59 protein-coding genes and 2 tRNA genes (2 of these 61 cut by a window edge) are annotated in these 54,959 nt (G+C 66.3%); 24 read left to right on the top strand and 37 right to left on the bottom strand.

Annotation, left to right across the window (positions count from 1 at the left end; genetic code table 11):
• The 10 genes from G481_RS0111880 to G481_RS0111925 all read left to right on the top strand — a co-directional run.
• A protein-coding gene (locus tag G481_RS0111880) for a 2-hydroxyacid dehydrogenase (RefSeq protein WP_035025916.1) crosses the window boundary here: on the top strand, positions 1-820 show its 3' portion. Its footprint begins 143 nt before the window's first position; 820 of the gene's 963 nt are visible here — the last part of the coding sequence; the start codon falls outside the window, past its left edge; the stop codon is at positions 818-820.
• A gap of 45 nt (positions 821-865) precedes the next feature.
• Positions 866-2,479 carry an amidohydrolase gene (locus tag G481_RS0111885; protein ID WP_028030234.1) on the top strand — a complete coding sequence of 538 codons (1,614 nt, stop codon included), beginning with the start codon at positions 866-868 and terminating at the stop codon, positions 2,477-2,479.
• Positions 2,480-2,585: 106 nt separating this feature from the next.
• Positions 2,586-4,199: an amidohydrolase gene (locus G481_RS0111890; protein WP_028030235.1), complete on the top strand. Its 1,614-nt coding sequence runs from the start codon at positions 2,586-2,588 to the stop codon at positions 4,197-4,199.
• Between the two features lie 3 nt (positions 4,200-4,202).
• Positions 4,203-5,141 carry an ABC transporter permease gene (locus tag G481_RS0111895; RefSeq protein ID WP_028030236.1) on the top strand — a complete coding sequence of 313 codons (939 nt, stop codon included), beginning with the start codon at positions 4,203-4,205 and terminating at the stop codon, positions 5,139-5,141.
• Complete coding sequence (locus G481_RS0111900) at positions 5,138-6,028, top strand: ABC transporter permease (RefSeq protein WP_028030237.1); 891 nt, start codon at positions 5,138-5,140, stop codon at positions 6,026-6,028. The genes G481_RS0111895 and G481_RS0111900 overlap by 4 nt, the downstream gene beginning before the upstream one ends.
• Before the next feature lie 75 nt (positions 6,029-6,103).
• A complete protein-coding gene (locus tag G481_RS0111905; protein WP_028030238.1) occupies positions 6,104-7,690 on the top strand; it encodes an ABC transporter substrate-binding protein in 1,587 nt (528 codons plus the stop codon).
• Positions 7,691-7,762: 72 nt separating this feature from the next.
• The gene (locus G481_RS0111910; RefSeq protein WP_028030239.1) at positions 7,763-8,755 is read left to right on the top strand and encodes an ABC transporter ATP-binding protein; all 993 of its coding nucleotides are present in this window, start codon (positions 7,763-7,765) and stop codon (positions 8,753-8,755) included.
• Positions 8,752-9,813: an ABC transporter ATP-binding protein gene (locus tag G481_RS23645; protein ID WP_035025918.1), complete on the top strand. Its 1,062-nt coding sequence runs from the start codon at positions 8,752-8,754 to the stop codon at positions 9,811-9,813. Before G481_RS0111910 ends, G481_RS23645 begins: the two co-directional genes overlap by 4 nt.
• A gap of 9 nt (positions 9,814-9,822) precedes the next feature.
• On the top strand, positions 9,823-11,256 hold the full coding sequence (locus tag G481_RS0111920) for an amidohydrolase family protein (RefSeq protein ID WP_028030240.1): 1,434 nt from the start codon (positions 9,823-9,825) through the stop codon (positions 11,254-11,256).
• Between the two features lie 24 nt (positions 11,257-11,280).
• On the top strand, positions 11,281-12,627 hold the full coding sequence (locus G481_RS0111925; protein ID WP_028030241.1) for an aspartate aminotransferase family protein: 1,347 nt from the start codon (positions 11,281-11,283) through the stop codon (positions 12,625-12,627).
• Between the two features lie 235 nt (positions 12,628-12,862).
• Here the strand turns inward: G481_RS0111925 and proB are convergent, their stop codons facing one another.
• The 5 genes from proB to G481_RS0111950 form a co-directional block, all read right to left on the bottom strand.
• Positions 12,863-13,978 carry a glutamate 5-kinase gene (proB, locus tag G481_RS0111930; protein WP_028030242.1) on the bottom strand — a complete coding sequence of 372 codons (1,116 nt, stop codon included), beginning with the start codon at positions 13,976-13,978 and terminating at the stop codon, positions 12,863-12,865.
• Positions 13,966-14,994 (bottom strand): GTPase ObgE, encoded by a 1,029-nt coding sequence (gene obgE / locus G481_RS0111935; protein WP_028030243.1) that lies wholly within the window; start codon positions 14,992-14,994, stop codon positions 13,966-13,968. The genes proB and obgE overlap by 13 nt, the downstream gene beginning before the upstream one ends.
• Before the next feature lie 69 nt (positions 14,995-15,063).
• Positions 15,064-15,420: a DUF2155 domain-containing protein gene (locus G481_RS0111940; protein WP_028030244.1), complete on the bottom strand. Its 357-nt coding sequence runs from the start codon at positions 15,418-15,420 to the stop codon at positions 15,064-15,066.
• A complete protein-coding gene (gene mlaD / locus G481_RS0111945; RefSeq protein ID WP_028030245.1) occupies positions 15,417-15,899 on the bottom strand; it encodes an outer membrane lipid asymmetry maintenance protein MlaD in 483 nt (160 codons plus the stop codon). Before mlaD ends, G481_RS0111940 begins: the two co-directional genes overlap by 4 nt.
• Positions 15,896-16,270: an NADH:ubiquinone oxidoreductase subunit NDUFA12 gene (locus G481_RS0111950; protein WP_028030246.1), complete on the bottom strand. Its 375-nt coding sequence runs from the start codon at positions 16,268-16,270 to the stop codon at positions 15,896-15,898. The genes mlaD and G481_RS0111950 overlap by 4 nt, the downstream gene beginning before the upstream one ends.
• Positions 16,271-16,461: 191 nt before the next feature.
• Between G481_RS0111950 and G481_RS25145 the strand changes: the two genes are divergently transcribed.
• A complete protein-coding gene (locus G481_RS25145) occupies positions 16,462-17,454 on the top strand; it encodes a Hint domain-containing protein (RefSeq protein WP_154664593.1) in 993 nt (330 codons plus the stop codon).
• Here G481_RS25145 and G481_RS0111960 read toward each other — a convergent pair.
• Positions 17,451-17,840, bottom strand: a complete 390-nt coding sequence (locus tag G481_RS0111960; protein ID WP_028030247.1) for a RidA family protein — start codon at positions 17,838-17,840, stop codon at positions 17,451-17,453. The two genes, G481_RS25145 and G481_RS0111960, sit on opposite strands and share 4 nt — an antisense overlap.
• Before the next feature lie 131 nt (positions 17,841-17,971).
• On the opposite strand from G481_RS0111960, the gene G481_RS0111965 reads away from it, so the two are divergent.
• Complete coding sequence (locus G481_RS0111965) at positions 17,972-18,769, top strand: SDR family NAD(P)-dependent oxidoreductase (protein ID WP_028030248.1); 798 nt, start codon at positions 17,972-17,974, stop codon at positions 18,767-18,769.
• Between the two features lie 38 nt (positions 18,770-18,807).
• Here the strand turns inward: G481_RS0111965 and G481_RS0111970 are convergent, their stop codons facing one another.
• From G481_RS0111970 to G481_RS0111995, 6 genes are all read right to left on the bottom strand, one after another.
• Positions 18,808-19,779 carry a Bug family tripartite tricarboxylate transporter substrate binding protein gene (locus tag G481_RS0111970; protein ID WP_051294492.1) on the bottom strand — a complete coding sequence of 324 codons (972 nt, stop codon included), beginning with the start codon at positions 19,777-19,779 and terminating at the stop codon, positions 18,808-18,810.
• A gap of 177 nt (positions 19,780-19,956) precedes the next feature.
• Entirely contained in the window at positions 19,957-21,225 is a 1,269-nt protein-coding gene (gene clpX, locus G481_RS0111975; protein ID WP_028030250.1) for an ATP-dependent Clp protease ATP-binding subunit ClpX, read from the bottom strand.
• 96 nt (positions 21,226-21,321) lie between these two features.
• Positions 21,322-21,954, bottom strand: a complete 633-nt coding sequence (locus tag G481_RS0111980; RefSeq protein ID WP_028030251.1) for an ATP-dependent Clp protease proteolytic subunit — start codon at positions 21,952-21,954, stop codon at positions 21,322-21,324.
• A 203-nt stretch (positions 21,955-22,157) separates the two neighbouring features.
• Positions 22,158-22,961, bottom strand: coding sequence for a metal ABC transporter permease (locus tag G481_RS0111985; RefSeq protein WP_028030252.1), 804 nt, complete (start codon positions 22,959-22,961; stop codon positions 22,158-22,160).
• Positions 22,954-23,727, bottom strand: a complete 774-nt coding sequence (locus G481_RS0111990; RefSeq protein ID WP_028030253.1) for a metal ABC transporter ATP-binding protein — start codon at positions 23,725-23,727, stop codon at positions 22,954-22,956. The genes G481_RS0111985 and G481_RS0111990 overlap by 8 nt, the downstream gene beginning before the upstream one ends.
• On the bottom strand, positions 23,724-24,206 hold the full coding sequence (locus tag G481_RS0111995; protein WP_028030254.1) for a Fur family transcriptional regulator: 483 nt from the start codon (positions 24,204-24,206) through the stop codon (positions 23,724-23,726). Before G481_RS0111995 ends, G481_RS0111990 begins: the two co-directional genes overlap by 4 nt.
• Positions 24,207-24,284: 78 nt before the next feature.
• On the opposite strand from G481_RS0111995, the gene G481_RS0112000 reads away from it, so the two are divergent.
• Positions 24,285-25,247: a zinc ABC transporter substrate-binding protein gene (locus tag G481_RS0112000; protein ID WP_028030255.1), complete on the top strand. Its 963-nt coding sequence runs from the start codon at positions 24,285-24,287 to the stop codon at positions 25,245-25,247.
• Positions 25,248-25,365: 118 nt separating this feature from the next.
• Here the strand turns inward: G481_RS0112000 and G481_RS0112005 are convergent, their stop codons facing one another.
• The 19 genes from G481_RS0112005 to G481_RS0112095 all read right to left on the bottom strand — a co-directional run bounded on the left by G481_RS0112005 (position 25,366) and on the right by G481_RS0112095 (position 40,534).
• A complete protein-coding gene (locus G481_RS0112005; protein WP_028030256.1) occupies positions 25,366-25,857 on the bottom strand; it encodes a GNAT family N-acetyltransferase in 492 nt (163 codons plus the stop codon).
• Positions 25,858-25,859: 2 nt separating this feature from the next.
• A complete protein-coding gene (locus G481_RS0112010) occupies positions 25,860-26,372 on the bottom strand; it encodes an anthrone oxygenase family protein (protein WP_028030257.1) in 513 nt (170 codons plus the stop codon).
• Between the two features lie 96 nt (positions 26,373-26,468).
• Entirely contained in the window at positions 26,469-26,783 is a 315-nt protein-coding gene (sugE, locus tag G481_RS0112015; RefSeq protein WP_028030258.1) for a quaternary ammonium compound efflux SMR transporter SugE, read from the bottom strand.
• A gap of 1 nt (position 26,784) precedes the next feature.
• Entirely contained in the window at positions 26,785-27,744 is a 960-nt protein-coding gene (locus tag G481_RS0112020; RefSeq protein WP_028030259.1) for an acetyl-CoA carboxylase carboxyltransferase subunit alpha, read from the bottom strand.
• 189 nt (positions 27,745-27,933) lie between these two features.
• On the bottom strand, positions 27,934-28,965 hold the full coding sequence (locus tag G481_RS0112025; protein WP_028030260.1) for an LLM class flavin-dependent oxidoreductase: 1,032 nt from the start codon (positions 28,963-28,965) through the stop codon (positions 27,934-27,936).
• Positions 28,966-29,060: 95 nt separating this feature from the next.
• Positions 29,061-29,393 (bottom strand): DUF1491 family protein, encoded by a 333-nt coding sequence (locus G481_RS0112030; RefSeq protein ID WP_028030261.1) that lies wholly within the window; start codon positions 29,391-29,393, stop codon positions 29,061-29,063.
• A 168-nt stretch (positions 29,394-29,561) separates the two neighbouring features.
• Positions 29,562-30,479, bottom strand: coding sequence for a GTPase Era (gene era / locus G481_RS0112035; RefSeq protein ID WP_028030262.1), 918 nt, complete (start codon positions 30,477-30,479; stop codon positions 29,562-29,564).
• Positions 30,476-31,162 carry a ribonuclease III gene (gene rnc, locus G481_RS0112040; protein WP_028030263.1) on the bottom strand — a complete coding sequence of 229 codons (687 nt, stop codon included), beginning with the start codon at positions 31,160-31,162 and terminating at the stop codon, positions 30,476-30,478. Before rnc ends, era begins: the two co-directional genes overlap by 4 nt.
• Entirely contained in the window at positions 31,159-31,947 is a 789-nt protein-coding gene (gene lepB / locus G481_RS0112045; protein WP_028030264.1) for a signal peptidase I, read from the bottom strand. Before lepB ends, rnc begins: the two co-directional genes overlap by 4 nt.
• 51 nt (positions 31,948-31,998) lie before the next feature.
• On the bottom strand, positions 31,999-32,412 hold the full coding sequence (gene acpS / locus G481_RS0112050) for a holo-ACP synthase (RefSeq protein WP_028030265.1): 414 nt from the start codon (positions 32,410-32,412) through the stop codon (positions 31,999-32,001).
• Between the two features lie 58 nt (positions 32,413-32,470).
• Positions 32,471-33,226, bottom strand: a complete 756-nt coding sequence (locus G481_RS0112055; RefSeq protein WP_028030266.1) for a pyridoxine 5'-phosphate synthase — start codon at positions 33,224-33,226, stop codon at positions 32,471-32,473.
• A gap of 218 nt (positions 33,227-33,444) precedes the next feature.
• Positions 33,445-33,519: transfer RNA gene (locus tag G481_RS0112060), tRNA-Gly, on the bottom strand.
• 135 nt (positions 33,520-33,654) lie between these two features.
• Positions 33,655-33,729, bottom strand: a tRNA-Gly gene (locus G481_RS0112065).
• 166 nt (positions 33,730-33,895) lie between these two features.
• Complete coding sequence (locus G481_RS0112070; RefSeq protein WP_028030267.1) at positions 33,896-35,119, bottom strand: MFS transporter; 1,224 nt, start codon at positions 35,117-35,119, stop codon at positions 33,896-33,898.
• A gap of 43 nt (positions 35,120-35,162) precedes the next feature.
• Positions 35,163-36,416 carry a Hint domain-containing protein gene (locus G481_RS25150; RefSeq protein WP_051294493.1) on the bottom strand — a complete coding sequence of 418 codons (1,254 nt, stop codon included), beginning with the start codon at positions 36,414-36,416 and terminating at the stop codon, positions 35,163-35,165.
• 90 nt (positions 36,417-36,506) lie between these two features.
• Positions 36,507-37,973, bottom strand: a complete 1,467-nt coding sequence (gene dacB, locus G481_RS0112080) for a D-alanyl-D-alanine carboxypeptidase/D-alanyl-D-alanine endopeptidase (protein WP_028030268.1) — start codon at positions 37,971-37,973, stop codon at positions 36,507-36,509.
• A 428-nt stretch (positions 37,974-38,401) separates the two neighbouring features.
• Positions 38,402-39,352 (bottom strand): 4-hydroxy-3-methylbut-2-enyl diphosphate reductase, encoded by a 951-nt coding sequence (ispH, locus tag G481_RS0112085; protein WP_028030269.1) that lies wholly within the window; start codon positions 39,350-39,352, stop codon positions 38,402-38,404.
• Between the two features lie 59 nt (positions 39,353-39,411).
• Positions 39,412-39,909, bottom strand: a complete 498-nt coding sequence (locus G481_RS0112090; protein ID WP_154664594.1) for a hypothetical protein — start codon at positions 39,907-39,909, stop codon at positions 39,412-39,414.
• Between the two features lie 31 nt (positions 39,910-39,940).
• Positions 39,941-40,534 carry a LabA-like NYN domain-containing protein gene (locus G481_RS0112095; protein ID WP_028030271.1) on the bottom strand — a complete coding sequence of 198 codons (594 nt, stop codon included), beginning with the start codon at positions 40,532-40,534 and terminating at the stop codon, positions 39,941-39,943.
• A 320-nt stretch (positions 40,535-40,854) separates the two neighbouring features.
• On the opposite strand from G481_RS0112095, the gene rpoZ reads away from it, so the two are divergent.
• From rpoZ to G481_RS0112110, 3 genes are read left to right on the top strand one after another with little or no spacing between them, the layout of a single operon-like run.
• Positions 40,855-41,208 carry a DNA-directed RNA polymerase subunit omega gene (gene rpoZ, locus G481_RS0112100; protein ID WP_028030272.1) on the top strand — a complete coding sequence of 118 codons (354 nt, stop codon included), beginning with the start codon at positions 40,855-40,857 and terminating at the stop codon, positions 41,206-41,208.
• 19 nt (positions 41,209-41,227) lie between these two features.
• Positions 41,228-43,342: a RelA/SpoT family protein gene (locus tag G481_RS0112105; RefSeq protein ID WP_028030273.1), complete on the top strand. Its 2,115-nt coding sequence runs from the start codon at positions 41,228-41,230 to the stop codon at positions 43,340-43,342.
• 30 nt (positions 43,343-43,372) lie between these two features.
• Entirely contained in the window at positions 43,373-44,074 is a 702-nt protein-coding gene (locus G481_RS0112110) for a DUF2062 domain-containing protein (protein WP_028030274.1), read from the top strand.
• A 3-nt stretch (positions 44,075-44,077) separates the two neighbouring features.
• Here the strand turns inward: G481_RS0112110 and G481_RS0112115 are convergent, their stop codons facing one another.
• The 4 genes from G481_RS0112115 to G481_RS23660 all read right to left on the bottom strand — a co-directional run bounded on the left by G481_RS0112115 (position 44,078) and on the right by G481_RS23660 (position 46,397).
• Positions 44,078-44,611 (bottom strand): periplasmic heavy metal sensor, encoded by a 534-nt coding sequence (locus G481_RS0112115; RefSeq protein WP_028030275.1) that lies wholly within the window; start codon positions 44,609-44,611, stop codon positions 44,078-44,080.
• Between the two features lie 3 nt (positions 44,612-44,614).
• The gene (locus G481_RS0112120) at positions 44,615-45,016 is read right to left on the bottom strand and encodes a hypothetical protein (protein WP_035025922.1); all 402 of its coding nucleotides are present in this window, start codon (positions 45,014-45,016) and stop codon (positions 44,615-44,617) included.
• Complete coding sequence (locus tag G481_RS0112125) at positions 45,006-45,593, bottom strand: RNA polymerase sigma factor (protein WP_035025924.1); 588 nt, start codon at positions 45,591-45,593, stop codon at positions 45,006-45,008. The genes G481_RS0112120 and G481_RS0112125 overlap by 11 nt, the downstream gene beginning before the upstream one ends.
• Positions 45,594-45,728: 135 nt before the next feature.
• A complete protein-coding gene (locus tag G481_RS23660; protein ID WP_051294495.1) occupies positions 45,729-46,397 on the bottom strand; it encodes an EF-hand domain-containing protein in 669 nt (222 codons plus the stop codon).
• A 214-nt stretch (positions 46,398-46,611) separates the two neighbouring features.
• On the opposite strand from G481_RS23660, the gene G481_RS0112135 reads away from it, so the two are divergent.
• A complete protein-coding gene (locus G481_RS0112135; protein ID WP_035025926.1) occupies positions 46,612-47,031 on the top strand; it encodes a DUF983 domain-containing protein in 420 nt (139 codons plus the stop codon).
• A 21-nt stretch (positions 47,032-47,052) separates the two neighbouring features.
• Complete coding sequence (locus G481_RS0112140; RefSeq protein ID WP_028030279.1) at positions 47,053-47,745, top strand: NUDIX hydrolase; 693 nt, start codon at positions 47,053-47,055, stop codon at positions 47,743-47,745.
• 7 nt (positions 47,746-47,752) lie between these two features.
• Here G481_RS0112140 and G481_RS0112145 read toward each other — a convergent pair whose 3' ends face one another.
• Together G481_RS0112145 and G481_RS0112150 are read right to left on the bottom strand one after the other, a co-directional pair.
• On the bottom strand, positions 47,753-48,445 hold the full coding sequence (locus G481_RS0112145; RefSeq protein ID WP_028030280.1) for an HAD family hydrolase: 693 nt from the start codon (positions 48,443-48,445) through the stop codon (positions 47,753-47,755).
• A gap of 66 nt (positions 48,446-48,511) precedes the next feature.
• On the bottom strand, positions 48,512-48,790 hold the full coding sequence (locus G481_RS0112150) for a DUF3572 domain-containing protein (protein WP_028030281.1): 279 nt from the start codon (positions 48,788-48,790) through the stop codon (positions 48,512-48,514).
• 165 nt (positions 48,791-48,955) lie between these two features.
• Here G481_RS0112150 and G481_RS0112155 point away from each other — a divergent pair, with 165 nt between their 5' ends.
• From G481_RS0112155 to G481_RS25155, 6 genes are all read left to right on the top strand, one after another.
• The gene (locus G481_RS0112155) at positions 48,956-50,323 is read left to right on the top strand and encodes a diguanylate cyclase domain-containing protein (RefSeq protein ID WP_028030282.1); all 1,368 of its coding nucleotides are present in this window, start codon (positions 48,956-48,958) and stop codon (positions 50,321-50,323) included.
• Between the two features lie 68 nt (positions 50,324-50,391).
• Positions 50,392-50,967 (top strand): heme NO-binding domain-containing protein, encoded by a 576-nt coding sequence (locus tag G481_RS0112160; protein ID WP_028030283.1) that lies wholly within the window; start codon positions 50,392-50,394, stop codon positions 50,965-50,967.
• Entirely contained in the window at positions 50,968-51,942 is a 975-nt protein-coding gene (locus G481_RS0112165) for a diguanylate cyclase domain-containing protein (RefSeq protein ID WP_154664595.1), read from the top strand. It abuts the gene before it with no gap.
• A 145-nt stretch (positions 51,943-52,087) separates the two neighbouring features.
• The gene (locus G481_RS0112170) at positions 52,088-53,137 is read left to right on the top strand and encodes a 2,5-dihydroxypyridine 5,6-dioxygenase NicX family protein (RefSeq protein WP_028030285.1); all 1,050 of its coding nucleotides are present in this window, start codon (positions 52,088-52,090) and stop codon (positions 53,135-53,137) included.
• A 15-nt stretch (positions 53,138-53,152) separates the two neighbouring features.
• Entirely contained in the window at positions 53,153-54,484 is a 1,332-nt protein-coding gene (locus G481_RS23665; protein WP_035025929.1) for an acyl-CoA dehydrogenase family protein, read from the top strand.
• Positions 54,484-54,959, top strand: the 5' portion of a protein-coding gene (locus tag G481_RS25155) for an alpha/beta fold hydrolase (RefSeq protein WP_051294496.1). It continues 802 nt past the right edge of the window; 476 of the gene's 1,278 nt are visible here — the first part of the coding sequence; its start codon is at positions 54,484-54,486; its stop codon lies beyond the right edge, outside the window. The genes G481_RS23665 and G481_RS25155 overlap by 1 nt, the downstream gene beginning before the upstream one ends.

Raw genomic sequence — 54,959 nt, forward strand, 5'->3', positions numbered from 1 at the left:
CGTGGCGCTGAGCTGGGCGCCCGAGGATCGCGCCTTTGACGCCTATCCCAATCTGCGCATGGTCTCGTCGATTGCGGCCGGGGTGGACCGGATCCTGACCTGCCCGTCGCTGCCGCCGCAGGTTGTCGTCACCCGCATCCGCGATCAGGGGCAGGCCGACATGATGGCCGGGTTCGCGGCCTGGCATGTCGTGTGGCACCATCGCCGGATGGGCGATTATGTGGCCAATCAGGCCAGCCGCACCTGGGACCGCAGCTTTCGCGCCCCGCCCCCTGGCCGGGTGCGGGTGGGGATCCTGGGCTATGGCCTGATGGGTCAGGCCTGCGCGCGGGCCATTGCCGCGATGGGCTTTCCGGTGCTGGCCGCGCGCAGCTCGGCCGGTGCGGTGCAGGCGCCGACCGGCGTTCAGGTGATCGGCGGCGAAGGCGCCATTCAGGCGGTGGCGGCGCAGTCGGACATCCTGATCAACACCCTGCCGCTGACGGACAGCACCCGCGATCTGCTGGATGCGGCGCTGTTCGCACAGATGCCCAAGGGTGCGGTTCTGGTCCAGATCGGCCGCGGCGAGCATCTGGTCGAGGCCGATCTGCTGGCCGCGCTGGACAGCGGCCAGCTGTCCGCCGCCAGCATCGACGTGTTCCGGGTGGAGCCCCCGCCGGACGATCACCCGTTCTGGGGTCATCCGAACATCCTCGTGACCCCGCATCGCGCCTCGGACAGCAGCCGGCCCGAGATCCTGCGCCAGATCGCTGAAAACTATCAGGCCGTGCGCGAAGGCCGGCGCCCACCCGGACTTGTCGACCGCGCAAGCGGCTACTGACCCACCGACGCGGGGGGGCAAGCCCCGCATCCAAGGAGACTGCCCATGACCGCCCCGACCCGCATTCTGACCAATGGCAAGATCTGGTGCGGCCTTGCCGAAGGCTTTGCCGAGGCGCTGGCCATCGCAGGCGACAAGGTGCTGGCCACCGGCAGCGCCGCCGACATCGCGGCCATGGCAGGCCCCGATACCGACATCATCGACCTTGAGGGGCGCCTTGCGGTGCCCGGCCTGAACGATGCGCACCTGCACCTGCACATGTATGGCAAAAGCCTGGTCCAGCTGGACCTGCGCCCGGCGGCCGGTGTGACCAGCGTTCAGGCCATTGTCGATCTGGTGGCCGAGGCAGTGAAAAACGCCAAACCCGGCGAATGGATCCTGGGCCGCGGCTATGACCACGACAAGCTGGACGAGCTGCGCCACCCCACCAGGCGGGAACTGGATGCCGTCTCGCCGGAAAACCCGGTGTTCCTGACCCGCACCTGCGGCCATACCACGGTGGCCAACACGCTGGCGCTGCAGGCGGGCGGGATCGGGCACAACACCCCCGACCCGTTCGGCGGCAAGATCGGCCGCACCGCAGGCGAGCTGGATGGCCTGCTGTTCGAAAACGCCCGTGCGCCCATTCAGGCGGTGATCCCGCTGCCGACCGAGGAAGATCTGGTCGATTCCATCGAACGCGGCGGCAAAAGCCTTTTGTCCTTCGGCATCACCTCCTGCATGGAGGCCGCCATCGGGCTTGAGGTCGGCACGGTCGAGCTGGACGCCTATCTCACCGCGCGCAAGGCGAACCGCATTCCGGTGCGCGTTGCAGGCACGCTGATGGGCGATGCGGAACGCAACATCCTTGACTATGCCTATTCCAAGGGCCTGGTGACCGGCGTTGGCGATGACATCTTCCGCATCGGGCCGGTGAAATACTTCACCGACGGCTCGGCCGGGGCGGGCACCGCCTGGATGTCGAAAGCCTATGAGAATGATCCGACCAACTTCGGCGTTCAGTGCCTGACGCAGGAACAGACCGATGCGCTGACCATGACCGCGCACGAGCGGGGCTATCAGCTTGCCCCCCATGCCATCGGGGATGCGGCCATCGACATGGTGCTGAACGCCTATGAAAAGGCCTATGCCGCCCTGCCCGCCCCCGACCGGCGCCACCGGATCGAACATTGCGGGTGGCACAAGCCCGAGGATCTGCCGCGCATGATCGCCATGGGCGTGATCCCGGCCGGGCAGCCCAGCTTTCTCTATTTCTTCGGCGAGGGCTATCACACCATCCTTGGCCACGAGCGGCCGCAGCATTGCTACCCGTTCAAGACCTGGCTGGACAGCGGGCTGCACCCCTCGGCCTCGACCGATTGCCCGGTGACTTCGCCCGATCCGCTGCCCTGCATCTATGCGCTGGTCACGCGGCTTTCGGACAGCGGCAAGCCGCTGGGGCTGGATCAGAAGCTGACCATGGCCGAGGCGCTGCACCTTTACACCTACGAGGCGGCCTATGGCGTGCATGACGAAGACCGCAAGGGCCGTCTGATCCCTGGCCAGCTGGCCGATGTGGCCGTGTTCGACACCGATTTCTTCACGGTCGAGCCCAAGGCCATCCTGGGCGCCCGCTGCCTGATGACCCTGCTGGGCGGCGAGGTCGTCTATCGCGCCTGAGCCGCCGGAGCGGCCGGTCCAGCCACATCGGGCCGGCCGCATCCCTCAAACGCCAATGACAGGACCGCCCCATGACTGCACCCGTTCCAGCCCGAAGGACTGCCAAATGACCGCCGACACGATCCTGACCAACGGCAAGATCTGGTGCGGCATGGCCGAAGGCTTTGCCGAGGCACTGGCCATTCAGGGCGACAAGGTGCTGGCCACCGGCAGCGCGGATGACATCGCGGCCCTGGCCGGCCCCGACACGCAGGTGATCGACCTTGGCGGACGGCTGGCGACGCCCGGCCTTTATGACGTGCATACCCATCTGTCGATGTTCGGGCTGGGGCTGAAGCATCTGGATCTGAACCCCAAGCGGGTGAAATCCGTCGGCAGCCTGCTGGACCTGGTGGCCGAGGCCGCGAAAACCCGCAAACCCGGCGAATGGATCATCGGGCGCGGCTATGACCATGCCAAGCTGGCCGAATACCGCCACCCGACCCTGCGCGAGCTGGACGCGGCGGCGCCGGACAACCCGGTCTATGTCTCGCGTGCCTGCGGGCATGTGGGCGTGGCGAATTCGATCGCGCTGTCGATGGCGGGGATCGGCCACAATACCCCCGACCCCGATGGCGGCGCGATCCAGCGCGCCAATGGCGAGCTGACCGGCCTTCTGGCCGAAAACGCCCGACGCCCGGTGCTGGATCTGCACCCCGAACCGGGGCTGGACGATTACGTCGACGCCATCGAGGCGGGCGGCAAGCTGATGCTGGCGCTTGGCATCACCTCGACGATGGATGCCGCCGTCGGCATGAGCCATGGCTGGACCGAGTTTGAGGCCTATCAGAAAGCCAGGGACACCGGCCGCCTGCCCGTGCGGGTGTCGATGTGCCTGATCGGCGACAAGGATCGCAACATTCTGGACAGGGCGGTTGCCGAAGGGCACCTGTCCGGCTCCGGCTGCGACATGCTGCGCGTGGGGCCGGTCAAGTTCTTCATCGACGGCAGCCTTGGCGGCAAGACCGCGGCGATGAAGGAAAACTACCCCGGCACCTCGGATCGCGGCATCTTCTGCCTGTCGGATGACGAGTGCAACGCGCTGGCCAAACGCGCCCATGACCACGGCTTTCAACTGGCGGTTCACGCGATCGGTGATGCCGGGATCGAACAGTTCCTGACCGCCGTGCGGCTGGCGCAGGCGGCGAACCCTGCCCCCGACCGGCGCCACCGGATCGAGCATTGCGGCTGGGTGACGCCCGACCAGATCGCCACCATGCAGGAACTGGGCGTCATCCCCGGCCCGCAGCCCGATTTCATCTATTACTTCGGCGATCAATATGTCGAAGCCATGGGCAAGGAACGGGCCGATACGTCCTATCCGATGCGGTCATGGATCGACGCAGGGCTGCGCCCCTCGGCCTCGACCGATTGCCCGGTGACGGTGCTGAACCCCTTTGCGGGGCTTTATGCCATGGTCACCCGCACCACCGACAAGGGCACCGTGCTGGGCGCCGATCAATGCCTGACCATGGCCGAGGCGCTGAACGCCTATACGCTGGACTCGGCCTATGCCACCCATGACGAGGGGCGCAAGGGCCGTCTGGTGCCGGGGCAGCTGGCAGACATTGCGGTCTTTTCGCACGACCTGTTCCAGATCGCGCCTGCGGCCATCCTGGACACCGACTGCGTGATGACCCTGCTGGGCGGCAAGGTCGTTCACGATGCGACGGGGGGCTAGGCCATGCTCGCCATGCTCTTGCGCCGCATCGGCCTGTCGATCCCGGTTCTGCTGGGGGTGATGGTCTTTGGCTTCCTGCTGTTGCAACTGGTGCCGGGCGATCCGGCCGTGGTGCTGGCCGGCCCCACCGCGCCCCCCGAAGTGGTCGAGGAAATCCGCAAGTCCATGGGCCTTGACCGGCCGCTGGTCGTGCAATTCTGGATGTATTTCGAACGGGTGCTGGCCGGCGATTTCGGCCGCTCGATGATTTCCAACAAGCCGGTGACCGAGGAACTGGCCGCCGCCATCGGCCCGACGGTCGAACTGATGCTGGCCTGCCTGATCTGGTCGATCCCGCTGGGCATCGCCATGGGCACGCTGGCCGCGATGAAGCGCGGCACGCTGGTCGACCGCGCCATCATGGCGCTGTCGGTGGCGGGCGTGTCGCTACCGGTCTTCTTCATCTGCCTGCTGCTGATCCAGCTGTTCGGCCTGACCTTCCGCTGGCTGCCCTTTGTCGGGCGCGAAGGCCCGGTCTGGACGCTCGAGGGGCTGCGCCACATCGCGCTGCCCGCGCTGTCGCTGGGCATGGTGTTCATCGGCCCGGTGGCGCGGATGACCCGCTCCTCGGTGCTCGAGGTGCTCAAGCTCGATCATGTGCGCACCGCCCGCGCCAAGGGGCTGACCGAACGCGCGGTGGTGGTGCGCCACGCGCTGCGCAACGCGCTGATCCCGGTGGTGACGCTGGTGGGGCTGCAAGCCGGCTATCTTCTGGGCGGCGCGGTGGTGACCGAGACGATCTTTGGCTGGCCCGGTGTGGGGCGGCTGGCGGTCGGCGCGATCCTGTCGAGCGATTTCACCATCGCGCAGGGCTGCATCCTGACCATGGCGCTGACCTTCATCGCGATCAACCTGATCGTCGACATCCTCTATTCCGTGCTTGACCCGAGGGTGCAGAAATGACCGACGCTGCTACTGCGACCCCCGCCATGACTGCCCCGCCCCAGCGCCTGCCCTGGTGGCGCCGCCTGCTGCGCGACCGCGCGGCGCTGATGGCACTGGTCGTGCTGGTGCTGATCTTTGCCGCCGCCGCGCTGGCGCCCTGGCTTGCGCCCTATGACCCCTATGCCAGCTCGCGCAAGGTGATGCTGCCACCCGCCTGGGCCGCGCGCGGGTCGATGGACTTTCTGCTGGGCACCGATCCGCAAGGGCGCGACATCCTCAGCCGGCTGCTCTATGGCACGCGGCTGACGCTGCTGATCGGGCTGTCCAGCATTCTGGTGGGCGGGCTGCTGGGATCGTTCCTGGGCCTGCTGGCCGCATTCTATGCCCGGCTTGATCCCTGGATCATGCGCCTGTCCGACGTGCTGCTGTCGCTGCCGGCGATCCTGCTGGGGCTGGCACTGGTGGCCGCGCTGGGACAGGGGATCATGCCGGTGGTGCTGGCGCTGGTGGTTTCCACCATCCCCGATTGTGCCAGGATCGCCCGCGGCATCGCCATGGGCATCATGAAGCAGGAATTCATCGAGGCCGGCCGCGCGCTTGGCCTGCCCGACCGGCAGCTGTTCACCCGCTATCTGCTGCGCAACGCGATTTCCTCGATCCTGATCTTCCTCAGCCTGCGGTTCGGCCAGCTGATCCTGATTGCCGCCTCGCTGTCGTTCCTGGGCCTCGGGGCGCGCCCGCCGGTGGCGGAACTGGGCATGATGGCCGCGCAGGGGCGCGATTTCTTCCTGTTCGCACCGCATATCGCGGTGATCCCTTCGGTGCTGATCCTGATCATCGTGCTGGCCGCCAATATTGCGGGCGACGCGCTGCGCGATGTGCTGGACCCGCGCCTGCAGACCTGAACCACCCCCAACCCGGCCACCGAACGCGCCGGGACCAAGCACCACCCTCATTCTGCCAACAAGGAGCACGACGCCATGTTTTCCCGAAAGTCATCCCTGCTGCTGGGCGCGGCGCTGGCCGCCGCGCTGCCGGCAGCCGGCCTGCACGCCCAAGAGGTCAAGCTGGCCCGCCTGATCGATTCCAACAGCTATGACCCGCACAAGGTGACGGCCACTGCCGCCGCCGAAGTGCTGTTCATGATCGCCGACACGCTGGTCGCCATCGAGCCCGACATGAAGACCCTGCGCCCCGGCCTTGCCAAAAGCTGGGACGTGTCGGACGACGGCACGACCTATACCTTCCATCTGCGCGACGATGTCACCTTCTGCGATGGCAAGAAGATGACCGCCGCCGATGTCGCCTACAGCTTCAACCGCTGGATCAACCCGGAAACCAAATCGCCCGTCGCCTGGCGCGCCGGCCCGGTCGACAAGATCACCGCGATCGACGACACCACGCTGGAATACAAGCTCAAGGCGCCGTTCTCGGAGCTGCTTTACCAGCTGACGCAGAACTTTGCCGTGGTGATCGACAAGGACACGGTCGAAAAGCTGGGCCCGGATTTCGGCGTCGCCGGCTTCAACGGCACCGGGCCGTTCTGCTGGGGCGAATGGCTGCCGCGCGACCGTTTCACCATGACGCGCAACCCCAACTACACCTGGGGCCCCGATTTCTATGAAAACACCGGGCCGGCCAAGGTGGAAAAGGTCACCTGGAGCATCATCCCCGAGGCGAACACCATCACCGCCGCGCTGATGACCGGCCAGGTCGATGCGACCAACTATGCGCCCTACATCGCGCTTGACCAGTTCGAGGCAACGCCGGGCTTTGTCGTCAGCGCCTCGGAATCGGCGCGCTACACCTATTTCGTCGGCTTCAAGCTGGACAAGCCCACGGTGTCCGATCTGGCCGTGCGCCAGGCGATCAACTACGCCTTTGACCGCGCCGCGCTGGTCGAGGACCAGTTCTATGGCAAGGTGTTGCCCGCCTACAGCTATATCGCCACCGACACGCTGGACTGGAACCCCGAGGTCGAGAAGGTGATGATCACCACCCACGACGTCGACAAGGCCAAGGCCCTGCTGGACGAGGCCGGCTGGAAAGTCGGTGCCGATGGCATCCGCGAAAAGGACGGCGTCAAGCTGAAGCCAGTGCTCTACAGCCTGTCGGGCGTGTGGCCCAACATCATCCAGGCGGTGCAGGCCGAACTGCTGAAGGTCGGCATCGACGTGCAGCTGAACGTCTTTGATCCGACCGTCGGCTGGGGCAAGCTGGCGACCCAGGAATTCGACATGTTCACCATGGCCTATCCCTATGTCTCGGCCGGTGACGCGATGAACCTCTATTTCCGCTCCAGCAACCGCCCGGCGCCGAACCGCACCAACTGGGCCGACGAGGACACCGACAAGTGGCTGGCCGCCGGGTCTTCGGCGCTCAACGATGCGGGCCGGGCCGAGAACTTCGGCAAGGTGCTCTACAAGGTGCACGAGGCGATGAACTGGATGCCGCTCTATCATGCGCCGATCATCATCGTGCAGTCGGACAAGCTGAAGCCGATGACGGCCCACCCGATCTATGGCGCGGCCTATTACAAGGGCCTCGGTCTGGAAGTGGTGAAGTAAGCCCCTGATCCCTGGCCGGTCCCGCGTCTTCGCGGGGCCGATCCTGCCCTGCTGCCATCCCCGGAGTCCCCGATGCCCGATGCCGACCCGCTTCTCGAGGTGCGCGACCTGCATGTCCATTTCCACACGGATGCCGGCCTGTTCCGCGCGGTCGATGGCATCAGCTTTTCGGTGCCGCGCGGCAAGACGCTGGGCATCGTGGGGGAATCGGGCTGCGGAAAATCGGTGACCTCGCTGGCCATCATGCGGCTGCTGGCACAGCCCCCGGCGCGCTATGCTGGCGGCGACATCCTGTTCGAAGGCAAAAGCCTGCTGAAGCTGTCCGAGGCCGAGATGCGCAAGCTGCGCGGCGGCAAGATCGGCATGATCTTCCAGGAACCGATGACCAGCCTGAACCCGGTCTATACGATCGCGGACCAGATCATCGAATCCCTGCGCGCCCATGGCATGACCGATCGCGCCAGGGCCCGCGCCCGGGCCATCGAGATGCTGAAGATGGTCGGCCTGCCCTCGCCCGAAAAGCGCGCCGACGACTTTCCGCACCAGCTTTCGGGCGGTCAGCGGCAGCGGGTGATGATCGCCCTTGCGCTGGCGAACGATCCGCAACTGCTGATCGCGGATGAACCCACCACGGCGCTGGACGTGACGATCCAGGCGCAGATCCTGGCGCTGATGCGCGATCTGTCGGCGCGCACCGGGGCATCCGTCGTGCTGATCACCCACGACCTGGGCGTCGTTGCCGAAACCTGTGACGAGGTGGTGGTGATGTATGCCGGGAATGTCGTCGAACGCGCCCCCGTCGCCTCGCTGTTCGAGGCGCCGCAGCATCCCTATACCATCGGTCTGATGGCCGCCGTGCCGCGCATCGACACCACCTCGGACCGGCTGGAGACGATCCCCGGATCGGTCCCGCCGCCCTATATGCTGATCCCCGGCTGCAAGTTCGCCTCGCGTTGTCCGCTGGCCGATGGCCGCTGCACCGCCGAACGCCCGCCCTTGCGGGAAATCGCCCCGTCGCATTTCGTCGCCTGCTGGCAGGCCCCTATCGAGGAGGCCACCCGATGAAGCCGCCCGTTCTGGAAGCCATGAACCTGTCCAAGCACTATCCGGTGCACAAGGGCATCCTGAACCGCCAGATCGGCGCGGTGCAGGCGGTGTCGGACGTGAACTTCCGCCTGATGGAGGGCGAGACCCTTGCCATCGTGGGCGAATCCGGCTGCGGCAAGTCCACGCTGGGGCGCGCCCTCCTGCGGCTGTCGGAACCCACCGCCGGCAATGTCCTGCTGGATGGCAAGGACATCACCACCCTGCCCCCCGGCCAGCTGCGCGACAAGCGGCGCGAGATGCAGATGGTGTTCCAGGATCCCTTCGGCTCGCTCAACCCGCGCATGACGGTGCGCGAGACACTGCTGGAGCCGATCATCCTGCACAAGGTGGCAACCGGGGCCGCCGCCGAGGCGATGGTGTCGGACCTGCTGAAAACCGTCGGCCTGTCGGATTTCCACGCCGGGCGCTATCCGCATGAATTCTCGGGCGGGCAGCGCCAGCGGATCTGCATTGCCCGGGCGCTGGCGACGAAACCGCGCATCATCGTCTGCGACGAGCCGGTTTCGGCGCTGGATGTGTCGGTGCAGGCGCAGATCGTGAACCTGCTTCAGGATCTGCAACGCCAGTTCGGCCTGTCCTATGTGTTCATCAGCCACGATCTGGCGGTGGTGCGCCATATCGCGGACCGGGTGGCCGTGATGTATCTGGGGCGCATCGTGGAAATGGGCGATGCGGAAACCATCTTCCGCGACCCGCGCCATCCCTATACCCGCGCCCTGGTGGCGGCCGCGCCCAAGCCGGTGCCCGGCGCCGCCCTGCCCGACCGCGCGGTCAAGGGCGACATGCCCAGCGCGCTGAACCCGCCATCGGGCTGTGCCTTCCACACCCGCTGCCCCATCGCGCGCGACATCTGCGCGCGTGACCGGCCCGATCTGCGCGAGACGGCAGGCAAGCAGGTCGCCTGCCATTTCCCTGACGAGGCAGCGACGATCCCCGCCTCGGTCGCCGCGCCCATGTCGGGCGTGCTGCAACAACGCCTGGCGGTTCTGGACCGCCGCCGCGCTGCCCAAGGCTAGGAGGAGCCCATGCGCAAGGTCATCAACGCAGGTCACATCATCGCCTTTCAAGACGGCGGCCACCGCCATCTGACGAATGGCCATATCGTGGTGGAACACGACCGCATCGCCCATGTCGGCGGCGGCACATTCACCGGCCAGGCCGACGAGGTGATCGACGCCCGCCACCAGATCATCACGCCCGGTTTCGTCAACACCCATTCCCACCTGTCGGAATCGCCGCTGGACAAGTCCTTTGTCGAGGATCGCGGGCCGCGCAACTTCTACCTGTCTGGCCTGTTCGAGTTCCTGACCGCGCGCAAGGGCGCCATGACCAACGAGGCCCGCAAGGCGGCGGTGGACTTCTCGATGCACGAGCTGATCCGCACCGGCACCACGACTATCGTGGAACTGGGCCTGATGGGCCCCTATGTTGCCGAGCAATGCGAAAAGGCCGGGCTGCGCGCCTGGATCGGCGAGATGTATTCCTCGACCACCTGGTTCACCGACGATGGCCGCACCGTCAGCTATCGCCCGCGCGGCGACGATGGCGCGGCGGGGCTGGCCCATGCGGTGAAGTTCGTCGAGGACTATTCCGGCCGGGCGAACGGGCGGATTCAAGGGTTCCTCAGCCCTGCCCAGGTCGATACCTGTTCCGAAGACCTGCTGCGGAAAACCAAGGCGCTGGCGCGCGAGATGGGGGTTCCGACCGCGCTGCATACCTCGCAATCGGTGCCCGAGTTTCAGGAAATGGTGCGCCGTCATGGCTGCTCGCCCATCGAATGGCTGGACCGCATCGGCTTTCTGGGGCCAGAACTGATCATGGGCCATGCGATCATGCCGGGCGGGTCAAGCTGGGTGAACTATCACGCCCCCGATCTGGACCTGCTGGCAGACAGCGGCACCAATGTCGCGCATTGCGTCTGGGTCTATTGCCGGCGCGGCATCGCGATGGACAGCTATGCGAAATACCTCGACAAGGGCATCACCATGACCCTTGGCACCGACACCTGCCCGCAAAGCATGATCGAAGGGCTGCGCTGGACCGCTGTCATGTCCAAGGTGCAGGACCGCCGGACCGAAGTGGCGACAGCGGCCGATGTGTTCAACTCGGCCACGCTGGCGGGTGCCAAGGCGCTGGGGCGCGACGATCTGGGCCGCATTGCCAAGGGGGCCAAGGCGGACCTGCTGTTCTGGGAAACCGCCAGCATGACCATGACCCCGATGCGCGATCCGGTGCGCAACATCGTCTATTCGGCCCAGAGCGACGATCTGCATTCCAGCATGATCGACGGGGTTTTCGTGATGCGCGACCGGATCGTTCCGGGCTATGACTTGGGCACGCTGACCGCAAACCTGCAAAAGGGCGCCCGTCACATGTGGGACAACATGCATGTCGAGGACTGGGCCCACCGCACCATTGACCAGCTGTCGCCCAACAGCTTTCCGGAATACCGCGCCTAAGGCGCGCCAGACAGGACGAAACCGATGGACATTCTTCCCAACTCGACCGAAGCGCGCGACATCCGCTATCAGATGCCCGCCGCGGCCGACATGCGCAAACACGAAGAGACCGGATCGGTCGTCATCGAACGCGGCGAGGGGATCTACGTCTACGACAACACCGGCAAGCGCTATATCGAGGGGCTGGCAGGCCTGTGGTCGGTCGCCGTCGGCTTTGGCGAGCCGCGTCTGGCCAAGGCTGCGTTCGAGCAGATGTCGAGGCTGCCCTATTACCACCAGTTCAACTACAAGACCCACGGGCCTTCGGTGGATCTGGCGGAAAAGATCCTCTCGATGATCCCGTTCCCGATGTCGAAGGTGCATTTCACCTCGTCGGGGTCCGAGGCGAACGATCTGGTGGCCAAGATGGTCTGGTATCGGTCCAACGCGATGGGCAAGCCGGAAAAGAAAAAGATCATCGGCCGGATCAAGGGCTATCACGGCGTGACCATCGCCGCCGGCTCGATCACCGGGATCGAGCGCAACCATACCAGCTTTGACCTGCCGCTGGACCGGATGGTCCATACCTCGTGCCCCAGCTTCGAGCTGTTCGGGGCCGAGGGCGAGACCGAAGCCCAGTTCACCGCCCGCATGCTGGCCGATCTGGAAGCGCTGATCGAGCGTGAAGGCCCCGAGACCATCGCCGCCATGTGGGGCGAGCCGGTGATGGGCGCGGGCGGCGTGCTGCCGCCGCCGGCAGGGTATTGGGCCGGGGTGCAGGCGATCCTGAAGAAGCATGACATTCTGCTGGTCGCCGACGAGGTGATCTGCGGGTTCGGCCGCACCGGCAAGATGTTCGCCTGCGAGACCTATGGTATCGTGCCCGATGTGCTGGTGCTGTCGAAACAGCTGTCGTCGTCCTATCTGCCGCTGTCGGCCATCGTGATCAACGATGCCTTCTATCAGCCGGTGGCCGATGAATCGCACCGCATCGGCTCGTTCGGCCATGGCTTCACCGCCTCGGGCCATCCGGTGGCGACGGCCGTGGGGCTGGAGAACCTGAAGATCATCGAGGAACGCGATCTGGTCGGCAATGCCGCCCGGCTGGCGCCGATGTTCCAGGCGGGGCTGAAAGAGCTGGCGCAGCATCCGCTGGCCCGGCACGCCCGGGGCGTCGGGCTGATCGGCGCGGTAGAGCTGAAAGGCTGGGACAAGCCAGGCGCGGCTGGCGCCTTTGTTGCAGACCGGATGCAGGCCGAAGGGCTGATCATTCGCGGTATCGGCGATTCGATCTGTTTCTGCCCGCCGCTGATCATCACCGAGGCGCAGGTGAAGGAGATGTTTGCCATCGCCAAGGCGGCACTCGACGCGGTGGCGGCCGAGCGGGGCTGAGGCGTTACCGGCAGGGATGGGGGGCGCTGCCCCCTGTCACTGCCGCGCGGCGTCAAGGGCAGTCCTGCCCCCGGGGTATTTTGAAAAAGGCAAAGCGGCCTTGAGAAAGGCCGGGAGATTGCCGGGCGGGGGCGCCGGTTTGTTCGCGCGCCCTGACAGGGCACGCGCAAGCGAGTTGAGGCCAGCGTATGCCCAAGGGGGGCTGCGGTGATCGGGCCGCGGAGATGGCCCGACGTCAGAGCGCCATGTCGTCGCGGTGGATCAGTGCAGCGCGGCCAGGATAGCCGAGGATCGTCTCGATCTCGCCCGAGCGGTGGCCAGCGATGGCGCGGGTCTCGGCGGCGGTATAGCGGATCAGGCCCTTGCCCAGCTCGGCGCCATCCGGGCCTTCGATCCGCACCGGCTCGCCCCGGCCGAACTGGCCGGTGACGCCGCGCACCCCGGCAGGCAGCAGCGACTTGCCCGCGTTCAAGGCAGCGACCGCGCCTGCATCGACAACGATGCTGCCGCGCGGCTTCATCGCCGCGATCCAGCGTTTGCGCGCCGCCTGCGGATCGCCTGCGGCGACGAACCAGGTGCGATTTGCGCCATTCGCCAGCGCGGCAAGCGGGCGGTAGGTGGACCCTTCCATGATCGCCATGGCGCAGCCGCCTGCAACGGCGGTCTTGGCGGCCATCAGCTTGGTCTTCATCCCGCCCTTCGAGAGGCCCGAGATCGGATCGCCGGCCATCGCCTCGATCTCGGGGGTGATGTGATCGACGACGTCAAAGCGCCGGGCGGTCGGATCTTCCTTGGGGTTGGCGGTGTAGAAGCCATCGACATCGGACAGCAGGATCAGCTGATCGGCCCCCACCGTCACCGCGATCTGGGCGGCCAGGCGATCATTGTCGCCAAATCGGATCTCGTCGGTGGCCACGGTGTCGTTTTCATTCACGATGGGAATGACACCCAGCGACAGAAGCGTTGCCAGCGTGGCGCGCGAGTTCAGATAGCGGCGGCGGTCTTCGGTATCTTCCAGCGTCACCAGCACCTGCGCGGCCTTGAGGCCGTGGGGCACCAGGACTTCCTCGTAGGCGCGGGCCAGGCGGATCTGGCCGACCGCCGCCGCTGCCTGCGACTGTTCCAGCGGCAAGGGTCCATCGGGCAGGCCCAGCACCCGGCGCCCCAGCGCGATCGAGCCAGAGGACACCAGAATGACATCGGTGCCGCGCGCATGGGCGGCGGCCACATCCTCGGCCAGACCGCGCAGCCAGTCGCCGCGCAGGCCCGTCACCCGGTCGACCAGCAGCGCAGAGCCGATCTTGACCACCAGCCGCCGGGCGGCGGCAACATCGGGGCCTAGGGGCGCCATTGTCCTTGATCCTTTTCAGCCGGCGCGCGGCGAGCCTCGATTTCCGACATCAGGGCGCGCAGCACCTCTTGCAGGCCAAGGCCGGCCGCGCCGGAAATCGCATAGACCTTGCCACCCGAGGCCTTTTCCAGCGCACGGCGGCGAGTCGACAGCGTTTTCGAATCCAGCGCGTCGATCTTGTTGATCGCGAGGATCCGCGGCTTGTCGCCAAGGCTGCCACCATAGGCGTCGAGTTCGGCCACGATGGTGCGGTAATCCTTGGTGATGGTCGATGACGTGCCATCGACCAGATGCAAGAGCACCGCGCAGCGTTCGACATGGCCGAGGAACTGATCGCCCAGCCCCCGCCCTTCGGAGGCGCCTTCGATCAGACCGGGAATGTCGGCCATCACGAATTCCTTGCCGTCAACGCCCACAACCCCAAGGTTCGGAACCAGCGTGGTGAAGGGGTAATCCGCGATCTTCGGCCGCGCGTTCGAGGTGGCCGCCAGGAAGGTCGATTTGCCCGCGTTCGGCAGCCCCACCAGCCCCGCATCGGCGATCAGCTTCAGCCGCAGCCAGATGGTGCGTTCGACACCTTCCTGCCCCGGATTGGCCCGCGCGGGCGCCCGGTTGGTCGAGGATTTGAACCGCAGGTTGCCCCAGCCGCCATTGCCGCCCTGCGCCAGCAGCACGCGCTGGCCGGGGTGGGTCAGGTCGGCGATGATGGTTTCCTCGTCCTCTTCGAGGATTTCGGTGCCGACCGGCACTTTCAGCACGATGTCGTCGCCCGTCTTGCCGGTGCGCTGGCTGCCCATGCCGCCCTGCCCCGACTTGGCGAAGAAATGCTGCTGATAGCGAAAGTCGATCAGCGTGTTCAGACCTTCGACCGCCTCGGCGTAGACGGACCCGCCGTTGCCACCGTCGCCGCCATCGGGGCCGCCGAATTCGATGAACTTCTCGCGCCGGAACGACACGCAGCCCGCGCCCCCGCCGCCCGAGCGGATGTAGACCTTGGCAAGGTCGAGGAACTTCATGGCATGGTCCTTTCCGGGACGAGGTTGCGGCCCGCTTCCTACATCATCCGGGGGGACAGGCTCAACAGCCTATCGCGCAAGGCAGCGCAGCACCCAGACGTCATAGCGCGGATGATCCAGCGCCGACAAGGCCGGGCTGGAGGCCACCATCCAGCCCGAGAACACCGGCGCCTCTTGCAGGCTGTCGCGGATGGTCAGATGGGCATAGGCCTCGCCCGTCGGATTGTCGGCCGGATAACGGCAGCTGTCGAGCTGGATGGTCAGCCGCCCCCAGACCGCCGATTGCCCGCGCGACATTTCGACATCGGCCGTCTCGCCCGAGGCCTTGTCCAGCCAGCGCAGTTCCGCGCCCGGCGCCTCGGTCATGGTCTGGGCGCCTGCCGCACTGCCGGCCAGACACAGGGCAAGGGCCGCGCGCCGGATCATTGGCCGGCCCCGCCCCCGTTCTTGAGCGTGTCTTCGGCCGCGCCGCCGACAAACTTCATCAGAAGCGAGGTCAGGCTGACGGCACCCTGCGTATCCTCGACCTCGGCGCCCGGCTCCAGATTGAAGGGCGACCCGCCGGGCATGATTTCCAGGAAATTGCCGCCCAGCAGCCCTTCGGACGAGATCAGCGCCGTGCTGTCGTCGGGCAGTTCGATCCCGTCGCGGATGGTAAAGCGCGCCTCGGCCATGAAGGTCTGGGGGTTCAGATCAAGCTTGGTGATCGCCCCGATCTTGACCCCGCCCATGCGCACATCGGTGCCGACCCGCACCCCCTCGACAGAGCGGAAGGCGGCGCGCAGTTCATAATTGCCGGGCTGAGGCCCAAGCCCCGTGACCTGAGTCGCGTAGAACAGGAACCCCAGCGCAACGGCCAGAACGCCGCCGCCGACGGCGACCTCGGTGAGGTTCTCGCCGCTCATTCCGGTTGCCACGCCTCATAGTCGCGGCGTTCGGCGGGGGCAGCACGGCGCAGCGAGCCGGCGGGCAGATAGGCCGCGTCGGTGCCGGTCAGGTTTTCGTGATGCGGCTTTTCCCAGGGCTTGTGCGCCAGCGGCTTTTCGGTCGGCGGCTCGTCCCAGGTGTAATGCAGCCAGCCGTGCCAGTCGGGCGGCACGCGGCTGGCTTCCATTTCGCCATTGAAGATCACCCAGCGCTTCTTGCCATCGCGCGAGCGATAATAGACGTTGCCCTGATCGTCCTCACCCACCTTCACGCCTTTCCGCCAGGTGAAGAAGCGGGTGTTCAGCGTCTGGCTGTTCCACCAGGTCAGGAAGCTGAGCAGGAATTTCATCGGGATTCCTCCGGCATTTGCTTGCCTCTCTATGGACCATCGCTGCGGCAAGATCCAGCGGCAACGACAGCACAAGATTTCGTCGGCAAAGGGCCCGGAAAACGCCGCATTTCGGCAACCCTATGTTGAGTGTCGCATGTTGAAGTAAGGCCACAAGTTCAAATCATCTCTGCCACCTCAGGAGGCTCGCCGTGTCAGTGACCTCTACGATTGCGAATGTGTACCAGTATACCGGAAGCCTGCTGTCCCTCTCGACGGGGGGATTGCTCAATGTCAGTGTGCTGAACACAGGAAGCGGCGCGCAGACGGCGACATTCGTCGATGATGACGGAACGTTGAACCAGGCCAGCGACGGGGTATCCACGGCCTCGATCGGTGGGGGGACGGCCAGCACGATCGACTATCTTGGCGCCGGAACGGCCTCGACGGTCACGCTTCTGGGCATTCCATTGCTGTCCGTGCCGGTCATGGCCTTCAAGGTGGACGGCAATGTCTACCTGCATTTCCCGAACGGCCTGCCGCCATTGTCGGGGCTGATGATCTCGTTCAACATCGACCCTGGCGCCGGGTTCAACCTGCCGAACCCGATGCCGATCTGCCTTGCCAACGGGACCCGAATCCGCACCGCCCGCGGGCTGGTCGCGATTGAACGGCTTGTTCCTGGCGATATGGTCCAGACGCTGGACCACGGGTTGCAGCCGATCCGCTGGACCGGGCAGCGCATGGTCAGCCGTGCCGAACAGATGATCGAGCAGCGCCTGCGCCCGGTCCGGATCGCCGCCGGCGCGCTTGGGCCTGGCCGCCCCCGCCGCGATCTGCAGGTCACGCAGCAGCACCGCATTCTGGTGCGCATCGGCACGGCCGAGCGGCTGATCGCGGCCAAGCACCTGATCGGGCGCAAGGGTATCGCGCTCAGCCCGGTCGAGCGCCGGATCAGCTATCACCACCTGCTCTTTGACCGGCACGAGATCATCCTGGCCGAAGGCTGCGCCACCGAATCGCTGTATCTGGGGGAACAGGCGATCAAGGCGCTGCCCGGCCCGGCCCGGCGCGAGATCGGCCTGTTGTTCCCGATGCTGGCGACCGGCCAGCACCCCGATGCTGCGCGCCCCTTCCTGACACGGCGCGAGGCGATGGCCGAGCGGGTGCTGCATGGCCTTGGCGCCGGGCGGATCGCGGTCTAGCGCGGCTGGTCCGGCAAGCGGGCGGTGACCTCGATCTCGATCTTCATGGCGTCCTCCATCAGGCGCGCCTCGATCATCGTGGCGGCCGGACGCGCCTTGGCAAAGGCCCGCGACAGCTGGGGCCAGAGCTTGGGGAAATCCTGCCGGTCGGGCAGGATGTAGCGCACACGCACCACGTCATCCAGCCCGCAGCCGACCTCGGCCAGCGCATGCGAGATCGTGGCAAGCGTGTTGGCGCATTGTGTTTCCACATCCTCGGGCAGCGTCATCGTGGCATAGTCATAGCCCGTCGTGCCGGACACAAAGACCCAGCCATCCAGCATGACGGCACGGGAATAGCCGATGTCTGCCTCGAATCGCGAGCCCGAAGAAATCAGTCGCCGCATAAGTCAACCCCCTTGTGCCTTGATGCTGGCCAGCCCCGCCACCAGCACGGCACCGCGCCGGGTCCGGGGCATGGACCTTGCCGCAGCGCCACCTTAGCGTCGCCGCGACCGGCTGATAAGGGAGAGATGACATGACAGCGGATTGGCCAGGATTGTCCGACAAGGTCTGCGTGATTACCGGGGGGCTTGGCGGGCTGGGCCGGGCGATGGCCCATGCCTTTCTGGGCGCGGGGGCAAAGGTGCTGCTGCTGGACCGCGCGCCGCAAGACGAGGCAGGCGCCATGGCCGACTTCGCGGCCAGCGGCCCGCGCTGCCAGTTCATGGCGGTGGACGTTGGCGATACGGGCTCGGTCAATGCCGCCTTTGCCGCCTGCGAAAGCCGCCTGGGCGCGCCGCATGTCCTTGTGAACAATGCGGCCATGTCGGCCTCGGCCCCGCTGGCCGATCTGGATCTGGCCGCCTGGGAGCGCCAGATGACCGTCAATGTCGGCGGCTATCTGCGCTGTGCACAGGCGTTCCGGCGTCATCGCGATGCCAGCGCGGCCGGCGCCATCGTGAACATCGCCTCGATCGCCGGGCATAATGCACAGCCTGGCTCGGGCGGCTATTCCATGGGCAAGGCCGCGATCGCCATGCTGACACGGCAACTGGCACTGGAATGGGGGCCGGACAATATCCGCACCAATTCGGTCAGCCCGGGCCTGTTCATCACGCCGCTTTCCGAACAGTTCTACCGCCACCCCGATGACCGGGCCCGGCGCGAGGCGGTGGTGCCGCTGCGCCGGATCGGCGATCCGGCAGAACTGGCCGATGCGGTGATCTATCTGTCCAGCCCGCGTGCGTCCTATGTGAACGGGGCCGAGATCGTGGTGGATGGCGGCTTTTCCGACACCCTGATGGCGCATATCCCGCGCGCCTACGGGGCCTGAAAATGCGACAGGGGGCCTGATGGCCCCCTGCCCTATGGTCATTCGACCGTGATATTGCGGGTCTTGATGATCGCCCCATACTTTTCGCGGTCTTCGTCCAGCTGGCGAACCATCGCGTCAGGCGCCCCGCCCACCTTGAACTGGCCGATCTTTTCCAGCAGCGCCGAAATCTCGGGCAATTGCAGCACCGAATCGATGTCGGCGTTGATCTTGGTCACCAGCGCATCCTCCATGGCGGCAGGCGCGAAGATCCCGGTCCAGAACGACGTGGTCATCCCCGGATGGCCAAGTTCGGCAAAGGTCGGAACGTCGGGCAGCTGGGCCATCCGCTCGTCGCGCGCCAGCGCCAGCATCTTCATCGTGCCGGCATTGATCTGCCCCAGCACGCCCAGCGGCGAGGAAACGGTGAAATCGACCTGGCCGCCAAGGATGTCGCGGACCTCTTCGGCGGTCGATTTATAGGCGACCTCGGTCACGTCGATCCCGAATTCCTGGCTGAGCATCGCGCCAAAGATCTGGCTCAGGCTGCCCGGCCCGAAGGTGCCAAAGCGCATCGGCTTGCCCTGGGTCTTGGCACGCTCGACAAACTCTGCCAGCGTGGTCAGCCCCGAGGACACCGGCACGGTGACCGTCAGCGGACCATTGGCCACATAAGACACCGATTTGAAATCGCTGGCCTTGTACGGCAGTTGCTTGCGCAGCAGCAGGTTCAGCGAAACCGGCCCCGTGCCGCCGACAAACAGCGTGGTCTGCGGGCTGCGGGTGCTGGCGACATATTGTGCCCCGATGATGCCATTCGCGCCCGGCTTGTTTTCGACCAGATAGGTGCGGTCGGTGGTGCGCGACAGACCATCGGCCAGGGCGCGCGTCAGCCCGTCGACCGAGCCGCCCGCGCTGTAGGGCACCACGAAGGTGATCGGGTCGGTTGCGGCGAAGGCAGCGCGTGACAGCAGCGGTGCGGCAAGAGCGGTTCCGAACGCCCCCATCAGGGCGCGGCGAGTGGTGACCATCAGTGTTCCTCCCAAGACATTTGGCAGATGTGCTTTTGCCTTGGAGATGGCGGCGGGAAACATAGCCGCTGGCGCAGAACAGTTTCACACATGGCGCAAGAATGACCCCTGCCGAATGCCGAAAATCAAAGGGGCGGACCTTTCGGCCCGCCCCTGGAGTGCAACTGCGAGCAGCGATCAGGCGCTGGCGGCCTGTTTCTTCTTGCTGCCTTCGGTATGGACCAGAAGCGGCTTGGCCGTGCCGTTCACGACTTCCTCGTTCACGACAACCTCTTGCACACCCTCCATGCCGGGCAGCTCGAACATGGTATCCAGCAGGATATCTTCCATGATCGACCGCAGGCCACGGGCGCCGGTCTTGCGCTTGATCGCGCGCTTGGCGATGGCCGACAGCGCATCGGGGGCGAAGATCAGCTTGACGCCCTCGATCTCGAAGAGCTTCTGGTATTGCTTGACCAGCGCGTTCTTCGGCTCGGTCAGAATGGTGACCAGCGCGTCCTCGTCGAGATCGTTCAGCGTGGCGATCACCGGCAGACGGCCGACGAATTCCGGGATCAGGCCGAATTTCAGCAGATCCTCGGGCTCCAGCTCGCGGAACAGCTCGCCCACGCCGCGCGCCTCGGGGTCCTTGACATCGGCGCCAAAGCCGATGCCGGTGCCCTTGCCGCGCTGCGCGATGATGCGTTCAAGGCCGGCAAAGGCGCCGCCGCAGATGAACAGGATGTTCGTGGTATCGACCTGCAGGAATTCCTGCTGCGGATGCTTGCGCCCGCCTTGCGGCGGCACGCTGGCAACCGTGCCCTCCATGATCTTCAGCAGGGCCTGCTGCACCCCTTCGCCCGAGACATCGCGGGTGATCGAGGGGTTGTCGGACTTGCGGGTGATCTTGTCGACCTCGTCGATATAGACGATGCCGCGCTGTGCGCGTTCGACATTGTATTCGGATGCCTGCAAGAGCTTGAGGATGATGTTTTCCACATCCTCGCCGACATAGCCTGCCTCGGTCAGCGTGGTGGCATCGGCCATGGTGAACGGCACATCCAGGATGCGCGCCAGCGTCTGCGCCAGCAGCGTCTTGCCGGTGCCGGTCGGACCGATCAGCAGGATGTTCGACTTGGCCAGTTCCACCTCGCCGGCCTTGCCGCCGGAATGGTTGAGCCGCTTGTAGTGGTTGTGCACCGCCACCGAAAGCACGCGCTTGGCGTGATCCTGGCCGATGACGTAATCGTCCAGCACCTTGGCGATTTCACGCGGGGTGGGAACACCATCGGTGGATTTCAGGCCCGAGGATTTCGTTTCCTCGCGGATGATGTCCATGCACAGCTCGACGCATTCGTCGCAGATGAACACGGTCGGGCCCGCGATCAGCTTGCGCACCTCGTGCTGGCTCTTTCCGCAGAACGAGCAGTAGAGGGTGTTCTTGCTGTCGCCCGAATTGCTTGCCATGCGTTACGTTCCCTTGGCCTTACCTCGTCGCGCCCCCATGAGATTACGGGAGCGCCGCGCCCATCACAACGCCTAATCGCCCTTCGGCGGATCAGGTCACTTCGTCTCGGCGTCCGCCTTGCCACGGCTGTCGACGATCTCGTCGATCAGGCCCCAGGCCTTGGCGGCCTCGGCGGACATGAAATTGTCCCGCTCCAGCGCGGCTTCGACGGTCGCATAGTCGTTGCCGGTGTGCTTGACGTAGATCTCGTTCAGCCGGCGCTTGAGGTTTTCCGTCTCGCGCGCGTGGATCAGGATGTCGGTCGCCTGGCCCTGATAGCCGCCCGAGGGCTGGTGCACCATGACGCGGCTGTTGGGCAGCGAGAAGCGCATGCCCTTTTCGCCTGCGGTCAGCAGCAGCGAGCCCATCGAGGCTGCCTGCCCGACCACCAGGGTCGAGACCTTGGGCTTGATGTATTGCATCGTGTCGTAGATCGACAGGCCCGAGGTGACGACCCCCCCGGGGCTGTTGATGTACATGCTGATTTCCTTGGTGGGGTTTTCCGCCTCGAGGAACAGCAGCTGGGCCACGATCAGCGTGGACATGCCATCATGCACCGGGCCGGACAGGAAGATGATCCGTTCCTTCAGCAGGCGCGAGAAGATGTCATAGGCCCGTTCGCCCCGGCTGGTCTGTTCGACGACCATGGGGACGAGGGTGTTCATGTAGAAGTCTGCCGGATCGCGCATGTCTCGCCTGCCTTCGGTTATTGTCGGGTTCTGCCACAGCGGGCCTTGCCAGAGTCTTAGTGGCGCGTCCTGCCCCCCGCAAGGGGCGGGGGGAAAATTGCCGGGCGGCTCCCGCAGGTCGTGCGCCGGGCAAGGCCCGGCTGCTTCCTTTGGGCCGGGCGCCGCGCGTGCCGCGCGGCGTGCCTCCGGCGGGGATATTTGCATCAAGGCGAAAGCTGGCCGCGGCGCACGGCAGAGAGGGCGAGCAGCAGGGCAAAGAGCACGGCGGCGGCCGCGATGATCGAGGGGCCGGCGGGCGTGTCGTGGGTGATGGAGAGGCCAAGACCGCCGAAGGTGGCAAGGATCGCGATCAGCGTGGCGCCGATCGCCATGGCCTCGGGTGTGCGGGCGAGCGAGCGGGCGGCAGCGGCAGGCACGATCAGCAGCGCCGCAATCAGCAGCGCCCCGACGACCTTGAGCGCCACAGCCACGACGATGGCGAGCGAGAGCGTCAGCACCAGCCGCTCGCGCCCCGGATGGAGGCCGGCAGAGCAGGCCAGATCCTCGTTCAGCGTCGATGTCAGCAGTGCCTGCCAGCGCCAGGCCAGCAGGACCGCAACGGCCAGTGCGCCCAGCCAGATGAAGGCCAGATCCGCGCGGCCGACGGCCAGGATATCGCCAAAGAGGAACGCGGACAGATCGACCCGGACCCCGGGCAGGAACGACACTGCCACGAGGCCGAAGGCCAGCGCCGAATGGGCCAGCACCCCCAGCGTGGTATCCATCGCCCAGCCGCGCCCGGCCAGCGCCGACACCGTGCCCGCCATGGCCAGCGCGACCAGCGTGGTGCCCGCGATCACCGGCAGGCCCAGCGCCAGCGCCAGCGCAACGCCAAGGATCGCGGCATGTGACGTCGCATCGCCGAAATAGGCCATCCGCCGCCAGACCACGAAAGAGCCCAGCGGCCCGGCCGCCACGGCGACCCCGGTTCCGGCAAGGGCGGCGCGGGTCAGGAAATCGTCAAGCATGATGGTGCGGCTCGTGCGGGTGGCTGTGGTCGTGCGGATGGTCGTGGGCATGATCGTGCCCGTGGTCGTGTTCATGGCGGTAAAGCGCCAGCGCGCCTTGCGTGCCCAGCCCGAACAAGGCGCGATATTCCGGCGCGGTCGACACGACACGGGGCGTGCCTTCGCAGCAGACATGGCCGTTGAGGCAGACCACCCGGTCCGAGGCCGCCATAACCACATGCAGGTCATGGCTGACCATCAGCACGGCGGCTCCGGTTTCGGCGCGGATATCCTCGATCAGGCGGTAGAAGGCCGCCTCGCCCGGCTGGTCCAGCCCCTGCGTGGCCTCGTCCAGCACCAGGATCTGCGGGTTGCCCAGCAGGGCCCGCGCCAGCAGCACCCGTTGCAGCTGCCCGCCCGACAGCGCGCCCAGCTGGCGCCCGGCCAGCGCTTGCGGCAGGCCGGTCCGGTCCAGCGCCGCCATGGCCTGCGCATCGCTGACCCGCCGGGGCAGCGACAGGAACCGGCGCACCGTCAGCGGCAGGTTCCGGTCGATCGCCAGCTTTTGCGGCACATAGCCGATGCGCAGCCCCGGCGCGCGGGTGATCTGGCCGGACGACGGGGCGACAATCCCCATCAGCGCCCGCAGCAGGGTGGATTTGCCCGACCCGTTCGGGCCCAGAACTGTCACGATCTCGCCCGGCGCGATGTGGAAATCGACGCCGCTCAACACCTCGTGACCGCCCAGACGGACGGTCAGGCCATGAGCCTCGATCAGCGCGGTCATGCGGCCTCCTGACAGGCCGGGCACAGGCCCGTGGCCTCGACGCTCAGACGATCAACGGCAAAGCCGGTCTCGGCAACGGCGGATTGCAGCGCGGATCGGACGGTTTCGGCCGGGGCCTCGGCAATGCGGTTGCAGCTGCGGCAGATCAGAAAGGCCGGCTGATGGTCATGCGCCGGATCCATGCAGGCGGCAAAGGCGTTCAACAGCTGAACACGATGCGCAAGCCCCTGATCTACAAGGAATTCCAGTGCCCGATAGGCCACCGGCGGCTGCCGCCCGTAGCCTTCAGCGGCCAGCCGGTCCAGCACGTCATAGGCGCCCATCGCCCGATGCGATTCCAGCAAGATCTCCAGCGTGCGCCGCCGAACCGGGGTCAGGCGCGCACCGCGTGCCTTGACCAGCCGCTCGGCCTCGGCCAGCGCACTGTCAGCGCAGGCGTGATGGTCATGGGACTGGAACGGCGTGGCCGGATCGGTCATCGGGCGATCCTCTCTTGACATGTTATCTTATTACATACACTCATCGCGCACCGACTGAAAGCCCGACGGAGGCCCGACATGAGATTTTCCCTCGCAGCCCTGCTGGCCCTGCTGCCTGCGCCCGTGATGGCCGAAGTTCCGCGCGTTGTCACGGACATTCCCCCGGTTCATGCGCTGGCCTCGCTGGTGATGGGCGATCTGGGCCAGCCCGATCTGCTGCTGGACCGCGGCGCGAATGCCCACAGCTTTGCCCTGCGCCCCAGCCAGGCGGCCGGCCTGCAAAAGGCCGATCTGGTGGTCTGGATCGGGCCGCAGATGACCCCCTGGCTTGACCGCGCGCTGGACGGGATCGGCGGCAAGGCACACCGGCTGGACCTGCTGGGGCTGCAAGGAACATTTCGCCGCAATTTCGGTGAGGGTCCGCACGAGCACGCAGCCACCGAGGGCGACCATGACCACGACGCCCAGGCCGATGATCACGGCGATCATGGGACACAGGACGATCACGGCGACCACGCCCATTCCGGCCTTGACCCGCATGCCTGGCTCGACCCTGCGAATGCTCTGGTCTGGCTCGATGCCATCGCAGCCGAACTGTCGGAACAGGATGCCCCGAATGCCGCCACCTATGCCGCCAATGCCCGTGCCGCGGGCGAACGCATCAAGGCGCTGGACACGCGCCTTGCAAGCGACCTCGCCCCGCTCAAGGACCGCTCCTTCGTGGTGTTCCACGATGCCTATGGCTATTTCACCGGACACTACGGTCTGACGGTCGCCAGCAGCATCTCGCTGGGCGATGCGGCCGCACCGGGCGCGGCGCATCTGTCGGAGGTGCGCGCGCAACTGATCGAGGGCAAGATCCTCTGCGCCTTCCCCGAAGCCCAGCACGACCCGAAACTGCTGACCACGCTGGTCGAAGGCACCGGCACCCGGATCGGCGCAACGCTCGACCCGTCGGGCAGCAGCCTCGAGCCAGGACCAGACCTCTACGAGACCCTGCTGGCAGATCTTGCAGGCAAACTGGCAAGCTGCCTGAACTGACCTGGCAGGCTTTGCCTTTTTCAAAATACCCCCGCCGGAGGCACGCCGCGCGCAACGCGCGGCGCCCGGCCCAAAGGAAGGCGGCGCGCCTTGCGCGCTGCACGCCCTGCGGGAGCCTCTAGCCGATCAGATCCAGCCGATGATCCAGCCGGTCCACCAGCGTGCCATCGCGCAGCGGGACTGCGGCACGGCAGCGATATTGCACGAAGCCCATCTTGCGGTAATAGGCCAGCCCGCCGGTATTATCGGCCCGGATCGTCGCGTTGATCGTCGCAATCCCCAAGGCCCGCCCGGCAGCCCGCGTCGCGGCAAACAGCGCGGTCCCCGCCCCCGGCACCTTGCCGTGCTGCCGGGTAAAGGTGGCAATGTCGGCCCAGGCCTGCGGCAGGCCCTGATGGCGCGCCAGAGACTGAAAGCCCAGCACAGCCCCATCACCTTCGACGACGATGCAGCTCAGCGCATCCGGTCCGTCGATATAGGCGCGGCTCAGCGCCTCGGGCGTATAGGGGTCTTCCAGCGCCGTGGTGCCGCCTTGCGCGATGATCGCGTTCAAGATGGCTGCCAGCGCCGCCGCATCCTCTGGCTGGCCGGGGCGCACCGTCAGGGCCATGCTCAGAACGCCTTGCGCCGCTCGGGCCGGGCCAACAGGCCAAAGCCCAGCACCGCCAAAGCCAGCGAAACCCCCGATGCCACCGTGCGGATCAGGTTGAACTCTTGCCAGCGCGGCGAATAGCCGGCCCAGATCTCGCGCGCGGCCGCGATATCGTCGGGCACCGGGGTCACGGCGAGCACCTCGTTCATCGGGACATTCACCTGCAAGGTCACGAACAGCGCCGCCACGGCATAGACCAGCGCCGCAGCCCCAAGCGCCAGCCCCGCCCCGCGCATCACGCGCGCCCCCAGCAAGGCCGCCAGTGCCAGCACCACGGGCGTTCCGAAGAAGGCCGGGGCAAAGACGGCATTCCTGACGCTGCCATTCATCGCCTGCATCGCCGCCATGGCCACGCGCGGATCGGCCGTATCCAGCCCCCACATGGTCGAACACAGCCATGCATAGAAGAACCCGAAGATCGCGCCGGCAAACATGACGCCAAGAAAGGCCGTGACAATCGCAAGGGCGCGCATCAGGGCACCTCCATTCTGGTCGAACTCAGACAGCACCCCACATGCGGTCCGAAGGCTCTCGGATCGAACGTGGCCGGTGCCCACTTCCGTCGCGCCTCAGGCGAGTTTGAGCGCAACGATTCCCGCGACGATGAAGCCAATTCCCGCCAGCCGCAACGGGCTTGCCCCCTCGCCCAGCAGGATCATGCCGAAGATCGCCACCCCCAGCGCCCCGATGCCTGTCCAGACGGCATAGGCGGTGCCGGCCGGCAGCGATTTCATCGCATGGGCCAGCAGCCAGAAGCTGGCCAAGGCGCCGATCAGCGTGATGGCCGACGGCCAGAACCGCGTGAAGCCCTCGGAATACTTCAGCCCCAGCGCCCAGACGATCTCAAAGACGCCGGCAATGACCAGAACCGCCCAGGGGTTCATGTCAGGCCGCCAGACCCTTGGTGCCCATATCCAGGAACTTCTGCCGCCGATCCTTGACCAGCCAGTCCGGCTTCTTGCCGGACAGCTCCTTCAGCATGGTCTCGATCGCCTTGCCCACCGCCTCGATGGCGGCAGCGCGGTCGCGCTGCGCACCGCCCAGCGGTTCCTTGACGATGCGGTCGACCACACCCAGCTTTTGCAGATCCTGCGCGGTCAGGCGCAGCGCCTCGGCGGCATCCTTGGCGCGCTCGGCGTCCTTCCACAGGATGCTGGCGCAGCCTTCGGGGGTAATCACCGAATAGACGGAATGTTCCAGCATCGCCACGCGGTTCGCCGTCGCCAGCGCCACCGCCCCGCCCGAGCCGCCCTCGCCGATGATCACGGTCAACAGCGGAACGCCAATTTCCAGGCATTTCTGGGTGGACCGCGCAATCGCCTCGGCCTGCCCGCGCTCTTCCGCGCCCTTGCCAGGATAGGCGCCGGGCGTGTCGACCAGCGTGATGACCGGCAGGCCGAACCGCCCTGCCATGTCCATCAGCCGGATCGCCTTGCGATAGCCTTCGGGCCGGGCCATGCCGAAATTGCGCTCGATCCGGCTTTTGGTGTCGTGGCCCTTTTCCTGGCCGATCACCATGACCGGACGGTCGTTGAAGCGCGCAAGCCCCCCCATCACGGCGTGATCGTCGGCAAAGTTGCGGTCCCCGGCCAGCGGGGTGTATTCGGTGAACAGCGCCTCGATATAATCGCGGCAATGCGGCCGGTCAGGATGGCGCGCGACCTGGCATTTGCGCCAGGGAGTCAGATCCTTGTACAGATCCTTCAGCAGCACCTCGGCCTTGCGGTCCAGTGCCTCGGCTTCCTTGCTGACATCCATCTCGGAATTCGCCCGGGCCATGGCGCGCAGCTCCTCGGCCTTGCCTTCGATCTCTGCCAGCGGCTTTTCGAATTCCAGATACTGCATCGCATTCTCCCCAAGGGTCGCTGCCTATATGGCCAAGACAGCGCCCCGATGCAACTCCACCGGCAAGCGACCTGGCAGATCGGCGCGCGCCTTGCCTTTCATCTGTCCGAAAATATCCTCGGGGGTGAATTGGCGCGGAACGCGCCAAGAGGGGGCAGACGGCCCCCTGCCCGGCGTGCCGCCCCGCGCTCAGGCCAGAAGATCGTTCACCATCGGAATGACCCGGCTGCCGTAAAGTTCAAGGCATTTCATCAGATCGGCATGGGACACCGGGCCGGTCGCATATTTCAGGTCGAACCGGCGGATGCCCAGCGTCTTGACGGTTGCCGCAATCTTGCGCGCAACCGTCTCGGGCGAGCCGACATAGAGCGAGCCATGTTTGACCTCTTGCAGGAAATGGTCCTTTGTCGTGGGCGACCAGCCGCGCTCGGCCCCGATGCGGCCGAAACTCTCGCGGTAGGCCGGCCAGAGAATCTCGCGCGCGGCCTCGTCGGTGTCGGCGACAAAGCCCGGCGAATGGATGCCCACGGGCCGGACCGGGTTGCCGATCTGCGCGCAGGCCCGCTTGTAAAGGTCGATATAGGGCACGAACCGGCGCGGATCGCCGCCGATGATCGCCAGCATCAGCTGCAGGTCCTGACGCACGACGCGCACCACCGATTCCGGGCTGCCGCCGACACCGACCCAGACGGTCATCCCGTCGGGTCCCAGCGGCGGATAGACGCGCTGGTCCCTGAGCGGCGGGCGGTGCTGGCCTTGCCAGCTCAGCTGCGGATTGCGCAAGACGCTGGCGAACAGGTCCAGCTTTTCCTCGAACAGAACGTCATAGTTCTGCATGTCATGGCCGAACAGCGGATAGCTTTCGGTAAAGCTGCCCCGGCCCAGGATCGGCTCGGCCCGCCCGTTCGACAGCGCGTTGAGCGTAGAAAACCGCTGGAACACCCGGATCGGATCGTCGGTCGACAGCACCGTCACGGCCGTGCCCAGCTTGATCCGGCGGGTCTTGCCGGCGATGACCGCCAGCACGATTTCCGGGGCCGAGATCGCGAAATCAGGGCGATGATGTTCGCCAAGGCCGATGAAGTGGATGCCCAGATCATCGGCCAGCACCGCCTGATCGACGACGTCGCGCAGCACCTGATCCATGGGCAGAACCTGCCCCTGCGCATCCTTGGTCACATCGCCGAAGGTGTCGAGGCCCAGTTCCACCGTGGTCGTCATCGTGCGTCTCCTGCCGTTTGCTGGCCAGACCCTAAGCGCAGCAGCGCCTGTTCGCAAAGCCAAGACCGCACAGGGCCCTGTTCAGCCGCGCGCAGTCAGTCGGCGAGGCCCGGCTCGTCCAGCAAGGTGCGCCCGTCGCGGCTTTCGATCTCGATCAGCCACAGGTCGGGGTCGCGGGCGCGCTGACGGGCCAGGGCCTCGTCGACGTCGCGCTCGTGCCCGTCGGCCAGCACCACCCAGGCGCGGGCCCCCGTCATCAGATCAAAGCTGCGCTGCCAGGCGGCCGCCGTGCCATCAAGCCGGGCGCATTTCACGATCACCGCGCCTGCGGTGGGATCGCCCTTGGCCGTCACATAGGCCGGAATGTCGGCCAGCCGCAGCCGGGCAAGATAGGCGCGGACCCAGAAATCGGCAGTCAGGCGGGTCATGGGCGGCAGCCCGGCGATGGCGCGGGGCGGCAGGCGCCGGGGGGGCCGTCTGCCCCCCCGGTCCCCCCCGAGGGTATTTCAAAAAAGGCAAATGCGCGATGGCGCGGCAAGAGGCGTGCAGGGGCTGGACCGATTGCGGGGCCGCCCCTGGGGTCTTGGGCGCCGCGCCTATTCGCCATCGCGGAAATCGAGGCCCATTTCGGTGTAGCGCTCTGCCTCGTCCAGCCAGTCGGGGCGCACCTTGACGGTCAGGAACAGATGGACCGGGCGGCCAAGGAATTCCGCGATTTCCTGACGGGCTGCGGTCGAGACGGCCTTGATCGTTGCCCCCTTGGCACCCAGCAGGATGCCCTTGTGGCCATCGCGGGCAACATAGACGATCTGGTCGATGCGGGTGGAGCCATCGGGGCGGTCCTCCCACTTTTCGGTTTCGACCGTCAGCTGGTAGGGGATTTCCTCGTGCAGGCGCAGGGTCAGCTTTTCGCGGGTGATCTCGGCAGCGATCATCCGCATGGGCAGATCGGCGATCTGGTCCTCGGGGTAAAGCCAGGGGTGTTCGGGCAGCTGCGCGGCCAGCCAGTCGCGCAGATCCTCGACCCCGTAGCCGCGTTCGGCCGAGATCATGAAGGTCTTCACGAAGGGGTAGGCCGCGTTCATCTCCTCGGTCAGGGCGAGGAGGGTTTCGGCCTTGACGCGGTCGATCTTGTTGATCGCCAGGGCCACGGGCGTGGAGCGCGGCAGGCGGTCCTTGATCGTGTCGATGATCGCCTTGGCGCCTTCGGTCAGGCCGCGATGCGCCTCGATCAGCAGAACGACGATATCGGCATCGGCTGCCCCGCCCCAGGCCGCCGCGACCATCGCTCGGTCCAGCCGGCGGCGCGGACGAAAGAGGCCGGGCGTGTCCACAAAGACGATCTGGGCATTGCCGGCCATGGCAACGCCCCGGATACGGGCGCGGGTGGTCTGCACCTTGTGGGTGACGATCGAGACCTTGGCACCGACCATCCGGTTGAGAAGGGTGGATTTTCCGGCATTGGGTTCGCCGATCAGGGCGACGAAGCCGGCGCGTTGGGGTTCTTCGGTCATGGCTGGGACTCCATGCGCGCCAGAAGCGCGCGGGCGGCGGCCTGTTCGGCCTGGCGTTTCGATCCGGCGGTGGCCTGATCCTGCTCGCCGGTGGACAGGCGAGCGGCGATGGTGAACACCGGCTGATGCGGCGGACCTTCGCGGGAAAGTTCGATGTAGCTGGGCGGCGGCAGGCCGCGGGCCTGCGCCCATTCCTGAAGCGCGGTCTTGGGATCGCGGGCATCGGCCTTGACCCGGCCCACCCGGTCGCCCCACAGGCGCAGGACCAGCGCCTTGGCGGCCTCGAAGCCGGCATCGCGGTAGACGGCGGCGATCACCGCCTCCATCGCATCGCCCAGCAGGGCCTCTTTGCGGCGCCCGCCCGACAGCATTTCCGACCGGCCAAGGCGCAGCACATCGCCAAGGCCAAGCTCGCGCGCGACCTCGGCGCAGGTTTCCTTGCGCACGAGAGCGTTGAAGCGGGGCGCCAGCTGACCTTCGGAGGCGGCCTTGTCGGCCATCAGCAGGGCCTCGGCCATCACCAGGCCAAGCACGCGATCGCCCAGAAATTCCAGCCGCTGGTTGTCGGGCCGGGCAGGCGTTGCGATGGACGGGTGGGTCAGGGCGCGCACCAGCAATTCGGGGCGCTGGAAACTGTGCCCCAGACGGCCCGCAAAGGCCTGAAGATCGCCCGAGAGCTTCACTCGACCGCCTTGAAGAAGCGGTCGGCGCGCCAGGTCCAGAAATAGAACAGCGAGCGGCCGGCAGAGGAGAACATGATGCGGTCAGCGCGGCCGATCAGATATTCGGCAGGAACGAACCCGACGCCGCCGACGGCACGGCTGAACCGGCTGTCCTGGCTGTTGTCGCGGTTGTCGCCCATGAAGAAGTAATGCCCCGCCGGCACGGTGAACACCGGAGTATCATCGCCAAAGCCGCCATCGGTGATGTTCAGCACATCATGGGTGCGCCCGCCGGGCAGCGTTTCGGTGTAGCGCGATTTGGTGCAGAGGCCGCCCTGCCCCACCGGCGCATTCTCGCAGCGCGGCTCGTGGCCCATGGGACCCTGGGGCTCATAGACCTCGTCGAAGGTGCCGGCCGGGGTCTGGGGGACCATCTCGCCGTTCAGGTAAAGAACGCCGCCCTTGACCTGGACGGTATCGCCCGGCAGGCCGATCAGCCGCTTGATGAAGTCCGATCCGTTGACCGGATGGCGGAACACCACCACATCGCCGCGTTCGGGTTCCGAGGCGAACAGCCGGCCCGAGATCGGGCACAGGCCCATCGGGCAGGAATAGCGCGAATAGCCATAGGCCATCTTGTTGACGAACAGGAAATCGCCGATCAGCAGCGTGTCCTTCATGCTGCCCGAGGGGATCCAGAAGGGCTGGAAGAACAGCGTGCGGAACACGACGGCAATCGCCACGGCATAGACCACGGTCTTGACCGTTTCCCAGATGCCGTCCTTCTTTTGCGCCTTGTCTGCCATGATCCGCCTTTCCTGCTGACCGGGGCTACATGCGCGCCGACCGTCCCCCTGTCAAGGCGCGGGCGGGCCAAGGGGGCGGGCTTCGATCACCACAAAGGCCTGCGCCCAGGGGTGATCGTCGGTCAGCGAGACATGGATCACCGCTTCGTGTCCGGGCGGGGTCATGGCGGCCAGGCGCTCGGCCGCCCAGCCGGTGACCTGCATGACGGGCTGGCCGGTGCGCAGGTTGCTGACCGACATGTCGCGCCAGGCGATGCCCATGCGCAGCCCGGTGCCAAGCGCCTTGGAACAGGCCTCCTTGGCGGCCCAGCGTTTGGCATAGGTCGCGGCGGTTGCCTTGCGGCGCTCGGCCTTGCGCTGCTCTTCGGGGGTGAACACACGGTCGCGGAAGCGGTCACCGAAACGGTCCAGCACGCCGGCGATGCGCTCGATATTGGCAAGGTCGGTGCCGACGCCAAGGATCATCAAGGCCGCTCCCCCGCCGCGCGCGGGACGGGGGCGGGCCGCAGACCGCGCCGGCGCCTCATGCCAGCGCGCTCCGTGCCTCGTCCATCAGGCGGCGCATTTCGGCGATGGCGGGCACAAGGCCGGTGAACACCGCCTCGGAGATCAGGAAATGGCCGATGTTCAGCTCGACCACCTCGGGCACGGCGGCAATCGGCTGCACGGTTTCAAAGTTCAGACCGTGGCCCATATGGACCTCAAGCCCCAGCGCCTGGGCAAGGGCGGCACCCGCCATCAGGTGGCGCAGTTCCTCGTCGCGTTCGGCGATGCAGCCTTCGGCATGCAGGTCGCAATAATGCCCGGTGTGCAGCTCGACCACCGCCGCGCCGATACGGGCGGCGGATTCGATCTGCCGCACATCATGGCCGATGAACAGCGACACCCGCGCCCCTGCCTCGCGCAGCGGGGCGATGTAGTCGGCAAGGCGGGTCTCGTCGCCCGCGACATCAAGGCCGCCTTCGGTCGTGCGTTCCTCGCGCTTTTCGGGGACCACACAGACGGCATGGGGCCGATGGCGCAAGGCGATGGCCTGCATTTCGGCCGTGGCGGCCATCTCGAAATTCAGCGGAATGCGGATCGCGGCCATGATCCGTTCGATGTCGGAATCGATGATGTGGCGACGATCTTCGCGCAGATGGGCGGTGATTCCGTCGGCCCCCGCCTCTTGCGCCAGAATCGCGGCGCGCACCGGATCGGGATAGGCCCCGCCGCGCGCGTTGCGCAGGGTGGCCACATGGTCAATGTTGACGCCAAGGCGAAGGGGCTGGGCAGGCATGTCGGCGCTCCGTTCCGGTCTGAGGCAAACCTAGTCCGCCTGCCGGGGGAAGGGAACACCCCGAGCGGGGGTCATGGCACGGAAAACGGCGGCTTGACCCGGCTGTGGCAGGCGGGGGTTTCACCCCCGCACCCCCAGGGTATTTGCGGAAAGATGAAGCCCATGGCGCGGAACGGCCAGAAACGCGAACGAGCGCCCGAAGGCGCCCGTTTCGTATTTGGAGCGGGCGATGAGATTCGAACTCACGACCCTTACCTTGGCAAGGTAATGCTCTACCCCTGAGCTACGCCCGCACTCCGTGAGGGGGTGATTAGCCGATGCCCACGGGGGCTGCAAGAGGCTTCTTCACCGATTTGTCGCAAATCTGGCAGGGCGGGACAGGAGGGGCCGGAAACGCGAACGGGCGCCCGAAGGCGCCCGTTTCGTATTGGAGCGGGCGATGAGATTCGAACTCACGACCCTTACCTTGGCAAGGTAATGCTCTACCCCTGAGCTACGCCCGCACTCCGTGAGGCGGGTAACTAGCGGATGGTTCAGGGCATGGCAAGAGGGGGAATGCGGAATTTTGCAAATTCCCCCGGCACCGCAGATGGCCCCAGGACAAGACCGGCCAACCCTTTCTGGAAAAAGGGAAACGCAGTTGCGCCGCAGCCCCGGGGCCGCGCCGCGTCAGATCGTCCTGGGCCGCGACATCAGCCAGATCAGCGCCCCGCCGGCCAGCACGAGGAACGGCACCATCGCCATGTTCACCGCCTCCCAGCCCGATTGCACGGAGCCGCCCGAGCAGTTCATGAGCCCGCCCGAGGACAGCGATGCCATGGTCACGCCGCCAAAGACGATCAGGTCGTTGAGCCCCTGCATCCGGCCACGTTCGTAGGGCTCATAGGACGAGGCCAGCATGGTGGTCGCGCCGATGAAGCCGAAGTTCCAGCCCACGCCCAGCAGGATCAGCGCCAGGAAGAACTTTTCCAGCTCGACCCCGGTCATGGCCACGGCACCTGCCCCGGCCAGAATCGCCAGCCCGATGGCAACCACCTTGTCTGCCCCGATCCGTGCAATGATATGCCCGGTGATGAACGACGGCGCATACATGGCCAGAACATGCGCGGTCACCACATTCGCGGCATCCGAGGTTTCAAACCCGCAGCCGACGACGGCCAGCGGCGACGAGGTCATCACAAGGTTCATCAGCGCATAGGACACCGTCGCACAGATCACCGAGACGGCGATGACGGGGGTGCGCAACAGTTCCATCCGGGTGCGGCCCCGCGGGGCATTCGCGGACGGGGCCTTGGGCGTCGGAATGCGCAGGGCGGCAAACAGGAACATGCCCACCGCATTCAGCGCGATCACCGCCAGATAGGTGCCCAGGAACGGAAAGACAAAGGCCTGCGCGGTGATCTTGACCAGCTGCGGGCCGATCACCGCCGACAGCAGCCCCCCCGCCATCACCCACGAGATCGCCTTGGGCCGGAAGGCATCCGACGCGGTATCGGCGGCGGCAAAGCGGTAGAAGCCCTGCGCGCTCATGTACATGCCGGTGAACAGGGCGCCCAGCACGAACAGCGGGAAATTCCCGATATAGAGCGCAAGAGCCCCGATCGCGGCCCCGATCATGCCGCCCACCGATCCGGCCACAAATCCCGTGCGGCGCCCGAATCGCTGCATCAGCGCCGACAGGGGCGTGGCCGACAGCATCGAGCCCAGCACCGTGGCCGAGATCGGCAGCGTCGCCCAGCACGGGTTCGAGGCCAGCGACTGCCCCGCCAGACCCGCGATGGTGAAGATCATCGGCATCTGCGCGCCCAGAATGGCCTGGGCGGCGACAAGGACAAACACGTTGCGCCGGGCGATCCGGTCGTCGGGGGCGGGGGGGGCGTCGATCACGGTCATGCGCAAGTGCTAGGCTCATATTCGCGAAGCCGCAAGTGTGGCGTCAGGCGGCCAGCCGCCCCTGGTGCACCGGCCCGCGCATCGCCCTCAGGACCGCAGCCTCATGGGCCTTGAGCACGCGCCGCGCTGCGGACTGGCGCGACAGCGCGCCCAGCCGCGTCTCGCCGACCTGGCTGCGCAGATCGGCCGCCCTGATGTGACCAAGCGCCGCCATGGCCATCGGACCCGGATGCAGGCTTTCGGCCAGCGCCCCATCGGCGATCAGCACATGATGATCGGGCAGCAGAAGATGGTGATAGCGGATCATGCGCCGCCCGATGTCGCGCAGCATGCCGACGCCATCCACCAGATCCTTGGCTGCGGCCAGAACCTCGGCTTCGCCAAACAGCAGTTCCACCTCGGGGCCGCCGATCAGCATCAGATGCTGGCGCGAGACCACAAGATCACGGCTGTTGCCCAGAACCCCGGCCAGAATGCGCACCGGCTCGGCCGCGCCGACGGCCAGCGCGTCGGCCCCGCTTGTCCACAGGACCGGCTGCGGCCCGGCGTCCAGCGTGTCGACCAGATCGCCAGCGCGCAAGTCCTCGATCCGCGTCCAGCCGAGGGGCGTCGAAATCCGCGTTCCTGCCGCAAAACAGACCGGCGTGCCGTTGTTGAACCGGATCGCATAGACGCCATTGGGGTCGTTCGCATCGAATTCGTTGCTCGGATACTGCATCAGCGCCGATGCATTGCCCGATCCGGGCACGACATAATCGTTCGCCCCGCCATCGGTCATGCCGACCTGCGCGACCCCGGTATAGCCGTTGGTCCACTGGATCTGCTGATAGATGAACTCGAGCTCGAAATTGCCGTTGCCGGTGTGCTGCAAGACCACCTGAAAGGTGTTGGTCCCCTGCCCGTTCGGGTTCTGATAGGCCCGCACGCCCAGCCATGTGATCGTGACCCGCTCATTCGCCGGATCGAGATCCCAGTAGATATTGTTGGTGCCCGTCGCGCTGCCCGAGGTGACGTTGATGTCCGTCCAGTAGGGGGCGATCGCCGGATAGCCCAGATTGGCGATGTTCGACGGCGTATAGGTCGTGACAGGGCCGGCAAAGGTGATCAGCCCGTTGGTGTTGATGTAGATCGAGGTATAGTTGTTGCCGAAGAAATTGATGCCCTGCGATCCGAAGACCGAGGTGATGTTCACCCGGACCGAGCCATCATCATAATTGCCCGCCGTCAGCTGTGAGCCGCGAAAACTGCCCTCGCCCACGCCCTGAGGACCACCCAACCCGGTGTTGATCGTTGCCATACCGATTATCTTTACTGCACGAGCCTTGACGCCGGTCTTTGTGCCGGATCCGGGAACAATAGTCGCGCAAATGTGGCGAAAATAGGGCGATCAGCCCCCGTACAGCGCTGCCCACCGTTCGATCAGCTGGCCCTGCATGGCGCGCGCGCGCCGTGTCCATTCGGGGCCACCTGCCGGGCGCTCGCGCTCGGCCCCGCGCAAGCGGTCGCGGCGCGCCGTGTCGGCGGCGAAGATCGCGAAAACCAGCGGTTTCGGGCCGGCCACATAGCCGGCAAGACCCGAGACGAAATTCAGCGTGCCGGTCTTGGCTTGGACACGCGGCCCTTCGCCCTTGCCCTTGGACCGCGTCGGGAAGGGCCGCATCAGATCGGCCAGTTGTGGCACGCGCATCAAGGCCCCTGCCATCGCCGCCGCCGAGATGCGCGATCCGCCCCCCAGCCCGGAATGGTCGACGAAGTCGGCCTCGACCCCATGGGTGGCGCGCAGCCAGTCCGACATGCGCCGCGCCGATTCGCGCAAGCTGCCCGCGCCCGAGGCCGTCAGGCCCAGGCTTTCCGCCGTCAGGTTGGTGGAATGGCGCAGCATGGCGCGCAGCATGTCCGGCAATGGCGGGCTGGCGATCTGGGCCAGCACGGTGCCGGCGGACTGACCGCCGACCGCCTGCGGATCGGGCAGCGCAATGCCCTGCGCATCGCACAGGGTGCGGAACACATCGCCCGCATACAGCTCGGGCGCGCGCACCGGAAGCCAGCGGCTGCCCCCCTTGCCCAGACTGGCCGAGGCGACGGTCCAGCGCTCTTGCCCCGTGCCGCGCTCATAGGTGAAGAGCGGCGACTGACGTTCCACGATGCGCGCGCTGGCCATGCGGACAGCCGGCACAAAGCGGGTGCCGCGCGCGTCCATGCCAACCTGCCAGCCTGCCCCGGCGCGCTTCCATTCGAAATGCACCCGGTTGAAGTTGAGGTTGAGCCCCGAGATCGCCGGATTGTAGCCGACATGCTCGGGCTGGTCGGGGTCGATCTGGTCGATGTTTGGCAAGGCGGATGCGTTGACCAGAAACCGCCCGCGCACCCCGCGCACACCCTTGGCGCGCAAGGCGGCGGCCAGATCGCCCAGCATGTCGGTATCCAGTGTCGGATCGCCCGAGCCCAGCAAGATCAGATCGCCCTGCACCATCCCGCCCTGGACAGGCCCCGTTGCAAGAACACGCGTCACGAAACGGAAATCACGCCCCAGCCGGTCAAGGGCATAGAGCGAGGTGATCGCCTTGGCGACCGAGGCCGGCGGTTGCCCGGCCGCATCCGCGCGCCCTTCCAGCAACGCACCGCTGCGGGCATCGAAGACCGCATAGCTGACGCGCCCGCCCAGCCGGGCCGCGTCGATCAGCGCCTCGGCCGGCGGGGCAAGAGCATCCGGGGTCTTGCTGGCCGCAAGGGCGGTGCGGCCCGACAGGGGCGGGCGCGGCTGGGGACGCAGCGATCGCCCTGGCGCCTCGGCCCATGCCGGCACTGCAAGACCAGCCAGCACCCCGGCAAGAACGAACCGCCGTCCGACCACCCTGCCCCCCCGATCACGATCACCAGTCACTGTCTTGCACCCCGCATGGCCCCTGCCTGCGATCCTGCCGCAGCTCGGCCCGTCAGCGCAACCCCGGCGCGGCGCTCCCGCACCCTTGCACCGCCGAGGGGCGGCCCAAGGCTTTGGGCCGGGCGCCGCGCGTTCCGCGCGGCGTGCCTCCGGCGGGGGTATTTGAAAAAAGGCAAAGACCATAGGGCGGCCCTGGCAACGGCCGCTTCGGGAGGCCGCGAGTTGCCTTTCACCTTGCCAAAAATACCCATGTCTGCGGTGCCGCCAGGCGCAAGGCCGGAACCGGCGACCATGGCGCCACGCATAGTTTTCCCGGCGGCTTTGCCGCGCCGGCGGCACCACATTCCGCGGCAGCGCCGCCGAGCGGGGGCTCGATGCCCCCCGAGGCGGCACCCTGCTCAGACAGGCTCGCGCAGGACCCTTGGCACCTTGAACTCGACCGTTTCCTGGGCGGTTTCCACAAGTTCGACCCGTGTGTCGAACCGGGCGCGGAAGGCGTCGATCACCTCGTTGACCAGCACTTCGGGCGCGCTGGCGCCTGCGGTGATGCCGACGGCGCTGATCCCCTCGAGCGCTCGCCAGTCGATATCCGTCGCCCGCTGGACAAGCTGGGAATAGGCGCAGCCGGCTGCTCGCCCGACTTCGACCAGCCGGCGCGAGTTGGACGAGTTCGGCGCCCCGATCACCAGAAGCGCGTCGATCAGCGGCGAGATCCGCTTGACCGCCGCCTGCCTGTTGGTGGTCGCATAGCAGATGTCGTCATGCGCAGGTGCAAGGATGTGCGGGAACCGCGCCTTGAGCGCCGCCGCGATATCGGCGGTATCATCGACCGACAGGGTCGTCTGGGTGATGAAGGCCAGCCGCGCCGGATCGCGCACGTCAAGGGTGGCCACATCGGCCACCGTCTCGACCAGCAGAACCTCGCCTTGTGGCAACTGGCCCATGGTGCCCACCGTTTCGGGGTGGCCCGCATGGCCGATCATGACCAGCTGAAGGCCGTTCTCGAAGTGCCGCTGCGCCTCGTTATGGACCTTGGTCACAAGCGGACAGGTCGCATCCACCGCGATCATCTCGCGCCGTGCGGCCTCGGCCGGGACGGCCTTGGGCACGCCATGCGCCGAGAAGATCACCGGGCGATCGACGGGGCAATCGTCCAGTTCCTCGACGAACACTGCCCCCTTGGCACGCAGGCCATCGACCACGAACTTGTTGTGCACGATCTCGTGGCGGACATAGACCGGCGCGCCCCATTTTTCCAACGCCATCTCGACAATGCGGATCGCGCGGTCGACCCCGGCGCAAAACCCGCGCGGGGCAGCAAGATACAAGGTCAGGGCGGGCAGGGTCATGCATCACCTTTGTCGGCTGGTGGGGCACAGGTAAGACAGCCGGGCTGCAAGATCCACCGTCAATCGGCCGCGGCGCGTGACAGGGCCTCCCGATGGGCGGCAAAGGCAGCCATCGCGTCAGGGCTGGCAAAGGCGGAACTCGGCACGACCAGCAGATCGGGCGCAGCTTCCACGAAAAGACGATCAGATGTCAGCAGAACCCGGTGCATGGTCTGGGGGGCGATGATGATGGGGGCGGCGTCACCCGTCTCGGGGCGGGCCTCCAGATGGTCGGCCCGGACCTGGCAGATCATGTCCACCAGCGCGGGCACCCGGGCATGGGCGCGCCACCGCTTTGCCCGTGTCACGAGGATGCGCACGACCAGCCAAGCAAGGATCGCCGCCCCGCCCGCGGCGGCCCCGCGGGCGAGCAGGTCGGGCAGCGGCTCTGCCGCCGCCCAAACCATGCCAAGGACGATCCACGGGGCCAGCAACCCCAGCTTGCGCAACCCCGTAAGATCAATCTGCCGGTAGCCCCAGGCCAGCGCATCTGCCGGCGTCAGCCGGTAGCGCAGCATGCGCAAGGGACCATCCATCGGGCGCTGGGTATCAGCGCGCCTCGACCGGGGTTTCTTCGCGTTCGCCGACCGGGCGCTCGGTCATCGGGCGCGGCTCGCGCGGCGGGCGGCCGATGACATCGCGCAGCTCTTCCAGCTCGATGAAATTGTCGGCCTGGCGGCGCAGCTCGTCGGCGATCATCGGCGGCTGGCTGCGGATGGTCGAGACCACCGAGACCCGAACACCCTGACGCTGAAGCGATTCCACCAGCGGCTTGAAGTCGCCATCGCCCGAGAACAGCACGATATGATCGACCCGCGGCGCAAGCTCCATGGCATCGACGGTCAGTTCGATGTCCATGTTCCCCTTGACCTTGCGGCGGCCCTGGCTGTCCGTGTATTCCTTGGCCGGTTTCGTCACCATGGCAAAGCCATTGTAGTGCAGCCAGTCCACCAGCGGCCGGATGGGCGAATATTCCTCGTTCTCCAGCAGGGCGGTATAGTAGAAGGCGCGCACCAGCTTGCCGCGGCGCATGAATTCTTGCCGGAGAAGCTTGTAGTCGATGTCGAAGCCCAGGGCGCGGGCTGCGGCATAAAGGTTGGAGCCGTCAATGAACAACGCCAGCCTGTCATCCTTGTAAAACATGTCGAGTCCCCTTGAAAAAATGGCCTGAAATCGAAACTGCGTGAGTGGCGCGCGGTGAAAGAACCATGCGATTTCGGACCGCAGGCCGTAAATATTCCAAACGCGGTCAACTGCAACATACCTCATACGAAAGTGTAGCATTGAGGTTTTGGCCGTCAAAGGCTTTCCTGTGCCACAAGGCCGCGTCGCCGCGCGGGGTGCGCGTTGATCGCCGGGCGCCTGCCGTGCATCGCCGGGGCCCTGCGCAATCCGCCCTTGTCAATCCCCCGCCGATGCTTTAGGGAGGCGTCTCCATGCCCCCGATCGAACTGGAGTGACACATGGCCCGCGTGACGGTCGAAGATTGCGTTGACAAGGTGCCGAACCGTTTCGAGCTGGTGATGCTTGCGTCCCATCGTGCGCGCGAGATTGCTGCGGGTGCCCCGATCACGGTCGAGCGTGAGCGTGACAAGAACTCGGTCGTTGCTCTGCGCGAGATCGCCGAGGAAACCCAGCAGGCCGATTCGCTGCGCGAGCGGATGATCTCCAGCCTCCAGACCCAGATCGAGGTGGACGAGCCCGAGGAAGACAAGATGTCGCTTCTGATGGGTGCCGAGATGGACCGCCCCGCCGCCGACGACATGTCGGAAGAGCGTATGCTGCGGATGCTGGTCGAAGCACAGCGCGAAGACTGACGGGTCCGGCGGAGCAGCGATGATCGACGTCGAAGACCTGATCGCGCTCGTCCGCCTCTACAACCCGCGCACCAACGAGGATTTGCTGCGCCGCGCGTATGATTACGGGCGGCTTATGCATGAAGGGCAGTTCCGCCATTCCGGCGAGCCCTATTTCACCCATCCCATCGCGGTGGCCGCCATCCTGACGGAAATGCGGCTGGACGATGCGACAATCGTCACAGCGCTGCTGCACGATACCATCGAGGATACCAAATCCACCTATGCCGAGGTGGAGCGCATATTCGGCCCCGAGGTGGCGGAACTTGTCGATGGCGTGACCAAGCTGACCAACCTGCAGCTGACCTCGACCCAGTCCAAGCAGGCCGAGAACTTCCGCAAGCTGTTCTTTGCCATGTCCAAGGATCTGCGGGTGATCCTGGTCAAGCTGGCGGACCGGCTGCACAACATGCGCACCATCCGCAGCATGAAGCCGGAAAAGCAGGCCCAGAAGGCCCGCGAGACCATGGAAATCTATGCCCCCCTTGCCGGCCGCATGGGGATGCAATGGATGCGCGAGGAGCTGGAGGATCTGTCCTTCCGCGTGCTGAACCCCGAGGCGCGCAATTCCATCCTGCGCCGCTTCATCCTGCTTCAGCGCGAGGCGGGGGATGTCGTCCACAAGATCACCGCCGATATCCGGCTGGAGCTGGACCGCGTCGGGATCGAGGCCAATGTCTATGGCCGCGCCAAGAAGCCCTATTCGGTCTGGCGCAAGATGCAGGAAAAGGATCTGGCCTTCTCGCGCCTCTCCGACATCTACGGCTTTCGCATCATCACCCGCGACGTGGCGGACTGTTATCGCGCGCTGGGTGTCGTGCATCAGCGCTGGCGCGCGGTGCCGGGGCGGTTCAAAGACTACATCAGCCAGCCCAAGCAGAACGGCTATCGGTCCATCCACACCACCGTTTCGGGCCGCGATGGCAAGCGGGTCGAGGTTCAGATCCGCACCCAGGAAATGCACGAGGTGGCCGAGGCCGGGGTCGCCGCGCACTGGTCCTATCGCGATGGACAGCGCAGCGCGAACCCCTTTGCCGTCGATCCTGCCAAGTGGATCGCCCAGCTGACCGAGCGGTTCGAGGAAGGCGACACCGACGAATTCCTCGAACACGTCAAGCTGGAGATGTATTCCGACCAGGTGTTCTGCTTCACCCCCAAGGGCGATGTGGTGCAGCTGCCGCGCGGGGCGACGCCGCTGGATTACGCCTATGCGATCCACACGCGCATCGGCAATGCCTGCGTCTCGGCCAAGGTCGATGGCATTCGTGTCCCGCTCTGGACCCGCCTGCGCAATGGCCAGTCGGTGGAAATCATCACCGCCGAAGGGCAAAAGCCGCAGGCCAGCTGGATCGACATCGTGACCACCGGCCGCGCCAAGGCCGCGATCCGCAAATCGCTGCGCGAGGAAGACCGGGGCCGGTTCGTCAAGCTGGGTCGTGAACTCGCACGGGTGACCTTTGAACGCTATGGCAAGAAGGCCACCGACAAGGCGCTGCAAACAGCGGCCCGCGCCTTTGGCCTGCCCGATGACGAAGAACTGCTGGCCCGCATCGGCTCGGCCGAGGTGACGGCGCGCAAGGTGGTGGAAACGCTCTATCCCGAACTGGCGATTGCCCAGGACGAGGTGGACGGCACCCGCCCCGTCATGGGCCTGGCCGACGACCAGAGCTTTGCCCGCGCGCCCTGCTGTCAGCCGCTGCCGGGCGAGCGGATCGTCGGCATCACCTATCGCGGCCGCGGTGTGGTGGCCCATGCGATCGACTGCCCCGCGCTGATCGACCTTGAGGACCAGCCCGACCGCTGGATCGACCTGCAATGGCATTCGGGGCGCCATGCGGCGGTGAACACGGTGACGCTGGATCTGACCATCTCGAATGCCGCCGGGGTGCTGGGGCGTATCTGCACGCTGATCGGGGATCGCAAGGCGAACATTTCCGACCTTCATTTCGCCGACAAGAAGCCCGATTATTACCGGATCGTGATCGATGTCGATCTTCGGGATATCGAGCACCTGCACAATGTAACCATGGCGCTGGATGCCGAAAGCGATGTCGCGCGCGTGACCCGTGTCCGCGACCAGAAGCGGAAGCCCTGAGGTCAGGGCGGCGGCAAGGAAGGAACGGCCTTGGTTTTCAAACGTCGTGAGTCCCGTCCCTGGTCGCGCGTGGTTCTGGAATTCTTCTGGCCGCGCGGCGGGTGGAAACGGGCCTCAAGCTATATCCTGCACCGCCTGCGCCGGCTGCCGGACAGCCCTGAACGCATCGCGCGCGGGGTGTTCGCCGGGGTGTTCGTCTCGTTCACGCCGCTGTTCGGCTTTCACTTCCTGTCGGCGGCGGCTGTCGCGTGGCTCTATCGCGGCAATATCATTGCGGCGCTGCTGGCGACCTTTGTCGGCAATCCGATCACCTTTCCGATCTTTGCCACCATGTCGCTGGAAACCGGCTACTGGCTGCTGGGCGCCGATTACCGGCTGCCGCTGTCGGCCGTCATGCCGGCCTTTGGCGAGGCCGGGGCGCAGATCAGCCGCAACTTCATGGGTCTGCTGCATGGGGCGCCGACCGAATGGGGCTCGCTGCACGTCTTCTTCACCAAGGTCTACCTGCCCTATCTGGTCGGCGCGATCATTCCCGGCACCATCGTCGGGCTGATGTTCCAATATGCCAGCCTACCGCTGATCCGGGCCTATCAGCGCCTGCGCAGCCGCAAGACCATCGAACGGGTCGAGCGCCGCCGCGCCGCGCAGCGCATCGCCATGGGCAATGCCGAAGCCGCCGACTGGCAATCGCTGGGCGGCACGGATGATGGCGAGGACCCGGACAAGACCTGAGCCTCAGTCGCGGGGCGGGCCGCCGCGATCACCGCCCTTGGCCTTGTCGCCGTCCTTGTCGTCCCGCTTGCGCGATTTCTCGATCCGGTCGGCAAAGGCCTTGCGCTGCTCGGGGGTCATTGCGTCGATGTGATCCAGCACCAGTCTTTGGCCAAGTTCCATCCGGTCCTGGGACCGCGCTGTCATCCGCTGGGCAATCGCGCGCAGCGCCTCGGCATCGAAGGGCTCGGCCCGCAAGGCGGCGACCAGCGCCTCGCGGTCGGCCCGCTCTGCGCGCCATTCGCTGCGAAAATCGCGGCCCGTGGCGGCAAAGGCCTCGCGCAGCGCCTTGTGATCGTCGCGGTCCAGCCCGGCCGACCAGGGACCAAAGCCGATGCTGCGGGGCGGCGGCGGAAGATCGCCCCCGGCAAAGCGCAGCGCGGCACCTGCCACCACGCCCACCACCAGCAGGTTTAGCGTCAGCGAGCCGATCAGAAGCCAGCGCATGCGCCGCGACATGCGCGGCGTCTGGGGGGCGGGCGGGGGGGTATCGGTCATGGCTCAGCCCTCGGGAACGGTTTCGGGGGCCACCAGATCAGCCCATTGGTCAATATCGGCAGGATACAGCTCAACCGCATCGACGGCCGGGGATTGCAGCAAGGCCCGCCCCAGATCGACCGGCTGGACAAAGCCGATCCAGACCCCGGCCAGCCCGGCCGCCGCCAGCCCTGCCACCGCGCCGCGACCGCCCAGCATGTCCAGCACCCCGGCCAACCAGCCACGCGAAGCCGCAGGCCGGGCCGGCGCCGCGACGGACGCCGGGCGCGGCATATGCGCATCGGCATCGGCCAGCACGCGGGCCAGCAAGCGATCCGGAACCGGCGCCTCTGCCGCGCGGGCAGCGGCGAACAGGGCATCCAGCCCGGCATCATCGGCCACGGAATGCAGAGGTTCAGTCGTCATCGTCATACCCCAGGGTTTCACGTTGCCCGGCCAGCCGGGCGGCAAGCGCGCGTTTCCCGCGCGCGGTCAGGCTTTCCACGGCTTCAACGCCGATCCCCATGATTTCGGCGATCTCGGGGTTCGACAGGCCTTCCAGATGGCGCAGCACCACGGCCTGGCGCTGGCGTTCCGGCAGATCGGCCAGCGCGGTTTCCAGCGCCGCCGCGCGATTGGCATCCACCATCGCACTATAGGCCGAGGGCGTGTCGTCCTCGGGTTCGGGCACCGCATCCAGCGCCACGCTGCGCCGGCGGCGCAAACGGTCGGTGCACAGGTTCGCCACCACGCGCCACAGCCAGGTGGACACCTGCGCCTCGCCGCTGCGCCAGTCGGGCGCGATGCGCCATAGCCGCAACATGGCTTCCTGCGCGACATCCTCGGCCTCGTCCGCGTCGCCCAGCATCCTGCGGGCATAGGCCAGCATCCGGGGCAAGAAGCGGCGCGACAATTCCCGCGCGGCCAGGCTGTCGCCATTGGCGTAAAGCCGAAGCAACGCCTCTTCCGGCGCTGCGGCCAATCCGGCATCCAGCGCCATCATGCCCGCTCCGGGTCGGGGTGGGTCGATGGAAATGGCGTGTCGGGCATCGTAGGGCACAGCAACCGGCTTTGGACAGATCACGCTAAGCGGGATACCGGGCGCAGGCAAGTCGGCCCTGCGCCCGGCACGACAGGATCAGTTCTGCGGCTTGGGCATCTGGGCGTTCGGGCCACGGCCTTCGGGGCCCTTGCCCTGCATGCCGCCATGCTCGCCCATCTGGCCGCCTTGACCGTGCATGCCCTTGCCCTCGCCATGCATGCCCATGCGGCCTTCGCCCTCGCCATGCATGCCCTTGCGGCCCTCGCCCCGTCCGCCTTCGCCGCGCATCTTCTGCATCCGCTCGGCGGCGCGATCGAATTCATCCTTGCTGATGGCGCCGTCATCGTCGCGATCGACCATGCCGAACATCTTGTCCGCCCCGCGCTTGCCCCCCATGCGCCCGGCCAGCGCCTCGGCGGCGGACAGCTTGCCATCCTTGTCCGCATCAAGGTTCGTGAACATCTTCTCGGCCATCTGTTCGGCGCGCTGGCGAGCCATGTCGCCGGCATGGGCCTTCATCTCGTCCAACGTGATCACGCCATCGCCATTCGGGTCCATGGCCTTGATCCGCTCCAGCCGGCGGGCGTCCATTTCCTCGCGGGTGATCTTGCCATCGCCATTGGTGTCGAGGTCCTCGAACGAGGGCATCATCATCTCGTGGCCCATTCCCGGGCCACGATCGCCATGCGGGCCAGCGATGGCAACACCGGCGGCCAGGGTCAGCGACAGCAGGGACACCATGGTCAAAGTCGTCTTGCGGGTCATCGTCGTCTCCTTGAAGAATGGGCAACTGCCCTTTGATGCCTGTTCCACGGGCACCGCGGGCCATTCCGTCGCCGATTTCGACAGATTTCAAAGGATCACGGCCTTGTGTCCGCCCGATGTGCGTTGCGGCCGCTTGTCGCAAGGGCACGCTGGCCCTTTCAATAGCTGACTCGGCAGGGCATATTCAGACCTTGTTCCCCAGAGTGCGGCTGACATGACCACCACCGATCTGCCCTTCGACGCGGCGACCCAGACCGATCTGCAAGACGACCGCCCGCTTCGTCAGGCCATGCTGCGTGGCTGGCGCCGCAAATGCCCGGCCTGCGGATCGGGTCCGATGCTGCACAGCTATCTGAAAGTGCGCGAGCATTGCCCCGTCTGCGACGAGGCCCTGCACCATCACCGCGCCGATGACGGCCCGGCCTATCTGACCATCGTCGTGGTCGGCAAGCTGCTGACACCGCTGATCTTTTACATCTTCGTCAAGTTCCGCCCGGAACCCCTGGTCATGGCGGCTGCATTTTCCATCGCCGCCGTTGCGCTTTCGCTCTACCTTCTGCCACGGCTCAAGGGCATGTTGGTCGCGATTCAATGGTCGCGGCGGATGCATGGGTTCGGATCCTCCGCCGACTGACGGGCGATTGGGAGGAACCGGATGTCAGACGAAAACCAGCCGATCCGCGATGCGGCTACGGTGATTCTTGCCCGCGACGGCAAGGAAGGCCCCGAGGTGCTGATGGGCCAGCGCGGCGCAAAAGCCGCGTTCATGCCGAACAAGTTCGTCTTTCCGGGCGGCGGCGTGGATGCCGAGGACCGCACGGTCCCGCTGGCAACGCCGCTCAGCCCGGTCTGCACCCGGCGTCTGGGGGAATTTCCGCAACCCGGCGCCCTGCCCGGCCTGACGGCGGAAACCCTTGCCGCAACGGCGATCCGCGAGCTGTGGGAAGAAACCGGCCTTGCGCTGGCCCGCCCTGCCCCCTGGCCCGGCGAGCCGACCGCCGACTGGACCGAAATGGCCGCCCGTGGCCTGATGCCCGATGCATCACCCCTGCAGTATGTGTTTCGCGCGATCACGCCCCCCGGCCGCACCCGACGATTTGATGCGCGCTTCTTTCTGGCCGATGTGACCGGCGTCGCAGGCGATCCTGACGATTTCTCCTTCGCCCAGGACGAACTGGCGCATCTGCAATGGGTGCCGCTGCGCCGGGCGCGCGGGTTCGATCTGCCCTTCATCACCGAAGTGGTGATCGCCGAGGTCGCCCGTCAGATGGAACGCGGCGGCCAGATCGAGAGCGTGCCGTTCTTTGACAATTCCGGCCCGATCCCGGCGTTCCGCCGGATCGCCTGAGCCCGCGTCAGACCTGCGCGTCCAGCCAATCCGGCAAGCCGCCGATATTGGCCAGGACCGCATCGGCATGGGGTTCCAGTTCCGGCAGCAGTGCAATGCCCGTCAGCACGCCGACCCGCCGCATCCCGGCCCTGTGGCCAGCGTGCAGGTCGTGCAGGCTGTCGCCCACCATCGCAACGCGTCCCGGGCTCACCCCGGTGTGCTGACAAAAGGCCAGCAACTGGCCCGGCGCAGGCTTGGCACCATGCCCTGAATCGCATCCGGCAATGAAATCGAACAGATCGGTCACCGCTGACCGTTCCAGATGGGCCCGCGCCGGGGCCTCGGCGTCATTGGTCACCAGACCGATCTTGAGCCCCCGCGCGCGCAGATCAATCAGCAGCGGGCGCAGCGGGACGGCCTCGACCAGCGGCACTTCGGCGGCCAGCAGGTTCATCCGGGCAACCAGCGTCTCGTGCCGGTGCCCGGGCAGATGCGAGATCAGCAAGGAGGCGATTTCCACGGGCGTGCCTGCAATCACCGGGCTGTCGGCCGCGAAATCCCGTCTGGTCAGGTCAAAGCCGATTGCCCCGGCAAGGCGGTCGGCATGGTCAAGGTCGCCGTTGCTGAGTTCTGTCAACAGCCGGGCCGACCATTCGGCCCAAGTGGCGCGAAAGTCGAACAGCGTGCCGTCCTTGTCAAAGATGATGCCGTCGATCATGGTTCCCCCGCCCGTTTCTGCCGGCCGCACATTACCCTGCCGTTCCCGCGCCCCTGCTGCAAGAGGTCAGGTCCAGTGCCAGCTTTGTCCACCTGGCAGCGCGGCCCGCGCCTCGGCCGGTTCGGTCGGCGCAAGCCCTGCTGCCTCGGCAAAACCCAGAACCCAGCGGTCGTCCTGCAACAGGAACTCCAGCACGGCCCCCAGAAAGGCAGGATCGGCCGCCCGCTCGCGCAGGTCGGACAGGCTTGCCCCGGTCGCCCCCAGAAAGGCCCCGATCAGATCGTCATGCGCCGCCATATGCGCCAGCGCCTGCAATCCCACGATCTCGGCACGATCCCTGTTCATCTGCCTCTCCCCGCTCGGCGGATTTCCGCCCTCATATGCCCTTCCTCATATGGTCGTGACACCCGGGCCATGCAATCGGAAACGATTTGTTAACCATTGTGGCAGAAGGTGATCCTTGCGGAACAGACGTGCAACCCCAACCCGACCGAGAGGAGTCATGGTGCCATGACGCGCAGGATTCTGATCGTCGATGATGTGCCCACCAACCGGATCATCCTCAAGGTCAAGCTGAACGCCGCCTGCTATGAGGCGACCATGGCCGCCAGCGGCGCCGAAGCGCTGGAGCTTGCCCGGCGCGAGCTGCCGGACGTGATCTTGCTCGACTATGCCATGCCCGGCATGGACGGGATCGAGGTGTGCCGCGCCTTGCGGGCCGATCCGGCCACGGCGCGCATTCCGGTCATCATGTTCACCGCATCCGACGATGAACGCGCGCGCATCACTGCGCTGAGGGGCGGCGCCGACGATTTTCTCGTCAAGCCGATCGACGACAAGGTCCTGATGGCGCGCATCCGCAACCTGATGCGGGCCCATGACCGGGCGAGCTTTTCCGCCGAGGCGGAACAGATCGACGGTCTGGGCTTTGCCGAGGCTGCCCCCGGCTTTGACCAGCCCGCCTGCATCGCCCTGTTGTCCGCGCGGCCCGAAACCGCGCTGCGCTGGCGCAAGGCGCTGGCCCCCCATCTGCAGGACCGTCTGGTCATCATGGGGCGCGAGGCAGCGCTTGAAGGGACGGGTCCGACCCCTGATCTCTATATTCTGGCCGCCGAGCTGGACGGCGGTGCCAGCGGCTTGCAGATGATGTCCGATCTTCGCTCGCGCCCCGAAAGCTGTCATGCGGCCATCTGCCTTGTGCTGCCGGCCGATTGCCCTGCCGAGGCGGCGACGGCGCTCGATCTTGGGGCCGACGATGTGCTGCGCGCCGATTTCGACGGGGCCGAGGCTGCGGTTCGCGCCCAGGCGCTGATCGCGCGCAAGCGGCTGGGCGATCGTCAGCGCGCCCGGCTTGCGGAAAGCCTGCGCCTTGCCGTGACCGATCCGCTGACGGGCCTGCACAACCGGCGCTATGCGCTGCCGGTGCTGGGCCGCATGGTCGCGACGGCGGCGCGCACGCGGCGGACCTGCGCGGTGATGGTGCTGGATCTGGATCGCTTCAAATCGGTCAACGATCATCATGGCCATGCCGCAGGCGATGCCGCGCTGGTCGAGGTGGCGAACCGCCTGACCTCCGCCTTGCGCCCTGGCGATCTGGTGGCCCGACTGGGCGGCGAGGAATTTCTGGTCGCCCTGCCCGATGTGACCGAAAGCGCGGCCCATGACATGGCCGAGCGGCTGCGCCGGGCCATTTCGGCGCGGCCGGTCACCCTTCCGGGGGGCGGACAGCTGGGGGTGACCGTCTCGATCGGCCTGGCGCTGTCCTCGACGGTCTACGAACCTGCGGAAATGCTGATCGCCCGCGCCGACAGCGCGCTGCTGGCCGCCAAGGCCGACGGGCGCGACAAGGTTGCCATGGGGGGGCGCAGCGCCGCCTGATCCGCAGTCATTGGCGCTTTGTTAACGGGCGCCGCCTAGACTTGCCCCATCATTGCAAGGACAGGGCGATGCACGGGCTGATGAACCGCGCGATTCAGGGCTTTCTGCGCGACACCTACGGCGAGGATCTGTGGGCCCGCGTCGCGCGCACGGCGCAGCTGCACCCCGACGGGTTCGAAGCGATGCTGCATTATGACGATGCCCTGACCGAATCCGTCCTGCGCACGGCCGCCGATCTGCTGGACCGCAGCCGCGAAACCATTCTGGAAGACATCGGCACCTGGCTGGTATCGTCAGCCACGGGTCAGCCGCTGCGGCGGTTGTTGCGCTTTGGCGGCGTCACCTTCACCGATTTCCTGCATTCGCTGGAAGAACTGCCCGACCGTGGCCGCCTGGCGCTGCCCGATCTGGGCCTGCCCGCGCTGACGCTGGCCGAATCGCAACCGGGCATTTACGAACTGACCTGTCAGGGGCAACCCGGGTTCTGCCATGTGCTGATGGGCGTCCTGCGCGCCATGGCTGACGATTATGGCGCGCTGGTGCTGCTGGACCAGTCGCCCGCCCGCCCTGAAACGCTGATGATTCACCTGCTGGCCGCCGATTTTTCCGAAGGCCGCCGCTTTGATCTGGCCGGCGAGGTCTAGATGGATGGCCGATTGACCGATGCGCTGGTTTCGATGACCCCCACGGCCCTGAACCGGCTGATGCCGATGCACCTGTGCCTGAATGCGCGGGGCACGATCACGTCGGCCGGCCCCACATTGTCCAAGATCGCCCCCGCGCCGCTGGTGGGACAGCCCTTTTCGGCCATGTTCACGCTGCGCCGCCCCCCTGGCATCACCAGTGTCGAACAGCTGCGCCGTACCTCGCATCGGCTGCACATCTCGATGAACGGTGCGGCACTGCGCGGCCTTGCGGTGGCCTTGTCTGATGGCGGGGCGCTGCTGAACCTGTCCTTTGGCATCGACTTGCCCGAAGCCGTGCGCCAGCACCGACTGAGCGACGGGGACTTTGCCCCCACCGATCTGGCAGTGGAACTTCTGTATCTGATCGAGGCGAAAACCCTGGTGATGGCCGAACTGAACGAGCTGAACCGCCGCCTGCAAGGGGCCAAGTCGATCGCCGAGGAACAGGCCCAGACCGACACGCTGACCGGCCTGCGCAACCGCCGCGCCATGGATGCCCGGCTGGCCCAGCTGATTGAAAGCGGCCAGCCCTTTGGCCTGATGCATCTCGATCTCGACTGGTTCAAGCAGGTGAACGACACGCATGGCCATGCTGCCGGCGATCATGTGCTGCAACAGGTTGCCCGCGTCCTGATCGGCGAGACGCGCCTGCACGATACGGTGGCGCGCATCGGGGGGGATGAATTCGTCATCCTGCTGCCTGGCCTCGTCGACGAGACGCGCATGACCAGCATCGCCCGGCGCATCATCGACCGCCTGTCGCAGCCCATTCCATTCGATGGCAAGTCCTGCACCATCTCGGCCAGCATCGGCATGACCGTGTCGGCAGCCTACCCGCATGCCTCGGCCGAACAGATGCTGGCCGATGCCGATCAGGCGCTTTACGGATCGAAACATGCGGGGCGCGGGCGGGCGACGGTGCATTCGGCCTGACACCGCATTTTCGAAGATTTCCGTTGACAGATTGGCGATTCGAAACAAAACTGAACCGTAAAGTAAAGTTTCAGTCGCATCGCCGTTCCCTTGCCACCGCCCCTGATGGGCGCGGAACGGATGCGCTTATGCCAAGGGGATCGCCGTGCTTCAGGAAGTGGTCGAGGGCAAGTGGCTGGCGGCGTTTCGCCGCGTGCTGGCCCTGAACGGGATCAAGGACGGCACCACCGTTGCCATCATCGCGGAAACCCAGTCGCGCCCGGTGCTGATGCAGCTGGCGGGGCTGGCCTGCTATGATCTGGGGGCCGAATACCACACCATCGTGCTGCCGACCCCGCCGCAAACCGCGCCGGTGCCGGTCAAATCCACCGGAACCTGTGTCGCCATCCAGAACCGCCGCGCCGTGGTCGAGGCGCTGAAGCGGGTCGAGGTGATCGTCGATGTCACGGTCGAAGGGCTGATCCACGCCGAGGAATGGCCGGAAATCGAACTGGCCGGAACCCGCCTGCTGGTGATCTGCAACGAACACCCCGAGATCCTGGAACGCACCGAGCCGCGGGCCGAACTTGGCCCCAGGGTCGCGCTGGGGATCGAGATGTTGCGCCAGGCCTCGGAGATGCGCGTCACCAGCCGCGCGGGCACCGACCTGCGGATCGACATCCGCGATGCGCCCTGTGGCGGCACGCCGGGCTTTACGACCAAACCGGGCGGCGTTGCGCATTGGCCGGGCGGGCTGTGCCTGTGCTTCCCCGGTCCTGGCACGATCAACGGCCGCATCGTGATGGATGTGGGCGATATGAACCTGACGTTCAAATCCTATCTTTCCAGCCCGATCGACATGACGGTGCGCGACGATTTCGTCACCGAGATCCGGGGCGACGGGCTGGATGCCGAACTCTTCCGCGACTACCTCGAGGCCTGGGGCGACCGCAACGCCTATGGCCTGAGCCATGTCGGCTGGGGCATGAACCCCGGCGCCCGCTGGGTGTCGGGCGCGCTTTACGACAAGCGTGACATGCAGGCGACCGAGTTTCGCGCCTGGGCTGGCAACTTCCTGTGGTCGACCGGCGCAAACCAGTATGCCGACCGCTTCACCCTTGGCCATTTCGACCTGCCGATGCGCCGCTGCACCATCACGCTCGACGGGGAAACCGTCGTGAAGGATGGCGTGCTGCAAGGCGATCTCGCCCTCTGACCCCCGGAGCCCATGATGAGCATCTTCCCGCTGCCCACCAGCGATATCGCCGATTACTACGACCTTGGCCGCATCCGCCCCGAGGTGGTGGACACGCTGCGCCTTGTGAACCGGCTGGGGCAGGAACGCTTTGCCCCGCGGGCCGAGGCCGTCGACATCGACGCCTCGTTCCCGGTGGACAACTACCGCGATCTGGCCGAGCACGGGCTGCTGACACTGACGGTGCCACAGGAATTCGGCGGCATGGGCTTCAGCCTTGGCGAATATGCCATGGTCGGGGCCGAGATCGGCAAGCATTGCGGGGCAACCGCGCTGACCTTCAACATGCACCAATCGTCCATGATGTGGTCGCGCTTCATGTTCGACATGCCGAACCTGACGCCCGAGGAAAAGGCCGCCTTTGCCCCGCTGCGCGAGCGGCAGTTTCGCCGCGCCGTCAAGGAACAGGGCATCTATTCCCAGCCGATTTCCGAAGGCGGCACGAACTGGACCTCGAAGCCCGCGCAAACCTATTGCGTCAAGGTCGAGGGCGGCTGGAAGATCAACGGTTTCAAGAAGTTTGCCTCGCTCGCCGGCTATTGCGACTATTACTCCATCGTCTGCACCGAACACTTCGAAGGCATCGCGCCGCGCCACGAGGATACGATGATCTTCGTCGTTCCCAAGGACAGCCCCGGCCTGTCGATCAAGGGCGACTGGGATCCGCTGGGGATGCGCGGCACCAACAGCCGCGATCTGATCCTCAAGGATGTCTTCGTCACCGAAGAAGACATGCTGATGCCCAAGGGCATCTTCATCAAGACCATGCCGCACTGGCCGCATATGATGGCGACACTCTCGCCCACCTATATGGGCGTGGCGCAGGGCGCCTATGATTTCACCGTGGCCTATCTGCAAGGCCGCATCACCGGCCTGCCGCCCATCGACCGCCGGGTTTACGGCACCAAGCGGCATGCGGTGGGGCAGATGTATGTGAAACTGGCGCAGATGCGCGCGCTTTGGGCGCAGGCGTTTTCCGAGGCGCAGGGCTATCCGACCAAGGCGCAGGTGATGCGGATGTATGCCGCGCAATATTCGGTGATGGAGGGGGTGCAGGAAATCACCGCCCTGGCGATCCGCACCTGTGGCGGGCAGTCGATGCTGAAGTCCCTGCCGCTGGAACGCATGTATCGCGACAGCCGCTGCGGTGCGCTGATGCTGCCCTATACCTCTGAAATCATGGAGGATTATCTGGCCCTCCTCTCGGTCTACGACCTGTCCGAGATTGACGATGTGAAGACCGACACCGACTCGGCCCGCACCTCGCTGTGGCGGGGCGAGGGTGGCACCAGCGGCGGGCTGCGCTGATGCCGCGCGAACGTGTGCAGGTCATCGGCCATGCGTCGGCGGAGCCGGCGGCCGTCTGGGCCGTGGCAGGCGATTTCCTTGGCCGCTGGCACCCGGCTATCGAGCGGATCGAGGCCGAGCCCGGCCCGCATGAAACCCGCCGTTTCACCGTCAAGGGCGAGGATACCGTTTACCGCGAGCGGCTGATCTACCGATCCGACAGCGATCATGTCCTCAGCTATACCGCCCTGTCGGGGATCGAAGGCGCCGACCGCTATGTTGCCCGCCTGTCCGTCGCCCCGGTCGAAGGGGGCGGATCGTCGATCCTGTGGACCGCCGACATCACCGCCCGCGCCGACCGTCTGGCCGCGATCTGCGCCGGGACCGAGGCGGTGTTCCGCGCCGGCCTCGACGTGCTGGCCGCCCTGCATGGCCAGGCCAAGGCCCCGCAGGCGCCCCCTGCCGCACCGCCTGCCCCGATCAACGATCTGGTGCT

Source organism: Gemmobacter nectariphilus DSM 15620, from assembly GCF_000429765.1.
GTDB lineage: Bacteria > Pseudomonadota > Alphaproteobacteria > Rhodobacterales > Rhodobacteraceae > Wagnerdoeblera > Wagnerdoeblera nectariphila.

Excerpts from the sequence above, each read along its gene's own strand:
- ispH (WP_028030269.1), bottom strand. The coding sequence starts at position 39,352 with ATGACCCTGCCCGCCCTGACCTTGTATCTTGCTGCCCCGCGCGGGTTT.
- G481_RS0111990 (WP_028030253.1), bottom strand. The coding sequence starts at position 23,727 with ATGACCGCGCTGATCGAGGCTCATGGCCTGACCGTCCGTCTGGGCGGT.
- mlaD (WP_028030245.1), bottom strand. The coding sequence starts at position 15,899 with ATGAGCGGCGAGAACCTCACCGAGGTCGCCGTCGGCGGCGGCGTTCTG.
- G481_RS0112140 (WP_028030279.1), top strand. The coding sequence starts at position 47,053 with ATGTCAGACGAAAACCAGCCGATCCGCGATGCGGCTACGGTGATTCTT.
- G481_RS0111925 (WP_028030241.1), top strand. The coding sequence starts at position 11,281 with ATGGACATTCTTCCCAACTCGACCGAAGCGCGCGACATCCGCTATCAG.
- era (WP_028030262.1), bottom strand. The coding sequence starts at position 30,479 with ATGACCGAAGAACCCCAACGCGCCGGCTTCGTCGCCCTGATCGGCGAA.
- G481_RS0112155 (WP_028030282.1), top strand. The coding sequence starts at position 48,956 with ATGACGCGCAGGATTCTGATCGTCGATGATGTGCCCACCAACCGGATC.
- G481_RS0112120 (WP_035025922.1), bottom strand. The coding sequence starts at position 45,016 with ATGACGACTGAACCTCTGCATTCCGTGGCCGATGATGCCGGGCTGGAT.
- G481_RS0112115 (WP_028030275.1), bottom strand. The coding sequence starts at position 44,611 with ATGACCGATACCCCCCCGCCCGCCCCCCAGACGCCGCGCATGTCGCGG.
- rpoZ (WP_028030272.1), top strand. The coding sequence starts at position 40,855 with ATGGCCCGCGTGACGGTCGAAGATTGCGTTGACAAGGTGCCGAACCGT.
- G481_RS0112165 (WP_154664595.1), top strand. The coding sequence starts at position 50,968 with ATGGATGGCCGATTGACCGATGCGCTGGTTTCGATGACCCCCACGGCC.
- G481_RS0111995 (WP_028030254.1), bottom strand. The coding sequence starts at position 24,206 with ATGACCGATCCGGCCACGCCGTTCCAGTCCCATGACCATCACGCCTGC.
- obgE (WP_028030243.1), bottom strand. The coding sequence starts at position 14,994 with ATGAAGTTCCTCGACCTTGCCAAGGTCTACATCCGCTCGGGCGGCGGG.
- G481_RS23665 (WP_035025929.1), top strand. The coding sequence starts at position 53,153 with ATGAGCATCTTCCCGCTGCCCACCAGCGATATCGCCGATTACTACGAC.
- G481_RS0112020 (WP_028030259.1), bottom strand. The coding sequence starts at position 27,744 with ATGCAGTATCTGGAATTCGAAAAGCCGCTGGCAGAGATCGAAGGCAAG.
- G481_RS0112105 (WP_028030273.1), top strand. The coding sequence starts at position 41,228 with ATGATCGACGTCGAAGACCTGATCGCGCTCGTCCGCCTCTACAACCCG.
- G481_RS0112095 (WP_028030271.1), bottom strand. The coding sequence starts at position 40,534 with ATGTTTTACAAGGATGACAGGCTGGCGTTGTTCATTGACGGCTCCAAC.
- G481_RS0111900 (WP_028030237.1), top strand. The coding sequence starts at position 5,138 with ATGACCGACGCTGCTACTGCGACCCCCGCCATGACTGCCCCGCCCCAG.
- G481_RS0112090 (WP_154664594.1), bottom strand. The coding sequence starts at position 39,909 with ATGCTGCGCTACCGGCTGACGCCGGCAGATGCGCTGGCCTGGGGCTAC.
- G481_RS0112150 (WP_028030281.1), bottom strand. The coding sequence starts at position 48,790 with ATGAACAGGGATCGTGCCGAGATCGTGGGATTGCAGGCGCTGGCGCAT.
- G481_RS0111890 (WP_028030235.1), top strand. The coding sequence starts at position 2,586 with ATGACCGCCGACACGATCCTGACCAACGGCAAGATCTGGTGCGGCATG.
- G481_RS0112135 (WP_035025926.1), top strand. The coding sequence starts at position 46,612 with ATGACCACCACCGATCTGCCCTTCGACGCGGCGACCCAGACCGATCTG.
- G481_RS0111940 (WP_028030244.1), bottom strand. The coding sequence starts at position 15,420 with ATGATCCGGCGCGCGGCCCTTGCCCTGTGTCTGGCCGGCAGTGCGGCA.
- G481_RS25150 (WP_051294493.1), bottom strand. The coding sequence starts at position 36,416 with ATGGCAACGATCAACACCGGGTTGGGTGGTCCTCAGGGCGTGGGCGAG.
- G481_RS0111885 (WP_028030234.1), top strand. The coding sequence starts at position 866 with ATGACCGCCCCGACCCGCATTCTGACCAATGGCAAGATCTGGTGCGGC.
- G481_RS0112055 (WP_028030266.1), bottom strand. The coding sequence starts at position 33,226 with ATGCCTGCCCAGCCCCTTCGCCTTGGCGTCAACATTGACCATGTGGCC.
- G481_RS0111910 (WP_028030239.1), top strand. The coding sequence starts at position 7,763 with ATGCCCGATGCCGACCCGCTTCTCGAGGTGCGCGACCTGCATGTCCAT.
- G481_RS0111950 (WP_028030246.1), bottom strand. The coding sequence starts at position 16,270 with ATGAAATTCCTGCTCAGCTTCCTGACCTGGTGGAACAGCCAGACGCTG.
- G481_RS0111985 (WP_028030252.1), bottom strand. The coding sequence starts at position 22,961 with ATGCTTGACGATTTCCTGACCCGCGCCGCCCTTGCCGGAACCGGGGTC.
- lepB (WP_028030264.1), bottom strand. The coding sequence starts at position 31,947 with ATGGCAGACAAGGCGCAAAAGAAGGACGGCATCTGGGAAACGGTCAAG.
- G481_RS0111965 (WP_028030248.1), top strand. The coding sequence starts at position 17,972 with ATGACAGCGGATTGGCCAGGATTGTCCGACAAGGTCTGCGTGATTACC.
- G481_RS23660 (WP_051294495.1), bottom strand. The coding sequence starts at position 46,397 with ATGACCCGCAAGACGACTTTGACCATGGTGTCCCTGCTGTCGCTGACC.
- G481_RS0112030 (WP_028030261.1), bottom strand. The coding sequence starts at position 29,393 with ATGACCCGCCTGACTGCCGATTTCTGGGTCCGCGCCTATCTTGCCCGG.
- G481_RS23645 (WP_035025918.1), top strand. The coding sequence starts at position 8,752 with ATGAAGCCGCCCGTTCTGGAAGCCATGAACCTGTCCAAGCACTATCCG.
- G481_RS0111970 (WP_051294492.1), bottom strand. The coding sequence starts at position 19,779 with ATGGTCACCACTCGCCGCGCCCTGATGGGGGCGTTCGGAACCGCTCTT.
- sugE (WP_028030258.1), bottom strand. The coding sequence starts at position 26,783 with ATGAACCCCTGGGCGGTTCTGGTCATTGCCGGCGTCTTTGAGATCGTC.
- G481_RS0111895 (WP_028030236.1), top strand. The coding sequence starts at position 4,203 with ATGCTCGCCATGCTCTTGCGCCGCATCGGCCTGTCGATCCCGGTTCTG.
- acpS (WP_028030265.1), bottom strand. The coding sequence starts at position 32,412 with ATGATCCTTGGCGTCGGCACCGACCTTGCCAATATCGAGCGCATCGCC.
- G481_RS0112000 (WP_028030255.1), top strand. The coding sequence starts at position 24,285 with ATGAGATTTTCCCTCGCAGCCCTGCTGGCCCTGCTGCCTGCGCCCGTG.
- G481_RS0112005 (WP_028030256.1), bottom strand. The coding sequence starts at position 25,857 with ATGGCCCTGACGGTGCGCCCCGGCCAGCCAGAGGATGCGGCGGCGCTG.
- G481_RS0111905 (WP_028030238.1), top strand. The coding sequence starts at position 6,104 with ATGTTTTCCCGAAAGTCATCCCTGCTGCTGGGCGCGGCGCTGGCCGCC.
- proB (WP_028030242.1), bottom strand. The coding sequence starts at position 13,978 with ATGGCGCCCCTAGGCCCCGATGTTGCCGCCGCCCGGCGGCTGGTGGTC.
- G481_RS0111960 (WP_028030247.1), bottom strand. The coding sequence starts at position 17,840 with ATGCGGCGACTGATTTCTTCGGGCTCGCGATTCGAGGCAGACATCGGC.
- G481_RS0112025 (WP_028030260.1), bottom strand. The coding sequence starts at position 28,965 with ATGACGACCACGGTGGAACTGGGCCTCGACACCTTCGGCGATGTGACC.
- G481_RS0112125 (WP_035025924.1), bottom strand. The coding sequence starts at position 45,593 with ATGATGGCGCTGGATGCCGGATTGGCCGCAGCGCCGGAAGAGGCGTTG.
- G481_RS0111920 (WP_028030240.1), top strand. The coding sequence starts at position 9,823 with ATGCGCAAGGTCATCAACGCAGGTCACATCATCGCCTTTCAAGACGGC.
- G481_RS0112070 (WP_028030267.1), bottom strand. The coding sequence starts at position 35,119 with ATGACCGTGATCGACGCCCCCCCCGCCCCCGACGACCGGATCGCCCGG.
- G481_RS0112145 (WP_028030280.1), bottom strand. The coding sequence starts at position 48,445 with ATGATCGACGGCATCATCTTTGACAAGGACGGCACGCTGTTCGACTTT.
- G481_RS0111980 (WP_028030251.1), bottom strand. The coding sequence starts at position 21,954 with ATGCGCGATCCGGCAGACTTCTACATGAACACCCTCGTCCCCATGGTC.
- G481_RS0112160 (WP_028030283.1), top strand. The coding sequence starts at position 50,392 with ATGCACGGGCTGATGAACCGCGCGATTCAGGGCTTTCTGCGCGACACC.
- G481_RS0112010 (WP_028030257.1), bottom strand. The coding sequence starts at position 26,372 with ATGCGCGCCCTTGCGATTGTCACGGCCTTTCTTGGCGTCATGTTTGCC.
- clpX (WP_028030250.1), bottom strand. The coding sequence starts at position 21,225 with ATGGCAAGCAATTCGGGCGACAGCAAGAACACCCTCTACTGCTCGTTC.